This is a genomic window from Paenibacillus apis, from assembly GCF_018333295.1.
GTDB lineage: Bacteria > Bacillota > Bacilli > Paenibacillales > Paenibacillaceae > Fontibacillus > Fontibacillus antibioticophila.
Window position 1 is genome coordinate 1 of sequence record NZ_BORS01000002.1, and the last position, 57671, is coordinate 57671.

The 57671-nt window shown below is 50.3% G+C and carries 50 protein-coding genes and 1 pseudogene (1 of these 51 running past the window's edge); 14 read left to right on the top strand and 37 right to left on the bottom strand.

What is annotated here, in order from left to right:
• Window positions 1-120 precede the first annotated feature (120 nt).
• The 9 genes from KI362_RS02670 to KI362_RS02710 form a co-directional block, all read right to left on the bottom strand.
• Window positions 121-525 carry a PhzF family phenazine biosynthesis protein gene (locus tag KI362_RS02670; protein ID WP_301624667.1) on the bottom strand — a complete coding sequence of 135 codons (405 nt, stop codon included), beginning with the start codon at window positions 523-525 and terminating at the stop codon, window positions 121-123.
• Between the two features lie 557 nt (window positions 526-1082).
• On the bottom strand, window positions 1083-1901 hold the full coding sequence (locus tag KI362_RS02675) for a hypothetical protein (RefSeq protein ID WP_301624669.1): 819 nt from the start codon (window positions 1899-1901) through the stop codon (window positions 1083-1085).
• Window positions 1902-2148: 247 nt separating this feature from the next.
• Window positions 2149-2769: a histidine phosphatase family protein gene (locus KI362_RS02680; RefSeq protein WP_301624671.1), complete on the bottom strand. Its 621-nt coding sequence runs from the start codon at window positions 2767-2769 to the stop codon at window positions 2149-2151.
• Between the two features lie 158 nt (window positions 2770-2927).
• A complete protein-coding gene (locus tag KI362_RS02685; protein WP_301624673.1) occupies window positions 2928-3503 on the bottom strand; it encodes a hypothetical protein in 576 nt (191 codons plus the stop codon).
• A gap of 205 nt (window positions 3504-3708) precedes the next feature.
• The gene (locus KI362_RS02690; protein WP_301624675.1) at window positions 3709-4614 is read right to left on the bottom strand and encodes a hypothetical protein; all 906 of its coding nucleotides are present in this window, start codon (window positions 4612-4614) and stop codon (window positions 3709-3711) included.
• Window positions 4615-4750: 136 nt separating this feature from the next.
• Complete coding sequence (locus tag KI362_RS02695) at window positions 4751-5359, bottom strand: class I SAM-dependent methyltransferase (protein ID WP_301624677.1); 609 nt, start codon at window positions 5357-5359, stop codon at window positions 4751-4753.
• A gap of 314 nt (window positions 5360-5673) precedes the next feature.
• Window positions 5674-5883 (bottom strand): hypothetical protein, encoded by a 210-nt coding sequence (locus KI362_RS02700; RefSeq protein WP_301624678.1) that lies wholly within the window; start codon window positions 5881-5883, stop codon window positions 5674-5676.
• A 31-nt stretch (window positions 5884-5914) separates the two neighbouring features.
• Window positions 5915-6841 (bottom strand): aminoglycoside phosphotransferase family protein, encoded by a 927-nt coding sequence (locus KI362_RS02705; RefSeq protein WP_301624680.1) that lies wholly within the window; start codon window positions 6839-6841, stop codon window positions 5915-5917.
• 227 nt (window positions 6842-7068) lie between these two features.
• Window positions 7069-7281, bottom strand: a complete 213-nt coding sequence (locus KI362_RS02710; protein WP_036699887.1) for a helix-turn-helix domain-containing protein — start codon at window positions 7279-7281, stop codon at window positions 7069-7071.
• A gap of 154 nt (window positions 7282-7435) precedes the next feature.
• Between KI362_RS02710 and KI362_RS02715 the strand changes: the two genes are divergently transcribed.
• Window positions 7436-7708 (top strand): hypothetical protein, encoded by a 273-nt coding sequence (locus KI362_RS02715; protein ID WP_213504972.1) that lies wholly within the window; start codon window positions 7436-7438, stop codon window positions 7706-7708.
• A gap of 243 nt (window positions 7709-7951) precedes the next feature.
• On the opposite strand, the gene KI362_RS02720 is transcribed toward KI362_RS02715, so the two are convergent.
• The 7 genes and pseudogenes from KI362_RS02720 to KI362_RS02750 form a co-directional block, all read right to left on the bottom strand.
• Window positions 7952-8836: a hypothetical protein gene (locus tag KI362_RS02720; protein WP_301624685.1), complete on the bottom strand. Its 885-nt coding sequence runs from the start codon at window positions 8834-8836 to the stop codon at window positions 7952-7954.
• 382 nt (window positions 8837-9218) lie between these two features.
• On the bottom strand, window positions 9219-9314 hold the full coding sequence (gene comI, locus KI362_RS02725) for a competence inhibitor ComI (protein WP_071784179.1): 96 nt from the start codon (window positions 9312-9314) through the stop codon (window positions 9219-9221).
• A gap of 1588 nt (window positions 9315-10902) precedes the next feature.
• The gene (locus KI362_RS02730) at window positions 10903-12321 is read right to left on the bottom strand and encodes a tyrosine-type recombinase/integrase (protein ID WP_301624687.1); all 1419 of its coding nucleotides are present in this window, start codon (window positions 12319-12321) and stop codon (window positions 10903-10905) included.
• A gap of 212 nt (window positions 12322-12533) precedes the next feature.
• On the bottom strand, window positions 12534-13187 hold the full coding sequence (locus KI362_RS02735; RefSeq protein WP_044478122.1) for a pentapeptide repeat-containing protein: 654 nt from the start codon (window positions 13185-13187) through the stop codon (window positions 12534-12536).
• Window positions 13188-13337: 150 nt separating this feature from the next.
• The gene (locus KI362_RS02740) at window positions 13338-15545 is read right to left on the bottom strand and encodes a DEAD/DEAH box helicase (RefSeq protein ID WP_301624693.1); all 2208 of its coding nucleotides are present in this window, start codon (window positions 15543-15545) and stop codon (window positions 13338-13340) included.
• Between the two features lie 311 nt (window positions 15546-15856).
• A pseudogene (locus KI362_RS02745) lies at window positions 15857-17152 on the bottom strand (ATP-binding protein); the annotation flags it as partial.
• 18 nt (window positions 17153-17170) lie between these two features.
• The gene (locus KI362_RS02750; protein ID WP_301624695.1) at window positions 17171-19093 is read right to left on the bottom strand and encodes a TerB N-terminal domain-containing protein; all 1923 of its coding nucleotides are present in this window, start codon (window positions 19091-19093) and stop codon (window positions 17171-17173) included.
• Window positions 19094-19242: 149 nt separating this feature from the next.
• Between KI362_RS02750 and KI362_RS02755 the strand changes: the two genes are divergently transcribed.
• The 4 genes from KI362_RS02755 (at window position 19243) to KI362_RS02770 (ending at window position 23099) form a co-directional block, all read left to right on the top strand.
• Entirely contained in the window at window positions 19243-19944 is a 702-nt protein-coding gene (locus tag KI362_RS02755; RefSeq protein ID WP_301624697.1) for a M50 family metallopeptidase, read from the top strand.
• 52 nt (window positions 19945-19996) lie between these two features.
• A complete protein-coding gene (locus KI362_RS02760; protein ID WP_301624698.1) occupies window positions 19997-20740 on the top strand; it encodes an alpha/beta hydrolase in 744 nt (247 codons plus the stop codon).
• 79 nt (window positions 20741-20819) lie between these two features.
• On the top strand, window positions 20820-21701 hold the full coding sequence (locus KI362_RS02765) for an AraC family transcriptional regulator (protein ID WP_301624700.1): 882 nt from the start codon (window positions 20820-20822) through the stop codon (window positions 21699-21701).
• Between the two features lie 111 nt (window positions 21702-21812).
• Window positions 21813-23099, top strand: a complete 1287-nt coding sequence (locus KI362_RS02770; RefSeq protein ID WP_301624701.1) for a glycoside hydrolase family 27 protein — start codon at window positions 21813-21815, stop codon at window positions 23097-23099.
• A 436-nt stretch (window positions 23100-23535) separates the two neighbouring features.
• Here the strand turns inward: KI362_RS02770 and KI362_RS02775 are convergent, their stop codons facing one another.
• The 4 genes from KI362_RS02775 to KI362_RS02790 all read right to left on the bottom strand — a co-directional run bounded on the left by KI362_RS02775 (window position 23536) and on the right by KI362_RS02790 (window position 27383).
• Complete coding sequence (locus KI362_RS02775; RefSeq protein ID WP_301625225.1) at window positions 23536-24450, bottom strand: ArsR/SmtB family transcription factor; 915 nt, start codon at window positions 24448-24450, stop codon at window positions 23536-23538.
• A gap of 496 nt (window positions 24451-24946) precedes the next feature.
• On the bottom strand, window positions 24947-25924 hold the full coding sequence (gene glpX, locus KI362_RS02780; RefSeq protein ID WP_301624702.1) for a class II fructose-bisphosphatase: 978 nt from the start codon (window positions 25922-25924) through the stop codon (window positions 24947-24949).
• Window positions 25925-25939: 15 nt separating this feature from the next.
• Complete coding sequence (locus tag KI362_RS02785) at window positions 25940-26752, bottom strand: pyruvate, water dikinase regulatory protein (RefSeq protein WP_301624704.1); 813 nt, start codon at window positions 26750-26752, stop codon at window positions 25940-25942.
• A 13-nt stretch (window positions 26753-26765) separates the two neighbouring features.
• Window positions 26766-27383, bottom strand: coding sequence for a helix-turn-helix transcriptional regulator (locus KI362_RS02790; RefSeq protein ID WP_301624705.1), 618 nt, complete (start codon window positions 27381-27383; stop codon window positions 26766-26768).
• Between the two features lie 444 nt (window positions 27384-27827).
• Here KI362_RS02790 and KI362_RS02795 point away from each other — a divergent pair, with 444 nt between their 5' ends.
• Both KI362_RS02795 and KI362_RS02800 read left to right on the top strand, forming a co-directional pair.
• Window positions 27828-29318, top strand: coding sequence for a glycoside hydrolase family 43 protein (locus tag KI362_RS02795; protein WP_301624707.1), 1491 nt, complete (start codon window positions 27828-27830; stop codon window positions 29316-29318).
• Between the two features lie 92 nt (window positions 29319-29410).
• Window positions 29411-30280: an aldo/keto reductase gene (locus KI362_RS02800; RefSeq protein WP_301624708.1), complete on the top strand. Its 870-nt coding sequence runs from the start codon at window positions 29411-29413 to the stop codon at window positions 30278-30280.
• 84 nt (window positions 30281-30364) lie between these two features.
• Here the strand turns inward: KI362_RS02800 and KI362_RS02805 are convergent, their stop codons facing one another.
• The 12 genes from KI362_RS02805 to KI362_RS02860 all read right to left on the bottom strand — a co-directional run bounded on the left by KI362_RS02805 (window position 30365) and on the right by KI362_RS02860 (window position 43858).
• A complete protein-coding gene (locus tag KI362_RS02805; RefSeq protein ID WP_301624709.1) occupies window positions 30365-31144 on the bottom strand; it encodes an ABC transporter permease in 780 nt (259 codons plus the stop codon).
• 13 nt (window positions 31145-31157) lie between these two features.
• A complete protein-coding gene (locus KI362_RS02810) occupies window positions 31158-31967 on the bottom strand; it encodes an ABC transporter ATP-binding protein (protein ID WP_301624711.1) in 810 nt (269 codons plus the stop codon).
• A gap of 15 nt (window positions 31968-31982) precedes the next feature.
• Window positions 31983-33029, bottom strand: coding sequence for an ABC transporter substrate-binding protein (locus KI362_RS02815; protein WP_301624713.1), 1047 nt, complete (start codon window positions 33027-33029; stop codon window positions 31983-31985).
• A gap of 30 nt (window positions 33030-33059) precedes the next feature.
• Window positions 33060-34499: an aryl-sulfate sulfotransferase gene (locus KI362_RS02820; RefSeq protein ID WP_301624714.1), complete on the bottom strand. Its 1440-nt coding sequence runs from the start codon at window positions 34497-34499 to the stop codon at window positions 33060-33062.
• Window positions 34500-34517: 18 nt separating this feature from the next.
• Complete coding sequence (locus tag KI362_RS02825; RefSeq protein WP_301624716.1) at window positions 34518-34988, bottom strand: MarR family winged helix-turn-helix transcriptional regulator; 471 nt, start codon at window positions 34986-34988, stop codon at window positions 34518-34520.
• A gap of 335 nt (window positions 34989-35323) precedes the next feature.
• The gene (locus KI362_RS02830) at window positions 35324-35587 is read right to left on the bottom strand and encodes a helix-turn-helix domain-containing protein (protein ID WP_301624718.1); all 264 of its coding nucleotides are present in this window, start codon (window positions 35585-35587) and stop codon (window positions 35324-35326) included.
• A 12-nt stretch (window positions 35588-35599) separates the two neighbouring features.
• A complete protein-coding gene (locus KI362_RS02835) occupies window positions 35600-36592 on the bottom strand; it encodes a hypothetical protein (protein WP_301624721.1) in 993 nt (330 codons plus the stop codon).
• Window positions 36593-37258: 666 nt separating this feature from the next.
• A complete protein-coding gene (locus tag KI362_RS02840) occupies window positions 37259-37891 on the bottom strand; it encodes a PepSY domain-containing protein (RefSeq protein ID WP_301624722.1) in 633 nt (210 codons plus the stop codon).
• Window positions 37892-38026: 135 nt separating this feature from the next.
• Window positions 38027-38761: a PepSY domain-containing protein gene (locus KI362_RS02845; protein ID WP_301624724.1), complete on the bottom strand. Its 735-nt coding sequence runs from the start codon at window positions 38759-38761 to the stop codon at window positions 38027-38029.
• Window positions 38762-38792: 31 nt separating this feature from the next.
• Window positions 38793-40229: a sensor histidine kinase gene (locus tag KI362_RS02850; RefSeq protein ID WP_301624726.1), complete on the bottom strand. Its 1437-nt coding sequence runs from the start codon at window positions 40227-40229 to the stop codon at window positions 38793-38795.
• On the bottom strand, window positions 40226-40939 hold the full coding sequence (locus KI362_RS02855) for a response regulator transcription factor (protein ID WP_301624728.1): 714 nt from the start codon (window positions 40937-40939) through the stop codon (window positions 40226-40228). The genes KI362_RS02850 and KI362_RS02855 overlap by 4 nt, the downstream gene beginning before the upstream one ends.
• A gap of 234 nt (window positions 40940-41173) precedes the next feature.
• Window positions 41174-43858, bottom strand: a complete 2685-nt coding sequence (locus tag KI362_RS02860; protein WP_374705614.1) for an adenosylcobalamin-dependent ribonucleoside-diphosphate reductase — start codon at window positions 43856-43858, stop codon at window positions 41174-41176.
• A gap of 357 nt (window positions 43859-44215) precedes the next feature.
• On the opposite strand from KI362_RS02860, the gene KI362_RS02865 reads away from it, so the two are divergent.
• The 3 genes from KI362_RS02865 (at window position 44216) to KI362_RS02875 (ending at window position 48157) form a co-directional block, all read left to right on the top strand.
• Entirely contained in the window at window positions 44216-45988 is a 1773-nt protein-coding gene (locus KI362_RS02865) for a DEAD/DEAH box helicase (RefSeq protein ID WP_301624732.1), read from the top strand.
• A gap of 5 nt (window positions 45989-45993) precedes the next feature.
• Window positions 45994-46926, top strand: coding sequence for a YqhG family protein (locus KI362_RS02870; RefSeq protein ID WP_301624733.1), 933 nt, complete (start codon window positions 45994-45996; stop codon window positions 46924-46926).
• A 187-nt stretch (window positions 46927-47113) separates the two neighbouring features.
• Window positions 47114-48157, top strand: coding sequence for a hypothetical protein (locus tag KI362_RS02875; RefSeq protein ID WP_301624735.1), 1044 nt, complete (start codon window positions 47114-47116; stop codon window positions 48155-48157).
• Window positions 48158-48229: 72 nt separating this feature from the next.
• On the opposite strand, the gene KI362_RS02880 is transcribed toward KI362_RS02875, so the two are convergent.
• Window positions 48230-48433, bottom strand: coding sequence for a YqzE family protein (locus KI362_RS02880; RefSeq protein ID WP_044478095.1), 204 nt, complete (start codon window positions 48431-48433; stop codon window positions 48230-48232).
• A gap of 142 nt (window positions 48434-48575) precedes the next feature.
• On the opposite strand from KI362_RS02880, the gene KI362_RS02885 reads away from it, so the two are divergent.
• Window positions 48576-49283 (top strand): N-acetylmuramoyl-L-alanine amidase family protein, encoded by a 708-nt coding sequence (locus KI362_RS02885; protein ID WP_301624738.1) that lies wholly within the window; start codon window positions 48576-48578, stop codon window positions 49281-49283.
• On the opposite strand, the gene KI362_RS02890 is transcribed toward KI362_RS02885, so the two are convergent.
• The 3 genes from KI362_RS02890 to KI362_RS02900 form a co-directional block, all read right to left on the bottom strand.
• Window positions 49270-50118 (bottom strand): divergent polysaccharide deacetylase family protein, encoded by an 849-nt coding sequence (locus KI362_RS02890; protein ID WP_301624740.1) that lies wholly within the window; start codon window positions 50116-50118, stop codon window positions 49270-49272. The two genes, KI362_RS02885 and KI362_RS02890, sit on opposite strands and share 14 nt — an antisense overlap.
• A 19-nt stretch (window positions 50119-50137) precedes the next feature.
• Window positions 50138-50668, bottom strand: a complete 531-nt coding sequence (locus tag KI362_RS02895) for a putative ABC transporter permease (RefSeq protein WP_301624742.1) — start codon at window positions 50666-50668, stop codon at window positions 50138-50140.
• Window positions 50669-50791: 123 nt separating this feature from the next.
• Window positions 50792-52456, bottom strand: a complete 1665-nt coding sequence (locus tag KI362_RS02900; protein WP_301624743.1) for a glycoside hydrolase family 5 protein — start codon at window positions 52454-52456, stop codon at window positions 50792-50794.
• 474 nt (window positions 52457-52930) lie between these two features.
• On the opposite strand from KI362_RS02900, the gene KI362_RS02905 reads away from it, so the two are divergent.
• From KI362_RS02905 to KI362_RS02915, 3 genes are all read left to right on the top strand, one after another.
• Entirely contained in the window at window positions 52931-53647 is a 717-nt protein-coding gene (locus KI362_RS02905; RefSeq protein WP_301624745.1) for an ABC transporter ATP-binding protein, read from the top strand.
• Entirely contained in the window at window positions 53631-55244 is a 1614-nt protein-coding gene (locus KI362_RS02910) for a hypothetical protein (RefSeq protein WP_301624746.1), read from the top strand. Before KI362_RS02905 ends, KI362_RS02910 begins: the two co-directional genes overlap by 17 nt.
• A gap of 276 nt (window positions 55245-55520) precedes the next feature.
• Complete coding sequence (locus KI362_RS02915) at window positions 55521-56999, top strand: Lsa family ABC-F type ribosomal protection protein (protein WP_044478085.1); 1479 nt, start codon at window positions 55521-55523, stop codon at window positions 56997-56999.
• 267 nt (window positions 57000-57266) lie between these two features.
• On the opposite strand, the gene KI362_RS02920 is transcribed toward KI362_RS02915, so the two are convergent.
• A protein-coding gene (locus tag KI362_RS02920; RefSeq protein ID WP_301624748.1) for a GNAT family N-acetyltransferase crosses the window boundary here: on the bottom strand, window positions 57267-57671 show its 3' portion. The gene runs 114 nt beyond the window's last position; the window shows 405 of its 519 coding nt (coding positions 115-519); the start codon falls outside the window, past its right edge; the stop codon is at window positions 57267-57269.

Genomic DNA, 57671 nt, shown 5'->3' on the forward strand with positions numbered 1-57671 from the left:
ATATGGGTGAGGACACTGGAAGACACCTCTGCCTTTCATAGAGCGGTGTAATACGGCAGAATAAGGAGCAATCCTGTGAATTCATAAACATTGTAGGGTAGGACTCCGAAATAAGGGGGCCTAGCCGATTAATCGCTCAATACTCCCAGTAAAGGGTATAAACTCAGGATTGCCTTGTTGCATTCTAATTAATTCTTGGCTACTACCCTCAAAAAAAATAGGTAAAATCCCAACATTGGTTTCTATTGAAATTGGATTCTCATTTATTAGACCATTGCTCTTTAAACAATGCATTGCTGCCATTGTCGCATGCCCACAAAGATTGATTTCATGACCTGGTGTAAAATATTTCAACTTAAAATTTGCTACTGTAGATTGGTGTACAAAAACAGTTTCATTAAACCCTACTCGTTTAGCTATATTCAACATTTCATCTTCTTGTAAATTATCAGCACTTAAAACTACTCCCGCTGGATTGCCAAAGTTCGGAGTATTTGTGAATGCTTCAATATGAAATACTTTCAATTATTTCAGCTCCTTTCTTTACACACTTAGCCAATTTCACCTAACGATTTGTGTTCATGACGTCGAAAGGCTTAAGTTGCTAACCCATCCAGCGTAGTGATTGGGTTGCCGGGTGGCTTCGCCACTTAGCCTTGCAGACGTGTCCGCCTGAGATTCTTCACCGTTACTGACTCAGCTCCGATATGATTATTCTTCTTACTACTTCTTGCGGACCAGTGGCCACAGCCGCTTGCGGGAACATTGTGTTAGACACCGCCTTTGCCCTCTTGAAATACTTCCACACACACACCGATCTTCATCGATCTACTTCTATTAATACATATTGCTTCCTGGTTCTTCTTACTTAATTATGTATTTTGCAAAGGTGGCGGCTAACGTTCGTGTATTCACGAACCCGAGAGGCTTAAGGCCCTAGGGCCGGGTGGCTCCGCCACTTAGCCTCGCAGGGTTGTCTGCCTGATTCCACTTCCTCGAAAAATCTTCTGGCAGACCAAGGGCCGTAAGGCCCGCAGCGTGAATACGGTGTTATGCGCAGTACAAACCCTCTTCGAATATACTTAAATCCCCTTTTTCTTTAATGTCCTAATAACAGCGTGATATGTAGCTAAATAAAAATGAAATATCCATGAATGCCATATATTCGTGTCGTAATTACTTTTTTGATTTGGATTATGGTGTCGTAGACTAAAATTATTGGCTATTTCAAAAAGTGCACTTTCATCTTTTTTATCAAGTGCCTCAGATAATTTGTCGGTTTTCTTTAACCATTCAAATACGTCAGCCAGATCTAGCACTGCTTGCTTACGTTCACTCGCACTTAGATTACGGTTTTTCCATTTCTTGATTGCATTTTTTACTTTAGTATCTATATTCAAGTTGTCGTATTCTGGAATCTCAGCTTCTAAGATCTCTTCAAGTCCATTATTTCCTTTTGCAAGTATTTCTCCAGTAGGGACTAACTCGAAACCCACATCATAGTCGTTAATGATCATATTAACTGCATCTCTGAATTCCTGTTTACCTAAATCTTCATCAAAGTCAATATACTCTTGGTAGTCAATACCTGTTTCTGATTGCATCCAAGTCTGTTCTCCAGGTTTTGAAACATGATGGTAAAGAAATTCCATTGTGTCAAATACTTTATCTTCATTAATGTCTAATCTATCCCATTTATTTATTGGAAATGGATTAAACTTAATCTCAAATACAGCTTTATGGCTTACTTCTTCGGGCATATAACCTGAGGATATTCTTAGTTTTTCATAAAAAAAGTCTTTGTTTCTAAAGTATAAAAATAGACTTTGTAATTGAACATATACTTGGTAGATATCGACACTACTCTTCTTATTTCGTGATGAGTAATATATTCTCTTCATCTGTATATCCCCTGTTAATTAATGTATTAACAGTATTTTACCATAGGTTCTGTTTGTATTGCGCATAACGTTATTGTATTCACGAACCCTCACTGGCTTAAGGGGCGTAAGCCCCGGGTCCGACGGACTTAGCCAGTGCAGGGTTGTCCGGCTGTTCCCACTTCTCCGAAATTCCTCTGTCCGGACCGAGGGCCGAATGGCTCGATGCGTGAATATGGTGTTAGCTGAAGTCATTGCCTTCTTCGAACTACTCCCACATTCTTGTTACTTCAATTAAGTCGTTTCCTCTGATTCTGAGCTTATAAATATCAGGCATTGAAGTCGATTTCCAAAAAGTATAACCATATTGTTTGTTATAAAAATTCATCATCAATGTCATGATGTCCCCGTGAGTTCCAACTACTATCTTCTTTCCTCTGTTTCTATCAATGATACTTGCTATGGCTCTCACCGATCGCTCCTGTGCATCAATACTAGATTCTCCTCCTGGAAAAGCAAAGTCCATTTCTTCATAAACTCGATACTTCGCTTCTTTAAATGTTCCAGTTGAAAAATCTCCAATTGATCTCTCTCTTAAGTCTTCTTCTATAAGTATTTCCTTTTTATATTCATTTGCTGCTGATCGGATCGTTTCTATAGATCGTTCATATGGGCTTGAAACAAACATATCTATATCTTCAGGTTTCAAAATAGTTCTTATCGTTTGAGCATCTTTCATACCTTTATCTGACAATCCTCTAGTTCTTTCTTTACCTTCAACATATATAGATTCAGCATGTCTGACAAAATACAATACAGTTTCCATCACTACTATGTCACCGCTTTCATTAATCTTTGCAATAATTTCGGCTAACGTTCGTGTATCCACGACGTCCCACCGACTTAAGGTTGCGTCAGCAGCCGGTCGCGATGCGGTTAGTCGGTGCGGATGTGTCCGCTGAATTTACTTCTCTGACGACCGCTTCTCACGGACCGAGGGCCGTCAGGCCCGAAGCGTGGATATATTGTTATCTGATGTAACCGACTTCATAGAATCCGCTCATCAAAATTCAGTATAACTTCAACTTCGTCATTTATATTAGTAGAGATTGACTCAATCCATTCATCTTTATTTAATACATCAATAGGAAATCTATTATTCGTCTTTAAATAATGTTTTAGTTTTATATAGCTACTTAAAGGAAAATCCTGAGCATTCCATTGTTTACGATATCCTACGATTCCATGTTTTCTTATTATTTTCTCCATAGAGTTAACTACAAGATCAACAAATTCCTTAAAATTACACTCTTCATTTAAAAGTACTTCACCTGTACTTTCAGTAATCCCATCAACAAATAAAGTAATTTCTATATTAATTAGATCCTGGCTTAATTTATGAATAACCCATCTATGGATAGCCGGTTCAGAGTCCCATTCAAAAAGTACAATTTCACTGATTTCATCTTCTTCAGCACATTCGGGAATCAGCCTCTCAATTGCTCTAACCATATCTATTAGTGGTTCGGACAAATAGCTTGCATCAATAAATACTTCTGAATTGTTAACTTTGATATAAACATCTGCCCAACCGATGCTTCTTAAGGAATAAGTAAAGTTCATTTATTATTTTCCTTTCCGGTTATTTCAGATAACGTTGTTGCATTCACGAACCTTCACTACCTTAAGGATCGAAGAGCCGGCCGCGACGCGGTTAGGTAGTGCAAGGTTGTCGCCTGATTTCATCCTCTTGGCGACCGAGGGTCTTTTTAGAGGCCAGATGCGTGAATGCGGTGTTATAAGAAGTCCCTGACCTCGGAGCCTTTGCTTAAAAATCACTTAATCTCACTAGTTCATTCTTAAATTCAATTAAGTTTTTAATTTCCCTAGATCTTAACTCATATTGCTCTATTAGATTATTTATTCTACTTGTTAGTTGTTTAATTCTAGTATCTTGATTACCTTTGCTTACTATAAGCATTCCATCGTGATATCCAATATCTACTCCTAAGACTAGATCAATAAATATATCATCATCGCTTAAGATATTTTCTAAAGATGGTCTATCTTCTAATAATAACAATTCCCTTATATCTTCAATGCTTTTCTCTTTTGATAGACCATATATATTCATTTCTGAGTATGCATTTGAGAAGATCAAAACATTGTGTAAAGTTGTTAGTTCTTCTAATGAATTTATCTCAAAAATTGTTCCATTATCCCTGTGTCTATATTGAAACTCATCCCTAATTGGTGAGATTATGTATGAAGATTTAGCCTGAATAAAACCGTTATTTTCAAACTTATTATCCTCCGCAGTACAATTGTACTGCCATCTAATGAAGTTATAATCTTTATTCAATTTTTTAGTGGCCGCATGAATATCGAAAATCGGAACGATAAATACCCTTCTTGATTCAAGCATCTTCCATATAAAAGATAAGTAAATTACTGCCTCCTCACAACAATACGATGACACACCAAATTGTTCATGAAGTCTATCCCATTCTTCACTTTCTACAAATTGAATAAAACCATTCCATGGTTTTTTAATCACATCTTTTTCAATTGAAAGATGCCTATATTCATATAGATTATTTTGAACCGAAGATTCAAAGTTCAATGACATATACTTTAAAACCTCACTATATATTTTAGTTAATGACAATGTTTTTCGGGGATTTCTTATAACGTCTTTGTATTCACGAACCCTCACTGGCTTAAGGGGCGCCATCCCCGGGTCCGACGGACTTAGCCAGTGCAGGGTTGTCTGCTGATTCCGCTTCTCCGAAATGCCTCTGCAGACCAAGGCCGTAAGGCCCGCAGCGTGAATACGGTGTTAGTCGATGTGGGCATCTTCTTCGATACACTTACATAGGCTTTATTCCTTTAATTATTGTCGCATACTTACTTTCAGTCTCATTAATTGATTCAACTTGGAAACCAACAGATTCATATAAATGTAAATATTCATCTAGGTTATTTGGGTATAGTTGAATCTTCCTATCGGTAAACTCAAACCAATCATCATCCTTACTAATTGATAAAACAAATATCCCATTAATCTTCAATGAATTGTAAATATTATCAAAGGCCTTCTTTTTATCTTCTATGTGTAAAAAGGTAAGTACACTATATGCCAAATCAAATGTATTAGGCCGATTAAAACTTACAATATCATTTACTAGTAGCTCGATGTTTGAATATTCCTTTAGGTTTATTCTTGCCCTTTCTATTGTCTTCGGAGAAATATCAATTCCAACAAGTTTCTGACATCCTGCGCTTAGTACTTCTTTTGCAATCCTTCCAGTTCCAACCCCAATTTCTAAGACTAATTTATTTTTGGGAGATAACGAGCCATAAAAAAGAGGGCCATCCCATCTACTCATGTATGCTTGTAATAATGGAGGATCTTGAACAGGATCAGTTCCCTCATCGATAAGTAATTCATAATGTTCTAAGGTATTGACAATCTTCATTGAATAGCTACCACCTTTATTTTTTTAATCTTTATGCCCATTTCGACTAACGATTTGTGTTCACGACGTCGAAAGGCTTAAGTTGCTAACCCATCGAGTGCAGCGTGCGGGTCGCCGGGTGGCTACGCCACTTAGCCTTGCAGACGTGTCCGTCTGAGACTCCACCGCTACTGATTCAACTCCGATTTGATTATTCTTCTTACTGCTTCTTGCGGACCAGCGGCCACAGCCGCTTGCGGGAACATTATGTTAGACGCCGCCTTTGCCCTCTTGAATTACTTCCTCACACACCGATCTTCATTGATCTGCTTCTATTAATACATATTGCTTCCTGCTTCCTCTTTCTTAAATATGTATTTTACAAAGGTGGCGGCTAACGTTTCCATGTTCACGACGTCCCACCAGCCTAAAGGAACGTAGTGACTGGCCGCGATCGGTTGGGTGGTGCGGATGTGTCCCGGCAACTGCTTCTCCGACTTTTCATCCGGGACCGAGGCTGCTTGTCCGCCGATGCGTGAACACATTGTTATATGATGGATGGCAGGCTTCTTCGAATTATTCCTCTAGATACCAATTTGGTTTTATCCGATTAAAATAATCATGGTCTTCCAGAAACGTATAGATTTTATCCAGCATCTGATCCATAGTCTCAGGGGTTACCTTTAATGTCCAAACCACTGTCGAGAATACGCACATGGCGAGGTATAGAGAATAGAGTCTCCAAAACAATTCCCCCGGTTGTTCATTTTGGAAATAGCCTTTGATTTGTCCAATTGAGAAGGGAATGCTAATTTCTCTACTGAAGATACCTACTTTAAGGAATTCATGAATGGGGTCTCCCCAGTCATATCGATTAAAATCGATTATTCCTGAAAGATGCTTGTTCTTTACGACTATATTGCCCACGTGAAAATCATCATGTTGAAACACATTTGGTCTTTGCTTCATATATTTAATATTTTGGTCAATAAATGATATTATCTTTTCGTCATTTCTTACTCTCACTCCACAGGTCAAATACTGACCTATGTATCTTGTATGTTTGTTTACTTTTCTTTCAAACCAGGGAGAGACATGGTTAGGAGCAATATATTGATGCATTTTTCTTAACTCTACTCCAGCTTCAAATCCAATATTTAGCTGTTCACTTACCGAGTATTTGGGTAGTTCATCCATAGCATCATGACCTTCTATAAATGAGACCAACATGTAACCAGCCGTTGAAGATTTTCCTATTTCAAGCGGTCTCGAACATTCCACATCATACCTTTGCATCTGCTGTAAAATACTGAATTCATTCTGTTTTTGATCATACTCATTCAACTCAAATAATCGAAGTAAGAATTTCCTGTCTTCACTGGAATGAACAATATATTTCTTATCTGAAGAGTATCCTTTATGTATTTGAATAATGTTGCAACCTTGTATTGATTCAATCTCTTCCTTTATGCTTTCAATATCAAATTCGTTGAATGAACTCACGAATATCACCTAGTTTTTTTAAGTTTTTCTGCCATCTTTCATATAACGGTTCCGCATCTACGACACGACCCGGCCTTAGATAGCTATTATCTTAGGCCGGGTCGTGTGTTGTCTGAATATTCTTCCTTGCTTACACATCTGACAACCAAGGGGCGAATGCCTATAGCGTAGATGCATTGTTATACGACGGGGTCCTTCTATGAGTATCCCCACATCGTTTACTGTTATTATTTATCAGGCGTGTATTCAATCAAATCTGATAATTTGCACTCAAATGTATCACATAGCTTTAATAATGTTTCTAATTTGGTCGTTTCAATATTTATTTCTTTATACAGTTTGTTAATCGAATTTCTACTCAGTCCAGATCTGTTCATTAATTCTGTTATATCATCAATTCGGTGTTCAGCCATAAGAACTCTAATATTGCACCTTATCAAGCAGACTCCCTCCTATGCTCAATATGTTATCTCTCATAATTACTTTTTTCAATAAAAGTCATCATTTTACCTTCTAGAGTTAATAATTATCTTTACAATTAACCTCATAGGGGCATATAATAACCTTATAGAGTTAATGAAAGGAGGGAAGTCATTGATTGAATCTTTAGAAGTTTTAGCTGAGCCTTTAATTCGCCATCGTTTAGAACCGTTATACTCAAACTCAGAACTTGAACAATTTTCTTCGGAATGTGAGCAGTATCTAAAAATAATTCGAGAGTCGCTTCCCGATAACCTTCAACACACCCTATTTCTTTATGAAGACGCTCTAACTTCATTGCAAACTGTTTTGGAAAGTAAAATATATTTGCAAGGATTTAAAGATGCACTATATCTTTTTAATGAACTACATATTCAAATGAATTAAGGGCCCTACGGGCCTTTTTTTTGCTCCTTCAGACCCTGTCGTATAACGTTCCTGTGTTCACGACGTCTCACCGACTTAAGGCTGCGCCAGCAGCCGGCCGCGATGCGGTTAGTCGGTGCAGATGTGTCCGCCTGAGCCTCTTCCCTGCTTATCATCATCGGGCGGACCGAGGAGCCGCAGTATCCGATGCGTGAATATGATGTTATCAGATGTCGATGACCTCCTGATTATCCCCACACAAATCTAATTATCATATTTTTTTAACACTACAATTTGACTCTTAATTGAAAAAATCTCTAACTCAATACCATATTGATTTGTTTTCGCTTCCCCATAACAAATAACTAATGCATTCTCTATTGATTCAATAAACTCTTTGTTTTTCTCAACATAATCCCATCTGATAAATAAGGAAAAATCTTTTGTATTCTTATATGCAGGGTTTTTACCTCTGGTTAATGGGATCACTATGTTGTTTTTAATTGTCTTAGCTTTTCTAGTGTTGCCTCTTAAAATACAGATAACCCTCTCTCCATTTGTAGCATCAATTCTTTGAATAACTTCATCCTGTGATCCCACTAAGTCTTTTAACTTTATTATATTTCCATCTTCAATCAGTAGTTCTAACTCTTCATAGTCCTTCTTTAGATTAAAATAGTTTCTACTATCTAATAAGTTTACAAGAGAATAAATAAACTTTCTGCTTCTTCTTCCTCCAAATTCTTTTGCTCTATTAGCCCTATTGATATTTATTGTAGTATTGTCATCCTTTAACCTTTGTGATCTAGGCAATATGGTAGATACTAACTTCTCAATCTCCCCGTAATTTTCAAATTCCTCTTTTTGCTTCTCAATATTAGGAATGGCACATTCACATAGATGATTTTTTAATGGCCAGTTTTTGAAATGGGGATCATTATGATCTTTTCCTCTTGTAAACTGCACCTGAACTCCGCAGAATTTGCAACTAAATTTATCTCTTTTGTCTTGATACTTGTAATATTCGCTATCCACATCAAGCGCACAAACTAAATTATCTGTTTGTTTATTAAAAATTGCATGACTCATTCTTGTCATTACTTTTCCTCCGCTATTTCCATCGATTTCTGATAACGTTCTTGTATTCACGAACCTTCACTGGCTTAAGGGGCGCAAGCCCCGGGTCCGACGGACTTAGCCAGTGCAGGGTTGTCTACTGATTCCGCTTCCTTGATATGCCCCTTTGCAGACCAAGGCCCCGTTAGGGGCAGCAGCGTGAATACTATGTTATAGGATGTTCCGGCCTTCTTCGAGCTACTTCTTAATTTTCATATAAGGTTGTATAGTGTGTTTATTCAGGTCTTTGCATTTTGATTTTCGGGTTTTCATCGTCTTGTAGATATGGTATCATTTGTATAAGAAAAACCGAGTGCTACGAACACTCGGCTATACAATTGGCTTGGATGGTTTATTCCCTTTTAAGTTACAGACAATAAAAACCCACCTCTGGCGCTAACCTTAGGGTGGGTTTTTACTTTCTCTTGTTGTTATTCCCGATGTATGTTAAAAGTGCAAGAATAAACATTCCAAATAGGAACATAATTTGGATTGCATCTTTAACTTCCATGGTCTCACCCCCTTTCGAAGGGAAACCATGCCCACCCAAGATTCAATTGTACTTCCTTATTCTACCACACATAGCCAGTTCTAGATAGAATGTTTGTTCGGGTTTCATGATTTATATGTAGTTTGCCGGAATTTCCTATAACGTTGTTGTATTCACGAACCCTCACTGGCTTAAGGGCGTAGTCCCTGGTCCGACGGACTTAACCAGTGCAGGGTTGTCTGCTGAATCCGCATCTTCGAAATTCTTCCGCAGACCAAGGGCCGTTAGGCCCGTAGCGCGAATACTATGTTAGCCGAAGGGACCTTGAGATGCTCTCACTTTATTGTTTTTTAGACGGTGTTTTATTTTTATAGTTAAATATATTAGTAAAGTGATAGCAAAATTGTTTAGCAGTAATATACAACCAAATAAATACCCATTATTAAAATTACCCATTTGTAAAGATATGTAATAAGATCCATGGACATACGGTAGATAAAAAAGCCATATAACTTCCGGACCAACGAAACTAAATTCCTTTCCATTATTCATGTTTAGTATGTATATTAAAAAAATTAACAACCATAATACCAATCCCAAAATAGTTACACTTGAAGCGGATATTAGATTATGAATTCTACGCTCAGATACCTTTAAGAATAATCCTAAAACTATATAACTAATCAGGCCTATAATATCTACCAATAACGTATGTTCTTTAAGAAACTCATTCAAGTATAAGAATATACACCAAAATACAAATGAAAAAACTAAATGTAATACAATTGCAACTATTATATTCTGTTTAGTTTGTTCTCTTAAGTTCTTACTAATATGACCACGTCCTTTCGGCTAACGTTCCCGTATTCACGAACCCGAGAGGCTTAAGGCGACGAAGTCGCCGGGTGGCTTCGAGACACTTAAACTCGCAAGGTTGTCCGCCTGAACCCTCTTCCTCGAAATCCCTCGGACGGACCGAGGGCCGAATGGCCCGAAGCGTGAATACGGTGTTAGATGATGTGGGCGACTCCTTGAAATACTTTCAAACTTGCTTTTCATATGCACTTATATCTTTCTATTGTTCCATCTTTCTTGATCCATTGAATTTCATTACAATCGGGGCATTTATATAAACGTTCTTGAAGTTCATTAATTCGAGAAATTAGTAAATCCTGATCGGTATATTCAGTCTTTCGAGAACTTTGTAGTTGAGATAGGTTTATTTCATATTCAATTAATGACTCATAGGTTTGATCTTTGATCACAATATATCCATCGTCAGGGATTGGACTAAGATTATGGATATAACCACAAGTACAAAGTAATTTAGGCAATTGAATCACCTTTCGATTTTTATCATTGTCTTAGAGCAGTTCGGCCATTTCATATAACTCCCTTATCTCTGCACGCCGTAAATCCCACCATAAAGCAGGGATTTACGCATCTCTCACGTCACATCTTGATTATAACTCAATTGCATGATTATGGAATATGAGTTCGCTACCTTTCTCAGCTCTATCTATCTCGTTTTCCCACTCTATCTCGTTTTCCCACTCTATCTCCTTTTTCCACTCTATCTCCTTTTTCCGCTCTACCTATCTTCTCTCCGTTATTCTATCCCTCTCTCCTCCTCCCCCATAATACGATCCAGCGGGCTCTGAATACGTCTGATGTTTTTGGTGCTGACATGGGTGTAGCGTTCGGTGGTGGCTGGGTTGGCGTGGCCGAGCAGTTCCTGAATGAAGCGCAGATCGGTGCCGTTCTCCAGTATGTGCGTAGCAAAGGAGTGTCTCAGCACATGGATACTGGCTTTTTTGTTGACCCCGGAACGATGAAGAGCGTCAGTGAACACCTTCTGCAGGGAACGCACGTGCATGTGTGTGCCGGGATATTGTCCCGGGAACAGCCATTTACCGGGTCGTTCCTTCCGGATATAGGTCTGCACCAGGCTCCAAGCAGCTTGTGACAAGAGTGTATGCCGATCCTTCTTCCCTTTTCCCTGACGAACAGTGATGATTCCGCGTGAACAATCCAAATCTTCTGGACGCAGTCTCACGACCTCACTAACCCGTAGGCCGGATGCATAGGTCAAATAAAGCATTGTCCGATGCTTAAGGTTGCCCGGCGAACGCAGAATCTTCAAGACCTCATGCTCCGAGAGCACGTAAGGAAGCTTCTTTTCCTTTTTTGGTCGGATGTACCTTGCCTGCTCACTGGGCATCTTCAACATATCAGCAACCAGATACCGCAATGCACTGATCGCCTGGTTCACATAAGCATGCGAATGCCCTTGTTCGAGTAATTGGATAGCATATCTTTGCACTTGTTCACGGTCTAATTTATCTGCAAATATCTTCTTCGTAACTAGTGGGCCGTCAGCACATAATTCTTCAATATATCTCCTGCAAAAATACTCCACAAACCGCCGCATATGTCCGCGAAAGGCTTTGATGGTCTTCGCACTGTATCCCTTAGCCCTCAACCCTAATACTAATATTTTCTCCAAGCTCTGCCAGAGTTGACCTGTACATCTCATAATAGCCTCTTCAAGCTCATCACGTTCTCCCGTCTCTTCAGCACCACCGATCTTATCGGTAATATCGATAAGGTCGATATTACTGGGCTTACCAGTCCTACCAATCTTATTAATCTCTATATTCTCACCGGTCCAATTGATCCTATTAGTCCTGTCAGTCTCTCCATTCTCCTCGCTCCTATCTGTCCCGTCATTTCCTTCATTTCCTTCATTCACTGCAGCCTCTCTGGCCTTCCTCTCAATTCCATTCTTTTTTCCCCGCTGAAAAATGGCGTCCTTTAGCAGTTCCTCACTAGGAACAACCTCCTGCTCAGCAAACAAGCTATAAATCTCTTCCACCAGTTCCTTGCTGTAGCCAAATCGCCAATGCTTCGCCTGCTCGTCCCATTTTCCGCCAGAAATTTTGCGAATCCGTACCAGTCCTTCATGACTGAACCGATCCATTTTCGCCCATATTGCTCCATCACCCGTATTTCCCAGCAATAACCTCATCTTCTGCCTCTCCCCTTTCACCAAATGTTCTTCCATTAAAAATAGTACAAAAAAAGACAGTCCCCCAATTCCCATTGGAGTTCTGTCTTCCGATGCTTTCGGACTGAAGAAGCAAGAGACTTTGCACCGCACGCAGTTACCAACGCACAATGCTTCGCCTGTGTTCAAAAAGTCACGTTCATATCTCATTCATCATCCTATTAATTTACTTGCTACTCCTTCACTTTTAACCCCAGTAGCTTGGCGAAGCCGACCGCTTGGGCAGGCGATACAGTGCATCCGGCCAAGGCCTGAATCGGCATGTCGATCCGGTCATATGTACAGGTGCTGATGTCAATTCCCTTCAAGATAGTCTGATTGAAATCAGCATCATTCAGATCACAATGCTCAAGCTCCACATCCTTCAGTTTACAGCCATAGAAGCTGGCATTTTCCAATACACATCCGGTAAATCGCACCTGCTTCAACGACGATTCCGCCAGATCCGTCAGATTCATCACACAGTTCTCGAAGGTCACATGCCCCAGATTGACCTTGGTCAGATCGATCCCTGTCAGCTTGCAGTCCTTGAAATGTGCCCGGTGAATAACACCTCTGCTGAATTTAGCATTCGATAAGTCACAATGCTCCAGCACTACATCCGTCAAATCCAGACGTTCAAATACCGTCCCGGCAAATGAACACCCTACTAACATTGTTTTTGCCAAAATACAGCGTTCCAGACTCGCGCGCTCATATTTTGCCCCGCTAATTTTAGCTTCTATCAGCTCATAATCCGGATCGTCCAGCAAATCCTCCCAATCACGGACAGCAAGGTCCTCCTCTGCAGGCAATTGCGGCGCGAGCAGCTTTACTTTTCCAGCCATTGATTATCCTCCCCATCTATCTATAATCCACAAGGTACGGGATCTGCCTTTCCCTCTCGATCCTTGGTTCAAACAGCGCAACATCGGATGCCCCCGCTTCTCTACAAGCTTCTCTACAAGCTCCTTTACATGCTCCTTTTACAAGCTCTTTTATTGGTTTTTCTCCTGCCCCTGCTCCTTCAACGCCTTGCTCAAGCCCTCCGCATCCAGCCCGTCTGTCGCAAAAGCACGCCGCACCAGCTCCGGGGGCACGAATTCATCATATTTGCCCAGATAAGGCGCTTCTCCAGCAGCAAGGATCGATTCGGTATCTTCCATCTCAGCAAGCTCCGTATGAATCGCCGACAGCAGTTCCTCTGCTTCCGCTCTGCCAGAGACCACCATATAGTAAGGCTCCATCGGCACAACCTGCCGCAGACCCATGGAGCTGTGGAGATTATTTTTCAGTAGCCGTTCTAGAGTACGGAATTGCTTGCTTCCTGCCCATGGCAAAATGAACAGCGAATCCCCGCCCGCTGGAATAACCGGACTGGTGAGCAGTCCGCTCTCCCGAGCCAGCCGCCGTGCACGCTCCAGCCGGTTCACCGCGCCGGGTGCCAGATAAGGATACAGCGTATACTCCTCCAGCACCTGCCGCATCTTCTGCAGCACCCGGGTATGAATATCCCCGCCGCCGCCAACCCACAGCGTGTCCACCTTGCCTCGTGAAGATTTCACGTACACTGCTTTGTGCTTGTTGTCGACCTCCTCGACCTTCCACAGCTTCCCGGCCAAGGTGAAGCAATAGCCCGGCGGCGGCACGGTCGTGATACTGCCGATTTCCTCGGAGCCGTCGTACACAACATGCTCTTCATCATCCTTGAACACCGCATAGAAGCGGAAATTGTTCACGATCTTCTCTCCGCCGAGCCCGATGATCAGCGTGCCTTCCTCCGTCTGCTGGATATGATCGGTCGCCAGCAAATATTGCAGCAGCTTCCGGTATTCCTCAGGCTCGACGCCGCGGAAAGCCGGCAGGGTCAACACCGCCCGCGCCAGCTCGGCGGGCTCGGCTTCGCCGATGCTTTTGAGCGTGCTCATCGTCTGGTGATAGAGCACGCCCATCGGCTTCTTGCGCAGCGAAGGCGGCTCTACCCATCTCTCGCGGATATAGAGCTCGATGACGGCAATTGCCCGCAGCAGCATCCATGGCATGCGGGCTGGCAATTGCGCAGTCTCGTCTTCCTCCTCCGCGCAGAGGAACATCATCTCGGACGCCGCATCGCCCCGGCGTCCGGACCGCCCCAGCCGCTGCACGAAGCTCGAGCAGCTGTACGGCGCGCCGAGCTGCACCACGCGCTCCAGCTCGCCGAGATCGATGCCGAGCTCCAGCGTCACCGTCGCAGCGGCCACTGCCGGACCGGGGCCCGTGCGCAGCGCGGCCTCGGTCTCCTCCCGCAGCATCGCGGAAATACTCCCGTGATGCACATGAAACACATCGCGCTCCTGGCGTTTGGCCGCGATGCGCCGCAGCTCCAGCGTCGTCAGCTCCGCGTCGGAACGGCTGTTGGTGAAGACGAGCGCTTTTTTCGTATTCGTATGGTCATAGATAAAATTGTAATAATTCTGCTTCGCCAGCTCCAGATGCTCGGCTTCCCGCTCATCGCGCGGATCGGGGAACGAAAAATGCTCCACCGACAACTTCAGCTTCCGCCCCCCCTGCGGGGATACGACCTCAACCGCCTGACAGCTTCCGCCGCTCAGCCAATGGGCAGCCGTATCATAATCGCTGAGGGTCGCGGACAAGCCGATCCGCCGCGGCGTGCAAGAAGCCATCCGCTCCAGCCTGCTGAGCTGGCTCTGCACCTGAATGCCCCGATCTGCGCCCATGAAGGCATGAACCTCGTCGATCATAATGTAGCGCAGATCATGGAACAACGCCGGAATCGCATTCGGCCGGTTCATCAGCAGGCCCTCCAGCGATTCAGGCGTAATCTGCAGCACGCCGCAGGGACGCTGCATCAGCTTGGTTTTCTCGGCCTGGGCCACATCCCCGTGCCAATGCCAGACCGGCACCTCGCCCTCCCGCAGCAGTTCCTTGATCCGCTCGAACTGATCATTAATCAAGGCCTTCAACGGGCCGATGTACAGAATACCGACTGAGGAAGAAGGCCGCTCAAACAGCTCCGTCAGAGCCGGAAAGAACGCCGCCTCCGTCTTGCCGGAGGCGGTGCCTGAAGCGATCAGCAGATGATGCGGCGTATCCAACAGCACCCGGCAAGCCTCCACCTGCGCCTCCCGCAGCTCGGACCATTGCTTGCGGTACATATATTCCTGAATGAACGGCGCCAGCCTTGCAAATGCCTCCCGCCCATTCATAGCTCGAACTCCGCGAGCAGATCGTCCAGGTCGTCCCGCACCCGGTCCGCCCGATCTTCTCCGCTTCTTTCGGCTCCTCCGGATCGCGCCAGACGCCCTGCTTCATGGTTCTGCCCGCCTGTACTGCTTAATTGCCCCTCACTGCTTAATCCACCTTCGCTGCTTGATCCACCTTCGCTGCTTGATCCACCTGAACTGCTTGATCCACCTTCAATGCCCAGTCCGCCCACACTGCTTAATCGACCTGCACTACCCGCTTCATCTGCACTATTCAACCACGAGTCCCCCGCACTCGCCGTCCGCGAGCCGCCTGCCGCACCCTTCCTTCCGCCTCCGGCGGCCTGCGCCAGCTCTCGCTCGCCCATTAATGCTTCGAAGGTCAGCTCCTGGTGCTGGTGCAGCATATGCAGCACATCCATGAAGTCCCGCACAACCTCCCGGGTCGTCAACAGCTCGTCCGCTCCGAGCCGGTTGACGGCTGCCTGCATGAACGCAATAAGCTGTTCATCCCGAAGCTGCGGCTCATATCCGAAATGCATGGCATGGATGCCGCGCAGCCGCTGCAGGAGCACCATAATCTCTTCGTGCGACAGCATATCGAGCCGCAGGATCGGCGATGTATATGTCCGATAGGCGCCGCTGCTGTATCTTCCGTCCATCAGCCGCGTCCGCAGCGCATCATAGCTGAACAAGCCGCGCCTGCTGTCCTCCACGAACTGCGGAGTGCCGCCGAGATAGATACCCAGATGCTCTGCTTTGCCCTGCATCGTGTCATTGAACATGGTGAGCAGCTTCTCGTAATTGCTCTGGCGGGAGACACTGTTCGTAATTTTATACAAATTGACGCCCTCGTCGATGAACAGCAGCAATCCTTTATAACCGATCCGCACCGCAAACTCGGCCCACAGCTTCATATAGTCGTACCAGTTGTCATCGTCAATGATGACGCCGACACCCAATTCCTTGCGCGCCTCCGTCTTGGTCGGAATTTCCCCGCGCAGCCAGCGAAGGGCCGATGCTTTCCGCTCCTCCTCGCCGAGCTTGTAGCCCGTCCAGTAAGCCGACAGCACCTTGGCAAAATCAAACCCATGCACCAGACTCTGCATCTCCCCTGCCACCTCATAAATGCGCAGCTCAACAGACTCCAGCAGCTGCGGGTCGCCGGGGCGAAGACCTCCGGCTTGCATCAGCTCCTGCTGAAGCCCGGCGATCCATCGCTGCAGCATCGGCTCAAGCGCTCCCCCGTCCGGACGTGTCCGGGTCGACAAGTGGCCGATCAGCTCCCGGTAAGTCGCCAGCCCCTGACCCTTCGTGCCGACAAGACGCCGCTCCGGGGAGAGATCGGCATCGCAGACGACGAATTCACGATCCATCGCGTAATTGCGGAGCATTTGGAGAAGGAAGCTTTTTCCGCTGCCGTATCTTCCGCTAATAATCCTAAATGCGGCCCCGCCCTCGGCAATATTCTCCAGATCCTGAAGCATGGAAGCCACCTCCGGCTTGCGGCCCACCGCAATATGCTCCAGACCGACCCGCGGCACAACGCCTGCCGTCAAGGAATTGACCAGCGCGGTTGTCAGCCGCTTTGGAATTGACATCTGTTTCATCGTATCACCTCAACCTGATTATCTCTTTAGCCATTCGCCCAAATCCCCGGCGTATTCCTCCAGCACGCTGCCTCCGTCGATGAGCAGGTCGCCGATCGCTTCCATCGCCAGCTCGTTGATCTCATCATGCAGCAGCTCCGGCATCGAGCCTGCCTGCTCGGCAATCGCAAACTGCGCCGCGGCATCCGCACCCTCCACCATCACCAGCAGCATCTCCCGCTGAGTTGATGTTAGCAGCGACAATAAGCTTTTCCATTCCTCGGGAATCGGATTCGGACTCCCCATCAAACCTTCAGGCTCCTGCAGCAGCATCTGCAATCCAGCTTCCGGCTTTGCCAAATCCAAATCTGTACCAGTCCAGACTCCGGCTACATCTATCCCATTGCCGCTTACTTCTGAGAAAGGCTGCTCTTGCCCCTGTGCCGAAGAAGACGCGAGCTCCTCATGAATTCCCCTCCCAACCTCTTCGGGCGCCCGGCTTGTCTCTTCAAAAAGATCACCCTGCTCCCAAGCATGCTGCTCCTTCTCTTTCTTCCCTTCTTCCTCCACAGCCCAGCTTTGCTCAAAGTCGAACTCGGGCTGCAGCCATCCGTTAAGACCAGCTTTTCCTGCTCCCGGCTTTCTGCTGTTACTTTTTATAGAAGAATCCAGCGTTCGCTCGGTCGTAGCTGCCGTCCTCGGGCGGGCTGCCTCACCCATAACTGTCGGATCCGGAGCCCGACCCGGATCATCACTGAGCAGCAGCTCCCGAACCTCGTCCGATTCCTGCTGGAGCTTCCGCAGCTTGGCGGTATTCAGCTTGACCTTCGGCGCTTGCTCCCTCAGCTTCTCGGCCCTTCTGCGTTCAAACTCCTGCTCCAGGTATCTTGTGACCAGCCGTTCGATGTCCGCGTCAACCTCGACGCCCCTCAGTTTCCCTTTAACTCCGGTCAGCTCCCTCAGCTTGTTCTCCGTCAGCCGCACCAATTGGGTCAAGAAGCGGCGCAGCGGCAGATGACCGCTTATCGATTGCGTAACAACCACTGTCGTGCGTCCGTACATCTCATGATCATAGACCGCACTGCGGAACAGGAATCGCTGCACCTTTTTCTCAGGAGGAAGATAGAGCTCAAGCAGTCTTTTTCCAGTACGTTTCCGTACCAAGCCATCCACAAGCGCTACAACCTTCGGGGCAAAATGACTAATCTCCTTGCGGCCTTCCTTGGTGTAAAATTTGCTCTTCTCCACCTCATAATCAATCAAGGGACGCAGCAGCTCCCAGTTCAAATCGATCGGCTCCGCCAGCAGTCTCCGCTTCCATTCCAGCTCCTGCACCTCGGGAGATAATGTGCGCGGAATCTTCTTCATCCTGCCCAGATCGGGCTGCTCCAGCCTGAATACCACGGCAAAATCATACATCCATTCCCGAATATAACCGTCCAGCTTCGGATACCGTTCCCGATAGCCCGCCCATACCCTTCTCATCAGCTCGGCTCCCTGTGCCGGCACGCTCCAGCCAAATCCGTGAATCAGCTCATACAGATAGACGAACAGATAAGACAGGTCCGTATCGGGATAACGCTCCGCTCTCACCTCACCGCGCCAGTACAGGTACCACCGCTTTTGCTGCGGATTCATTTGCTCATAGGTCGGCCAGTAGTTCTGAAAAGGCACAAATACCGCTGCCTCCGCCGTCTCCCAGACCAGCTCGCGCGCGGTCTCCACAAATTGCTGCTCCCGGGACAAGTAACGAAAGCTGCGTTCCCAATCAAGCTCGCGTGCTCCTGCCTCAGGAGCCACGACATGACTGGCCGGGCCGGAGGGTGAATTAACCACCTGCTCGGCAAATTCGGCAAACACCAGCGATTGCTCCCGAACCCTTCGCACCGTTGAATCTTCAGAGCCATTGATGCGTATATTATTCAGTTGGCGAAATGATTGCCCATCGTGGTTATCCTTCATATCCCGTAAACCTCCATCACCCATCCATTATAGCATTGATTATAGTAAAAAATCGAAAGTTTGTTCGCTTTTTACGGGCATTTTTCAACGGCGTTGAACTCACTTATAATGAAAGCTGGCAGGCATGCTTGCAGGGAGGGATTTTTTCAATGAATAAATGGCTTAAAGCGTTACTCTATCTTCTCGGCGCTGCTTTTCTGACCAGACTGATTCCGTTCTCGAGCTGGTTCCGGATGCTGGATACAATGATTCATGAATTCGGTCATGCGATCGCAACCTTACTGGTGTCGGGCAGAGTGCTTCGCATCGAGCTCTATCCGGATCACAGCGGAGTGACTTATTCCGTCATCACCTCCGGTTGGAGTCAGCTCATCGTATCACTGGCGGGCTATATCACCGCTTCATTGTTTGCTGTTGCCCTGTTCTACAGCTATTCCAGACAGAAACAGGGACAGGGTCTGATGATTATTACCGCGCTCGCGCTCGTCTCTGGACTGCTATTTGTGCGAAATGGGTACGGCTTGATCTGGCTGCTGATCTTTATCGCGTTAAATTTGCTGTTTCTTGTGATCGGCGGCCGGATTCGCAGCTTTTACTACCTGCTGCTGGCGTTTCTATGTCTTGAGGAATCGGTGATGGCCCCTCTCACGCTGCTTCTGCTCGCCATCAGCCGTCCCGGATCAGCCGGAGACGCCGCCAATCTCGCAGCATTAACCGGAGTTCCGGCCATGGTGTGGGCGCTCCTGTTCCTTGTGGTCGCTGTGCTTTGCGCCAGGGCGGCGCTTAATCTGTACTGGAACCGCAAAGCGGCCAACAAAGCACCTCAGACGTCATTTTCGCCCTATAAATGATGTGAAAAACTTACTTTAAACTTATCTATCAAGTTATGAGGATGAACTGCATATGAAGCGTAATAAATTCAAGCCTGTCAAAATCCTGCTGCTCAGCCTAGCCGGGCTGCTGATTATCGGTGGAGCCTGCTTCTATATCTGGTCCCAGCAGACCTATTCGGCTTCGGCAGAAATGGTTGCACGGGTTGGAGAAGAGAACATCCAGCTGGGGGAGGATTGGGTTATTTTCACCCCGGATCAAGGGGTGGCCGAGACCGGCCTGATTCTGTACCCGGGCGCCAAGGTAGAACCCGAGGCTTACAGCTATATCGGCCAGGGTTTAGCTCAAAGGGGCTACACCGTTATCATCCCTAACGTCCTGCTGAACTTTGCTTTCTTCGATGTGAACAAGGCGGATGAGATCCGCGAGGCGCACCCCGAGGTCAAATCCTGGTATATCGGAGGCCATTCCCTTGGAGGTGTTGCCGCTGCCAGCTATGCATACAAGCATGAGGAGCAATTAGACGGTTTGTTCTTCCTGGGATCCTATCCTGCGGATTCGAATGATTTTTCGGATATGGCGCTACCGATTCTCAGTATTTATGGCGAGCTTGACGGACTGACCACCGTTGAGAAAATCCATGCTACCCGGCCTCTGCTTACGCCAAATGCCGTTCTGCGCGAGATCACGGGAGGCAACCACGCCCAGTTCGGCATGTATGGCCCGCAAAAGGGCGATCAACAAGCCGCCATTAGCGCGGTAGAGCAGCAGGATATTATTGTCGAGACGATTGGGGATTGGCTGGATTCATTATAAATCAATAAGTTGAGTTCAATTCAAGCTTCTAATCACGCTCACTATTGAGTTAACTTCATTTTAAGGAAGGAGGGCATCGATGGACATCCCTAGAGGCACCTACGGGTTTCGGTTCGCTGAGGATAAGGAGCTCCAGCTGTGCGTTCTATTTGCAGCCGGCTATGATGTGATTACGAGCCCTTCTTACCGGTGGGACGGACTGGAGCGGACCGATGGTCCCCTCTTGCTGTTCCAGTACACAATCTCCGGTGAAGGAATATATGAGTCGGGGAACCGGACTCACCGCGTCACCGCCGGACAAGCTATTCTCGCTGAAATTCCAGGACCCCACCGCTATTATTATCATCCTGAATCCCGGGAGCCCTGGGAGTTTCTGTTCCTGCTGTTCCGGCCCAATCTGATTCTGCCCCATTGGCGCAAATTCCTGCGCGAAGCAGGGGAAGTGCCATATCTGCCGTTGGACAGCGCACCGGTCCGGCTGTCAAGAATGATTGTGGTCGATGCCGGGGCAGGCAGAATCAACGACCCCCTGGCCGCGTCTTCCTGCGTCTATCAGTTCATGACAGAACTGGCTAGAATGCAGGTCACCACACTGCGGGACAGGGAAACTTGGCCGGAGAATGTAAGGCGAGCCGCTGAATTTATTGAACTGAACTATTCCAGGATGATCAGTATCGATCAGCTTGCCGAGCAGGTCTCCCTGTCTAAATACCACCTGATCCGCCGGTTTTCGGCCGCCACGGGCCTGACACCCGGCGCTTATTTGACCCGGATCCGTACAGAGAAGGCCATGGAGCTGCTCCGGGGAACCGGACTTAGTATTGAGAGCATCGCCGAGCAGGTCGGTTACTCTAGCGGCAGCTATTTTATCAAAGCATTTCGCGGCTTGACCGGGCTTACGCCTGGAGAATTCCGCCGCGGAGATGAGAGCCTTGTGTATCGCAAGCTGTTCTTTGATTGACCGCAATATTTTGCTACTATTCGCCTAAGATTACTGTAGATATTGAAATTCTCCTTTATTATGATGAGCATAACAGAGCAATAATTCAATAGTAAAGGAGACTAATCAACTATGAATCATAAGCTTACAGCGCCTACTCCGCCGCTCGGTTGGAACAGCTGGGACTGCTACGGCGCGGCCGTCACAGAAGACGAAATTCGGGGCAACGCGGAATACATGGCGAAGCATCTCAAGGCATTCGGTTGGAGCTACATTACCGTTGATATTCAGTGGTATGAGCCCTATGCCAACTCCTCCCAATATCGGCCGTTTGTTCCGCTCATCATGGACGAGTACTCCCGGCTCATGCCGGCTGAGAACCGGTTCCCCTCCGCAGCAGGCGGTCAAGGCTTCAAGCCGTTAGCCGATTATGTGCACAGCCTGGGTCTAAAATTCGGCATTCATATCATGCGCGGCATCCCCCGGCAGGCCGCCCACGCGGGCACAGCAATTCTGGGGTCAACCGCGACAGCACGCGATATCTCCCATACGAATTCGATCTGTCCATGGAATACGGATATGTATGGCGTGGATGCCTCGAAGGAAGGGGCGGAGGCCTATTACGATTCTCTCTTTGAGCTTTATGCCGAGTGGGGCGTTGATCTGGTAAAAGTAGACGATATCGCGGCTTCCAGACTGTACGACACCCATCAGCCGGAAATCGCCCTGATCTCTCAAGCGATCGAGCGCTGCGGAAGACCTATGGTGCTGAGCTTGTCCCCCGGTCCCGCCCCGGTGGAATACGCGGCGTTCTTCGCCGAGCATGCCAACATGTGGCGGGTTACGGACGACTTCTGGGATCAATGGCCGCTCTTGCTCGATATGTTCGACCGCTGCCAGGCTTGGCAGGGCGTACCTGAGCCAGGCTGCTGGCCGGACTGCGACATGCTGCCGCTCGGTCACATCGGCATCCGCTCTGTGGATGGCGGAGGTGCCGACCGCTGGACCCGGTTCACGCGCGATGAGCAGCTGACGATGATGTCGCTCTGGAGCATCTTCCGCTCGCCGCTGATCTTTGGCGGCGAACTAAGAGACTGCGACGACTGGACACTATCGCTGCTTACCAACCGCGAGGTGCTGCGCATGCACCGGGAGAGTCGCGGAGCCAAGGAAGCGCTCCGCCAAGGGGATCTTATCGTCTGGACAGCCGAGCACGCCGATGGCTCCCGCTACGTTGCTGCATTCAACACCGGCGAGAGCCCGCTGCAGCTGGATCTGCCCATGAATCAGCTTGAATCTGGCCTGCCCGATGCCATTACAGGCACCGAGCTGTGGAGCAGCACGCCTGCCGAGCTTGCCTCCGGCGCGCTGCAGGCCAGTATTCCGCCTCACGGAGTACGCCTCTATCGATTCTTTTAAGCTCACATAGAAACCAAGGAGCTAAGCGGCCTTCTCTCGCTTGAATCCTTGGTTTCTTTGCGTCTACTACGGCTTTCTAGATCAAATCGAGGAGCGAGGGAAATCCACCCGACCTCCAAACTTAGCTGGTTTTGGCAAGCCTCAAAGCTTTAGTGACATTCTGCAATATCATGGCCTCACGAGACCCACGCACGAACGCCCACATCAGCATTTTTAATGCCTTTCTGCACTATAATCGCCACATATGCTCCCACATCAGCATTTTTAATGCCTTTCTGCACTATAATCGTCACATAAGCTCCCACGTCAGCATTTTTAATGCCTTTCCTGCACTATAATTCTTCACTTGTCTTTTATATTCTGGTGAAGAGGGTGAGGGTGTCCCAAAACCAACCCGTCATCTATGTTGGTTTTGGGACACCCTCACATCCCGGAACTAATCATTATCATTAAGGTACACGCGGACTACAATATCTTGATCATGATTGCCAAATCCGGCGCCATAGAGCGTCAATCCCCCTACGTTAACGGCATGCTCGTCTACTGCGAATCGAAGAGTCCAGAACGGATCCCGCAGCTTGAGATCCGCAAGGGTCACCCCCGACATCTCTTCGCCATCCATAAATGTGCCCGATGCATCAATACGGATCGTCTTCAATAACCCGTATTGATTCACATTCCGATGCCACCACTCCGGCGTAAGCCTGCCCCGTGCGGCTCTTCCGAAATCAGCAGGACTAGTCCATGTGCCAAGGGAGAGGCCGTTAAATATAAACTCGATATCCGAAGGCCAATAGTCTCTTAAGCCAGGGGCTTCCGAAGCAATCTCCATAGAGATTTCGATGGCGTCCGCCGTCTGGTCGGCAAGCAGATAGTTCGGTATTTTGTATTCAACATATCCCCAGCCGAACCATAGAATAGCCGCATGGACGCGTTCGGGATCGAGAAAATACCGGGGATCATCCCACACGCCGATTTCCTTCTCGAGCGTGCCGAGCCCGCAAGTAGGATGGACTTCGAATGCGGTGTAGTGGCCGACTGAAATAGGCTGCTCTCTGATCTGGACAGTTCTTTGGGTAGAAGGCAGCTCAATCTCGATCAATTTTTCTTTGAGAAAACACATTTTGTGTGTCCCCCCATTGAGCCGAACCCTGCGGCTTCCAATAAGCCCGGCTTGTTCGAGCTTTCGAACGTGCATAGTAACAATGGAAGGGCTAAGTTCTAAGCGGTCTGCGATATCCTTCACATTCAACTCGGTATCGGCAAGGAGACCCATGATGCTCCACCTGACTTCACTAGCCAACGCTTCGTATAACGCGATATACTTCGGTTCCCCGTTCGCTTTAATGATCACCCTCATCTCCTGTCCTCGTTCCTTGAAATCACATATATATTATATAAGTTGAACTACTTACTTAAATTTTACGTTCTGGGGGCGACGTGTGAAGTGTGCTTACGATCGCTGTTATTCGCGGATTTCTCTAATTGAACTAAGTTATTATAAGGTAGAAATCCACTCACAAAGGCGAACGCTTACAAGCATATGCTCCCGAAGCAGCTTTCTTGCAGAAAGCTTTCACTTCAGCACACCTCACACTCATGCCCTTTCTACGTAGTTTTATAGTTCAACTTATATAATTTATAAGATTTAACAGGAACCATCAAGCTTATCCCATATAAAATAAATGGCCGGTATTACCTCATGGCGGTTGAAGCATACTCCGGCTGAGGCAAAAATTAGGTATGGTGATCGGACTCGCTATAAATAAAAAACTCCCTTGCTGGAGACGGTCTGCATTAGCAAACCGCCTGCAATAAGGGAGTTTTCTCTAGGACTGTTATTTCGATCACATCGCCGCTTCAGCTATGTTCCCGATCTTCGCCCCGCTCAAATGATGAATCGTGCGCAAATAGCTCACTGTTCTGTTCAAGGAGTGCATTATGACCGAATGGGTTTCGGCCCTTCGGTTCGACAAATAGCGCACTCCGTTCAGCAAATCGCCCTGCGTTACGCCGGTTGCGACGAACAGCACGTTCCCCTGTCCCACCATATCGTCCATCGTGAGCAGCTTCAGCGGATCCTTCATGCCCATCCCTATGCACCGTTCATACTCCTCGGTCGTATCCGGAATCAATCGCCCTTGCATTTCTCCGCCAAGGCATTTCAGCGCCGCCGCGGCCAGTACGCCTTCCGGAGCTCCCCCGGAGCCAACATACATATCCACTTCGCTCTCCACCGCAGCTTCGATGGCTCCCATCACGTCGCCGTGCCCAAGCAGTTTGATCCGCACTCCCGCGTCGCGCAAAGCGGAGATCATCTCCCGATGGCGCAGCCGATCCAGGATCGACACGGTCATTTCGGATAGCTGCTTCTGTAAAATTTCTGACGCTTTGGCCAGTGTAACGCTGATGTGGTCGTTCAGCGAGAGTCGCCCGGCCAGCCCCGGCCCAACCGCCAGCTTCGCCATGTACATATCCGGCGCATGGAGCAGATTTCCTTCCGGAGCGGCGGCGATTACGGAAATCGCGTTGTTCAGCCCATTTGCCACCGTCTCGGTTCCTTCCAGCGGATCGACGGCAATATCAATTTTCGGGCCACGACGGCTGCCGACCTTTTCTCCGATATACAGCATCGGCGCCTCATCCATCTCCCCTTCGCCAATCACGACGGTCCCGTCCATGTCTACGGAATGAAACATTCTCCGAATAGTCATCGTTGCTGCTTCGTCTGCGCTGTGTTTGTCGCCTCTTCCCGTCCAGCAGGCTGCCTCCAGTGCGGCTGCCTCCGTGATTCGCGCTAATTCCATAGCAATATGGCGTTCCATCGTTCTCCCTCCAATTTATCTTTGTCTGATTTGCTTCATAACAAATACGGCCGTCTCCTCGATCGCCTTTCCTGTGATGTCTATAATGGGACAGCCCAGCGATTCGTACAGGTCTAACGCGTAGGCGAGCTCCTGCCGCACCCGATCCAATGAAGCGTAGTGAGCCTGGTCAGGCAGGCCCAGCGACTTGAGCCGCTCGGCCCGGATATTGACCAGCTGCTCCGCATCGATTGTCAATCCGACGAGCTTCGAGCTGCAGACCTCCCTGAGTTGCGTCGGGGGGGCCAGTTCGGGAACGACAGGATAATTCATCGTCTTGAATCCTTTATGCGCCAAAAAAATCGACAGCGGCGTCTTCGATACCCTGGAGACCCCCAGCAGGACGAGATCAGCTTTCAGAATCGCTCCCACGTCTTTGCCGTCATCATTGTTGACCGCAAATTCCACCGCTTCCACCCGACGAAAATAATCCTCGTCCAGTCGATGCAGCAAACCTGGCAGCCGCTTCGGCGTATCCTTAAACGTGTCAATAAACGCCTGCATCATCGGCCCCATAATGTCGACGGCTCGAACATTCAGCCTGACCGCTTCTTCCCGAATTGCTTCTCTGAGCTCCGGCTGGACAAGCGTGTAGGCGACGAAGCCGCCGCGCTGATGTACTTCATCCATCACGGCGCTGATTTCGTCTTCCGTGCGGACGTTCATAACCCGCTTGATTTCCGTATTCGGCGACTCGAACTGTCGAAGTGTAGCCCGTACGACCGCTTCCGCAGTCTCACCGACCGAGTCCGAGCAAATTACTATGAAGTGAGCCTGTTCCGGGTTCATCCCATTCCTCCCGTTAATTCTCTGCTACTATTCCGAGCAGCATTTTAATGATATTCGTCTTGGAGATCCGCCCTACGACCTTCCATTCCCCTTCTATGCCGCTTGGCGCCGGGACCACGACAGGCAAGCTGTCAATCTGGTAAGCGATGATTTTCCGGGCGGCCTCCAGCACCGTGTCATCAGGCAGAACCGTAATCATGTTGGCCTTCCGCGTCATAATAAAGCTCACCGGCATCGTCGATGCCGAGGCATTCCCGAGCGTAACTTTCAGCAGATCCTTGCGCGAGACAATCCCCGAGAGCAGGCCGCCCTCATCCGTCACGATCAGGTGTCCGACATTTTCAAGAAACAGCGTCACCACCGCTTCCTGAATTGTTGTTGTTTCACGAACGATTACCGGTACGCCATGAACGTCGCCAACCTTCATTTCCAGCAAATGCTGCATGTTTCCGTTTTCTGTCTGGGCTCTTTGACCCAGAAAATACCCTACCTTCGGCTTGGCATCGATATAATCGAGCATCACCAGAACCGATAGGTCCGAACGAATCGTCGGACGCGTCAAATTCAGCATTTCCGCGATCTGCTCACCGGTGATGGGGGCATGTTTTTTCACGATTTTCACAATTTCCAACTGGCGTGATGTCAGCTTGATATAAATCCCTCCGTTTCCGGATTTGTGCCGCTTGCTCGCAGCAGTATTGCCTGCTCCTCCTCTCCATCTTCATAAATTGGAAAGTTAATGGTTATATAGTATGTCATATTTAAATAAAATGCAATAATTAATACGTCCTATTATGATTAGAGTGGATTATAAAAGGGAAGAGACTCATCTACTTCGGTTCCCCGTTCGCTTTAATGATCTCTCTCATCTCCTGTCCTCGTCCATTGAAATCACATATATGTTAATCTAAAAGATTTATCAGGAACCAGCTAGCTTATCTCATTGCATGCCTTAAGCCAATGTTGTTTAATCTCCTTATACAAGATGAATATATGAATTGCATTTTGTTCATCTTCTATAGGGACTACCCCATTAAATTTCTATATACATGAATTCATAAAAGAGGTGGATATGATGAAGTACAATAACCCGGTGATCAAAGGCTTCTATCCGGACCCCAGCGTTTGTAAAGCAGACGATACCTATTACCTGGTTTGCAGTTCGTTTCAGTATTTTCCGGGCGTTCCGATATTTGAGAGCAAGGACCTGATTAACTGGAAGCAAATCGGTCATTGTCTAACGAGAGAGAGCCAGATTCAGCTTCGTGAGGTGGGTAGCTCGGGCGGAGTATTCGCTCCGACGATCCGTCACCACAACGGGCGCTTCTATATGACCACAACCAACGACACTACGCATCAAAATTTCTATGTTTGGACGGACGATATTTACGGGGAATGGTCTGAAGCGATTTATGTGGATCAAGGAGGAATCGATCCCGACTTGTATTTTGAAGATGACAAGGTCTTCTTTATGAGCAACGGAACGGACGACAACGGGATTGGCGGTGTTGTGCAGTGCGAGATTGATATTAAGACGGGCGGCAAGCTGTCGCCAAGCCGTTCGATCTGGCAAGGGACGGGCGGACGATACCTGGAAAGCCCTCATATGTATAAAATAAATGGCCGGTATTACCTCATGGCGGCTGAAGGCGGGACGGAATATGGCCATATGGTCGTTTATGCCCGGGGAGAAGCTGTCTCGGGTCCATTCGAAGCCTATCCGAACAATCCCGTATTGACCAATCGCAACCTGGGCGGTTATGAACTGCAGGGTGTGGGCCATGGCGATCTTATTCAAGATCACGAGGGGAATTGGTGGATGCTCCATCTGGGCTTCCGTCAAACCGGCCGATGGCTTACCTACCATCACCTGGGCCGGGAAGTTTTCCTTACGCCGGTTACTTTTGGCGAGGACGGCTGGTTTACGGCAGGACATAACGGGACTACGCTGTCAAGTGTTGAGACCGATCGAATCCCAAGTCACATCATCCAGCAGGAGAAAAAGACCTTTACTTTCGAGAATACGGCTTGGAATCTGGATTGGTGCTATCTCCGTCATCCTGCCGCAGAGAATTATCTGCTTGAGTCCGATAGGCTGCGGCTCAAAGGGACCGACGTATCGCTGGATACTCCGGCATCCCCAACATTTATTGGTCTCCGCCAAAAGGACTTCAACGCTGAGATCAGCTGCGATGTCCAGCTTACAAGCGGCGAGGCCGGCATTACACTCTATATGGATGAGAATCATCATTATGATTTGGCTGTACGCAAAGACGAGAATGGATATAAGGTGATCGAGCGGCTGAATATCGGCGATATCAAGTCCATTGAGCATGAAGTCGGCCTGGGGAGCGGGGACCGGGCTACGCTGATTATACGGTCCAGTCATGAGCGCTATAGCTTCCTCCTTCGCCAAGACGGCAAGGATATCTCCCTGGGTACGGCACAAACCAGATACCTTTCCTCTGAGGTTGCTGGAGGATTCACAGGCGTGCTCATCGGTTTATATGCTTATGGGGAAGGTTCTTTGGCGGAATTTTCGCAATTCAAATGCGAATATCTTTAATACTCGGACTGGGACTAGATTATTTCCTTTCGATAACGTTAAGTGTTAGCATATGGATAAGCTATTAATCTTGTTCTCAGGAGATGATGTAGATGCTATATCGTAAGCTGGGCAACACAGAAGTAAGCATTCCGGCTATTGGCCAAGGAACCTGGAAATTTGGCGAAGATAAGCAGCAAGAGAAAGACGAAATAGAGGCTTTGCGTTTTGGGATTGAAAAGGGATTGACACTGATCGACACGGCTGAAGAGTATGCGGGGGGCGGATCTGAGCAGGTGGTTGGTCAAGCCATCCATGATATCAGAAATGATGTTTTCCTTGTAACTAAAGTGTCTGCTAAAAATTGTTCTTACAAAGGTGTGCTTAGAGCAGCAGAGGCAAGCTTGGAACGTTTAAGAACAGACCGCATCGATCTATATCTGCAACATTGGCCAAGCGAACAATATGAGGTTTCGGAGACCATGGGAGCCATGGCTGAATTAGTCAGCAAGGGACTAGTCAAATATGTAGGTGTGAGCAACTTTTCCATTCCATTAATGCAAGAAGCCCAGCATCATCTTGGAAATGTACCCTTGGTATGCAATCAACTGCCCTACCACTTAAACGATAGAAACATAGAGAATCAGATTATACCCTTTGCAAAAGAGAACGGAATAACCATTATGGGATATTCGCCCTTTGGATTTGCTCCTCATGTATTTGGCGGGAAGGGATTCCCTGAAGCGGGCACACCAGAGAGAAGCACATTGGACACCATAGGAGCCAAGTACGGCAAGACAGCCTATCAAGTGGCGATCAACTGGGTGTTAAGACAGCAAGGATTAGTTACGATCCCTAAAGCTGCGAGCAAGGAACACATCGTTGATAATCTGAATGCTCTCGGCTGGGAATTAGACCAAGAGGATATAAACCGGATTGAGAATCACTTCCCGGTATCTAACAGCGAATCCGTTAACGGGTAACGATAGTTCAAGGTAGACCGCCTAATTACAGGCGGTTTTTCATTTGACGAAAAAGGAGCAGCACGCTGCTGCCCCTCTCCGCGTTTACCGTTTGATCGTGGACGAACTAACGACTCCGTACCGCCATAATACTTTACTGCCGAACCAGCCGAACAATCGGTCAGTGATAAAGCCCATCAAGCCTAGTGAAATCAAGCCGACGAAAATCCAATCCGTGCGGAAGAACAGCCGTGAATTCCAGATCAAGAAGCCGACCCCTTCGTTCGCGGCGATCATTTCTGCGCCGACGATCGCCATATAGGAGGTCCCCATCGCGAGCCGGACTCCGGTGAATATATAGGGCGCCGTAGCCGGCACAATCACATGAACGATGATTTGCCATTCCGAAGCGCCCATGCTGCGGGCGGAGCGGATTTTGTCCTCCTCGACGGACAGAACGCCTGTCAAGGTGTTCATCATGACGATAAACAAAGTCGCATACAGAATGAGCGCGATCTTGGACTGCTCTCCGATGCCAAACCAGACCAGAAACAGCGTGATAAAAGCGATTGGGGGGATAAATCGGATGAAGTTCAACAGCGGCTCGGCGAAATGGCGAATCGCGTCCACCTTGCCGATGATAATGCCGAGCGGAATGGCGATCAGACTGCCGAGTGTCCAGCCGCTCAGAACGCGGACAAAGCTGACGACGATATATTTTTGCAATGAACCGTCTTTAAACAGCTCAATCGCTCCCTTTATCGTTTGCAGGGGACTGGGTACCACCTCCGGTCCATAGACCAGCGCGCCGCCTTGCCATGCTGCCAGAACAACAATCCAGAGCAGAACCAGGCCAGCCCATTTTCTTTTCCACCATACCGTCATAGCTTCTTTCCCCTTACTCGTCAAAATGCGCCTGAATTTGCTTGTAGTATTCGTAAAACTCCGCCGCCGACACATCCCGGGGATAATCCAGCGGAATCTCGTAGATATGCGAAATCTTTGAGGACGGGCCCTGCGACATGATGCCGATCCGCCCGCCCAGCAAAATCGCTTCCTGGATATCATGCGTCACGAATACGACCGTTTTCTTCGTCTGACTCCAGATCCGCACGAGTTCCTTCTGCATCGTTCTACGGGTCATCGCATCCAGCGCACCGAACGGTTCATCCATGAGCAGAATTTCCGGGTCATTGGCCAGTACCCTGGCCAATTGGACGCGCTGCTTCATTCCCCCTGACAGTGCTCTGGGCAGTTTGTCGTCATGGCCCGTTAGTCCGACAAGATCGATGTACTGATCCGATATAGCTCTGCGTTCCCGTTTGGGCACCTTTTTCATCTTCAGACCGAATTCAACGTTCTGCCGGACCGTCAGCCAGGGAAAAAGCGAGGAGTCCGCCTGCTGGAAGACGACTGCCCGGTCCCGTCCGGGCTTGTCGATTTCAGCGTCTCCGATTCGGAGCCGTCCATCCGTTTTGGAAATAAAGCCGGCGATCATATTGAGCAGTGTCGATTTGCCGCAGCCGCTCGGACCGAGCAGTACAAAAAATTCACCGCCATGGATGACCAGATCGACATTCTTGATAATGTAATGAATATGGCCGCCTGCAGCGCCGGAATGCTCGCCATAGCTTTTGTTCAGGCCTTGAATCGTAATTGTCCGGTTCGCTCCGAACGAGTCCTTCTGATTTTGAAGGGCCAATGACATGCGGTTTCCTCCTCTCTATGGGGTGGCCGTTACCCGGTCCGGAAGTATTTCTTTCAAGAATTCAAGATTGATTTTGTCCGCGAGCTCGAAGTCCGTCTGGATGATTCCGTTCTCCACCATATATTTTTTCTGACGGTTCAAACTGTCGAGTGCATCCTGCGTAAAATCAATGTTCCAATTGCTTTCCGACAAATCCTTCAACGTCGCTTCCCGCGGCTGTTTGACTTCGTCGTACAAAATATCCGCCACTTCATCCGGATTCTCCTTCGCAAATTGGGACGCTTCATCTACAGCCTTCAGGAAGTTAGCAACCATCTTGGGATGCTCCTCTATCAGCTTATCCGGGACGACGATCTGACCGCCGATCCGTACGCTTGTTTGCGCCATGTCCGTTAGCACATGTACACCTTCGATCTCCTCGAACTTTTGCAGCATTACTGCGCCCGTTACCCAGGCGGCATCGACCTCGCCGTTCTTCAGAGCGATATACGCTTCATCAGAACCGCCTTGACCAGTCAACGTGACATTTTTCGGATCAACACCATTTTCGGTCAAAAATACATCCCACAGATAAGTAAGGAACGTCCCCCGCATAAAGCTCAGGTTTTTGCCTTCCAAATCGCCGGCCTGCTTGATTTCATCCCGAACGAACAACTGCCACTTGAGAGCATTGCGATCCGTCGAGGTACCGGTCGAAGCGACAATCGAAAACTCCCCTTTGCTGACCGCGTTCAAAATCGGGAAATCAGCTCCCCAGCCGATATCCGCCTGTTTGATAAACAGCGAGTTGATCCCTTCGGCCGGAGTAGCAAAATTGACGATCGTCGCATCAATGCCATTTCTCTCGAAAAAGCCCTTTGTTTTGGCGACACGAAGCACCGGATTGGAGGAAATATCGGCGATGTTCAGCTTGACGGCCTCCGCCCGGTCCTTAGTTCCGGACTCAGCGGCCCCTCCGCTGACAAATGACCCGCAGCCAGGCAGCACGGCGATCAGGATAAGGATTGAAATAAAGGCAGTAATCAAATAACTTCTCTTGTTTTTGTGAATAAAATTCCGCATGGCTTCTTCTCCCTTCAATTCCTATAGAATCTAATCCTGGTTGGGCCTTTCATCTATGCTGGCAACACAAGCGGCTCCATCTCCGTAAGAGAACGTCCCGTTAACTACGACTACGGACTCCGCTCCCTTCCCTGCCGCTCCCGGAACCCGGAAATTCGCTACATCCAGCGGCTCGATCGCCTGCTCGACTGGCTTCGGCAGCTGAGGAACCCAAGCATAAGGAACACGGTACGCACGATACACCATGTTCGTGTTCCGCTTATTTTTGTAAGGAGAAATATACTCCCAGACTAACTCATGCTCCCGTGTCACCTCGAATATCCGGCCGTCCGCCCCTTCCGTAATCAACGTGTTACCGTTCGGAAGCCGTTGCGCGGAGCTGATGTACGGGCTGTAAAAGCGGTACGAATCCAGCGGGGCCAGGAACCCGGCTTCGGTCGGCGTGTATTGCCATACGATTTCGAGCGTCAAAGGATCGATCTCCAGGATGCGGGAATGGTCGCGGACCGCGTTCTTCTGTCCGAATGGAGACGCCGGGTTCGGCGAGCCATACCCCGCCCATCCGCCGTTGTCGAACACGAGCAGATTGCCTTCCCCGGGCAGTCCCCGAGGAATCAAGTGAGCATGGTGCTGACCGATAATCCAGCCCAAATGTCTGTACTCCGGAGCGGAATAGTCAGGGCCAAGCTTCCAGACGATGCTGCCGGTTTTTTTGTCGATGATCGCGATAATGTTAGTTTCTCTGCCGTCCCAAATAAGGTTATCGGGATGGAACCGTTCATCCCCGGCGTCGTAGAACCGGTTCGGTCCAAGAACGGAAACCGAGTTGATATGCATCCAGTCCCCGGCCCCGGAGCCGAAATACCGTGTGTTTGGATCGCGGAACAGCACATTTTTGGCCTGCTCGTCGAAGCCGAGCTCATCGAAATGCTCATGGCAGTTCCATTCCCAGACGATATTGCCTTCCCAATCCACCTCCAGAATCGAATCATCCAGCAGGGGCTTATCGGATATTTTCGGATTATGCACATTTTTATGGACGAGGATGATCGTATTGCCTTCAGCGGTTTTCGGATCGGCGCCGAGGACATAATAGCCTACCGGATTGCCGGAGCGCTGGTAATCATGATGCGCCCTGGCCATCCATTGCGGCTCGTGTCCAGGGTCCTCAATCCATTCATGCCGGTTGAACTGCCACACAATGTTCCCGTCCCAATCGACCTGGACGAGATCAGCTTCATCCTGGAAGCCGTGCTTCGGATCCCGTTCGGCCGTGCTCCCAAGCACGTAGCCGCCCGGAAGCAATTTGTTCGGAAAGCCTCGCAGCCCTTTCCATAGGTGAACCTCCCTGCCGCTCATATCAATCAGCAACGCACCCAGATCGGCCGCCTGAAAAATGGTGTACCCGCTCCATGCTTTGTCCGGGTTATAAACCGTTGCCCCTGTAGGATAAATCGTCGGATGTCCCATAAAATTGATCGCTCCTCTTTAATAAGATAAATATTTTCCTTGCCTGTGATTGTCATCCTCATCCGTCGGTTTGGCGTTGCCCTTCGCAAGCAGATTGAGCGTTTCCGAGTATTGCCCGATTCGTTCAATAAGCAATTTAAAAAGACGATGGATATCCGCCAGGTCGGCTTCCGTCATGTCCGCAAACAGGAGCGTGATCCCGTGCAGCCCGACATTTCGATTTCGTCGGACGAACTCCTTGCCTTTAGGCGTAATGTCCAGCCAGACCGACCTTCGGTCACCTCCGCTCCGGATCCTTTGGGCTAGAGCCTTCTTTTCCAATTTGTCGCACAATCCGGTCACAGCACCTGATGTAAAATCAAGCTCCTCCGCCAAATCGCCGAGTCGCTGCTTCCCTTCCCGGCACATTTTTTGCAGGACCAGAAGGCCTGGAAGCGAAATGCCTTCCACCTCCACTTTGTCCCGTTCCTTGACGAACTTCCTGACCATTTTTCGGAACAGCCAATCCGCCTCCTCAAGTTGCTCCCATACCTCTCTGCTTTTTTCGATGACCCTCCCTCACCTTCGATTCGTATCTTTTCTGCTCTGACCGCCAAACGTCAAAAGGCTCCCGAAGGATTCCCATGCAGGGAAACCCTCGAGAGCCTTCGGTGAACCGATCGGCTGCTTAGTCGCTTTATTTCTTAGCTGTAAGATAATGAGTGCTAAACGATTTTTCCATATATTAAACCTATTATTCACACCTGTCAAGTATGAATTAAATTAAATTATGCACCGGTTTTGGCATGAAGCGCCTTTAGTCGTCTCATCTTGGCGTAAGTTCGCTACTGCTCTTCCTTTAGCGCCGCCTTGATTTGCGGAATCGACAGACCGTCGGCCTTCAACTGCTTGATCCGGAAAATTAGCTCCACCGTAGCTTCTCTAAGGTATCTTCGCGTCAGGTTCTCCTCGGCCTGCTCAAATGGCAGCATGCCTTCTTCCGTGTAAAATTTCAGCGTACTGTATCTCGCCCCGGTCAGCCGCGTCAATTCGCCGATCGATACATATTCGGAAGCCAGAATCGCTTCCATGGAACGTTGTCTGGACATGAGTACGCTCCTTTAAACCGGGTGCTTCGGAAGCAGACGAACCCCGTGGATAGGCACCCTTCCGTAGATTGCGTGCGGAATCGCTTCGTAGACCAGATTATCAATTTTAAGGAGCGGATTCTGTCCGGTACGCAATACCTGCACCCGATGCCCCTTGGATTCAAGCCGTGCCAGCACGTCCTTCAAACGGGTTTCAGGACCGGAGAGCATCGCCTCCGTATCAATGAATACCGCCTGCGAACGCTCAAGAATCGGGAACAGAAAGTTTACCCCGCTGCCGGTCTGCGTCGCTACGGTATGTTTTTTGAATTGCAGGAATTGCTTGGCTGCGGCTTCAAGGCCGCGGCGAATCCGGATCGGGTACATGACTTTGGCCAAAGGATCGCTTTGCATCAGATTAACCATTTTCCCGGTAACCTGCTCCAGTTCATTTCGCGAAAATAAATCATGCATACAGCCGCTTTCCCGCAGCAGCCACAGCAAGCACACCGATTGCTCCGCCGCTCTCCCGTCCTCCAGCACATCGGCGCGCAAATACTCCGTAATCCTCGCGTATTCCTCCAGGTTGCTCCGATACTCCTTAATCGACACACCGGAAGAGTGAAAGTACAAATCGCAGCCGAGCAGATGCGGAATCTCTTCCAGCAGCTCTCGCTCCTTAAGGGAATCAGCGATGCTTCGTTCGAATCGAACCAGCTTTCTCTTGGATAGACGGGATGCCTGATGCAGCCACCAGAGCAGTTCCCGGTTCAACTCCCGCTTACCGTTCACCAAGGGCTCTATCACCGCCTTCCGGTAGATCCATTCTTGCGGTCCGCCAGCCCTATCCTGCTTCAAGCTACATTGAGCCTCCGGATGCTGTAGCTCCCCCTCCAGATGAAGCTCGAGAATTACCGCGGCTGCCATGCAGCGAAGCGCCGCCTTTTTTGCAAGCGTCAGCTCCAGGCTCCGCTGCGCATTCAGCGCGATCAATGCAAAGATCTCGGCCAATTTCAAATCTGCCATCTTCCATCTCTCCATTCTTCAAGATAGACTTCAATCCGGATTCTGACTGATTTCCAGGTTTACTTGCTACTTACCCTTACTACTTATTACTTACTACTTACTACTTACTACTTACTACTTACTACTTATTATTTTATTTATATGCTATTCCGGTCAAAAATGTCAATGATTTACTTGGATGGGTGCAGAGATTCGTCTTAACCTGGAACATAAAATGGGCATCACCACTCCTTCCGGCTCAATACCGACTCTCTGATTAGCCATCTGATGCTCGCTGTCGAATACTTTAAACTCTCCAACGGACATTTTAGACGCTTAGCAGACTTTTTCTCATTATTGGAAGGGTTAACGGACATTTCGGGCGCTTAGGATGCTCAAACGACTCTGGTTCACTCGATGCTACTCTCTTAGCAGCCAAAATGTCCGTTACAATTCTGGCTCATCCAAAGGCGGACCGTAAGGAGACAAAATGTCCGTTAGACCAAGTATGCACAAAGAAACCGTCTCCTTTTTGGTCTATGGTTGGGTGATACCTCCATTTTCCAAAGAGCGGTTTCTTTTTATTTGACGTAATGAAAGAGGGTGTCCCTCAGTTCATCTTATGATGACTTCTGGGACACCCTCTTCTGGCTCCAACCACGCCAGGGCGTGATTGGAGGTATTACCTTAATCTCTATCGTCGTCATAATCATCGTCATGATCATCATCGTAGTCGTCATCGTAGTCGTCATCATCATCATGATCAATATCCAGTACCTTGCCGGTAGAAGCCGATATCTCAACCTCGGCATAACCGGAGGCGGTTCTCAGCGTAACCTCATATTCTTTATCGTCATCATCCCAGTCCGTCTCGACGCGAAGAACTTCGCCCTTCACTGCCTGCTCGGCCAATGTGACGGCCTGCTCCTTCGTGATAGACTTGGTTGACGTTGCGGGCTTTGAAGCTGTGTCTGTCCCATTACCAGTTGCCGCCGTAGCTGTTGCCGCCGCAGCTGTTACCTTACGATCATCATCAGCGTCATTTTCTACCTTCAGCACCTTGCCGGTCACAGCCTCTACATGAACATCCACTTCACGCCCGCTATCTTGCCGGTCAATCTCTACCTCATAGTAGACCACGCTGCGCTTGCGCTCCAAGTCGACGTCCGTTACTTTGCCGGGCGCTTCCGTAAGCGCAATCTGCTTCGCCTTTTCCTTGCCGATGTAGGCTGTCGCAGCCTCCGCAGCTACCACCGCACTCGTGCCTGCCAACGCCACCACCAGTCCGACTCCAAGCATCCATGATTTCTTGTTCCTCATCCGAATTCATCTCCTTCATTTCTTCTAGTTCTTTCTCTTCGGGAACCCGGTTATCCTCGGTACGATTACTACTTTACCCGGGCAATCTAAGAGAATCATTACAAGAAGATTAGAATTTGATGATAAAAAAGCTTATTAGGAATCCTCGTCGTCGGTATCATCATCATGATCATCATCCCAGGTTACGGAGATTACCTTACCGGAAGCAGCATTCAGCTGTACTTCGGCCTCGCGGCCGTCCGCAGTCTCAATCTCGATCAGGTAATATCGCGTCCCGCCGTCCTCTTCAATGTCGATATCCTTCACAAGGCCAGCCACAGTCTTCAATGCCAGCCCGGTCGCCTCCTTCTCCGAGAGGAACCCGTCCGTACCCGGGGTGGACGCGCCCCCTTCCTGGGCACCTTCACTCCCAGGCGGCTTGTGATCCGGATGGGTCGACGGCGGTGCGGTTCCAGGGTCTCCCGTGGCATTTTCACCCCCAGGAGCAGTGAGATCGGTAGGCAGATCATCCTTACCAGGGACAGTGCCCTCAGGGACGGTGCCCTCAGGACCATCGCCCCCGGTTGGCGGTTCCTGGGCGTAATCCTCCAACCGCCGGATCTCCGCGATATCCCCACTGTCTCTTCTTACAATCAATTCGTACAAACCCTGCCCCGTTTTTAGAAATACCACAAAGTCAGCTCCTTGCAGACGGCTGTCTACAACGCTCCCTTCGTAGGTGTTAAGCACCCTTTGCTCGGCTTCGGCAAGCGTGAGCTTGGGGCCGCTATCGGCACTATAAATCATCCATACCACCACAGCGATGAACAGCAACCCTCCAGCGAGAGCGAGAGCCGCTAGCCGTCTACTTTTCAAAGTGAATCTATGCATGCCTCTCTCCTCCTGTCTATCTGGGCTATAGCTAAGCCAAATACTCCTGCCCAGAGTCAGGAAGCCAGATCGTTGCCGTAGTTCCTGCTCCGAGCGTACTCTCCAGCTCAAGCCGCGCTCCCATCGCTTCGCACAGCTCCTTGCCGAGCGACAAACCAAGCCCAGTTCCACCGGCTCCCTCTTGCTCCCTGCTGCGCGCTTTATCTACCCGGTAAAACCGTTCAAACACATGGGGAAGATCCTCTGGCGGAATCCCTTCCCCCCTATCCTCGACCGCAAGAAATGCGGTCCCCTGCAACCTTCCTGCCACGAGTTCAATGTCGCCAGCACTATACTTTCGGGCATTGTCCAGGAGGATAAACAGGACCTGCTTTAGCATATCCTGATCTGCCAAGACTGTTAAGTCCTGAGCCGTCGCTTCGGCCTCGCCTGCTTCCGGGACCAGAGCGGCTCCTTGCACAGGGTCCAAGCTGCTTATCACCGTAACGTTGCGGCGGTGCACTTGGGAGAATATCGTGGAGACCTGTTCGGCAAAAGCAACCAATCCGACAGGCTGCATATCCGCCTTCCATTCCCGCTTGGAGGTCGCCAGCAACAAGAGTTGCTCGGTCATTGTCTTCATCCGTACGGCCTCCGAATGAATCGCCTCCACAGACTCCTCCAGCAAGTCCGGCCGCTCCGCTCCCCGCCGCTTCAGGAGACTGGCATAGCTCTCAATGATCGTCAGCGGCGTCTTCAATTCATGCGAGGCATTGGATACGAACTGCTCCTGACGGACAAAGCTCTCCTCCAGCAGCCCAATCATTTCGTTGAACGTATCCCCCATCTCCGCCAGCTCATCCCGGGATTTGCCCGTCTGTTTCAGCCTGGCGAATTCACCACTGCGAATAATACGCCTCATGGTGCTTGTCATGCTCGTAATCGGCCGCATCACAAGCCGGCCTAAAATTCCGCTGGAAATGACCACCGGGACAAGGACTGCGGCCGACACACTGATTAGCACCAGACGCAGAATACGCAATAGTTCCGTCAGTTCTACCAGGCTGGACATCATCTGGACATTGGCCACCGAACCGCTTGGGCCAATCACCGGAAGCGACACGAAGCCGTAGCGCTCACCGTTAATGGTCACCTGCTCCAGCCTGCGCTCGCTGTAGAAGGTTTGCTCCTGGCGTCCCAGCTCCAGTTGATTGCCGGAAGCAACCAAAGCACTGCCCTCGCCGGAGGCTTCCACCCATCGGAGCGTTCCGTCCAGCGGCACATAGGCCCGCAATAACCCATTCAGCGCCAAGCGGCCTTCCGCCGTGCGCAGAACCTCGGCCGCCTGCTCGCTTTCGGCCAATAGCTGGCTCATCTCCCGATCCATCATCAAACGGTGAAATACCGTATATATCGTCACATTGGCCACCAGGAGCAAGATGGCAAACAACACCGATGAATATAGATGAATCTTGCTTCCCAGCTTCATGTGGCATCACGGAGCACGTACCCCACGCCCCTTACGGTATGGATCAATTCCGGGAAAAAGCCTTCATCCACCTTCTTGCGAACATAGCGAATATATACATCCACCACATTGGTGTTCCCGGTGTATTCAAACCCCCACACCTGGTTAAGCAATTGCTCCCTGCCCAGGACCAGCCGCTTGTGGCGAAGGAGCACAGCCAGCAAATCGAACTCCCGCTGGGTTAGCACAATCTCTTGTCCCGCCCGCTCCACCTGCCGGGTAGCCTCATTAAGACGCAGGTCGGCCGCGCATAGCCACTCATCGGGATCGGGCTCTCCAGCAGCCGGGGCCCCGTTAGAAGTCGGGGACTTGCGGAGGAGTACGCGAATGCGGGCCAGCAGCTCTTCCATATCGAAGGGCTTCGTTACATAGTCGTTAGCGCCCAGATCAAGTCCGGTAACCTTATCTGCAACCGAGCCTTTAGCCGTCAGCATGATGATCGGAGTCTCGGCATCAACCACCCTGATTCGCTGCAATAAGTCAATGCCGCTTATGCCGGGCAGCATGACGTCTAGCAGCACCAACGCGATATCGCCTGCCTTGTACGCGGCCCATCCCTCCACGCCGTCCGGAGCCAAACTGACAGCATAGCCTTCACTTTCCAATTCAATTTGCAGAAGACGGGCAATCTTACGTTCGTCTTCCACAACCAGTATGGTGGTATCGCTCACCCTGTTCTCACCCCCGCCAGAAACTAAATTTGAATTAAACAGATTAAAGAAATCCATGAGCAACAACGATCAGAGAATAACTTTATTTTCATTTGATTCATTGTAAGCCAACCCCAACCCGGGAGGCAAACCTCCATACGGTTGAAATGCGTCTTCCGCTCCAAATGACGTAAAAAAGTCTCGATGAAGGCAATGGCCTGCACCGAGACTTTTTAATAACCTTCCAATTTCACCCTACGAACACTTACTATACCCGCAATTACTGCAAGTTTTACACCCTTCAACATTAATCAGCGAGGCCGATCCGCAGGACGGACAAAGGTCACGCGAGGTGACGGAGCCGCCATGTCCATGAAGGGTGTCCCCTCCGAACGCTTCCGCCGCAGGAGCCTGCTCCTCTTCCTGATGAGTCAACGTAGCCGCAACCGGAGCCGGGTCATGGTATGGCCCGTTCTGGATATGGGTCTCAAGCGCCTTCGCAACGGCGTCGGCGATGGACTCGACGCGGTTCGGTCCGAAGCCGATAGCGCCTGAGCCGCCGATGCCTTTCAGGTGCTTGATCAGCAGCTCTGCCTTCTGTCCGTGATCCCCGTAACGGAGGAACAGCGAGCAGACGCGTCCAAGCGCTTCCGCCATGGCGAACACGTCGGAACCGGCTTTGCCGACGTTCAGGAAGATCTCGCTTGGCACGCCGTTCAGATCATTGATCGTGATGTAGGCCATGCCGAATGGCGTATTAATTTTATAGGTTGCTCCGTGGAGCACTTGCGGGCGCTTCTTGTACTGCGTATCGTTCACTTGCTTCTCCGGTGCCGGAGCGGAAGGCGTTACGCCAAGCGTCTCACTGACGCCGTTCAGCGTCTCTTGCTCAGCTGCGGAAGCCGCACCCTCAAACGCTGCCGGTTCCTCCGTTGCAGGCTTGCTCTCCGCAGCCTTGTCTTCCTTCTTCTCGGTCTGAAGCACCTGAACGTCACGGCTTCCGTCGCGATAAATGGTCACGCCCTTGCAGCCCAGATCAAAGGCCAGCTCATACAGCTTCTTCGTGTCCTCGACCGTGAAATCAGCAGGACAGTTCGCCGTCTTCGAGATCGAGCTGTCCACCCAGCGCTGGATGGCAGCCTGGGAACGAATATGATCCTCGGCGGACAAATCCATGGCGGTTACAAAATAATCCGGCAGCTGCTCACCCGGATGGGCATCCATCCATTCCTGGGCGATAGGCACAAATTGCTCGTCGAAGCCTAGCCGGCTCTGACGGAAATATTTGAAGGCAAAGTAAGGCTCGATCCCCGTCGAAGTACCGACCATGGTGCCCGTGCTTCCGGTAGGCGCCTGGGTAATGATCGTGACATTGCGGATGCCCTTCTCCCTAACGGCCTCGCCGACCTCAGGATAGACCTCGGTCATAACCTTCATAAATCCGCTCTGTAAATATTTGTCCGCTTCAAAGGCAGGGAAGGCTCCCTTCTCTGCTGCAATATCGGCCGAAGCGAGATATGCTTCCTTAGCGATGAAGCCGTACAGCTTGTCTAGGAAGACTAAAGATTCCGGGCTGCCATAACGGATCTTGAGCTTGATCATCAGCTCGGCCAAGCCCATCGTCCCCAGACCGACACGGCGTTCCTTCTTCTGGTTCTTCTCATTTTCCTCAAAATGATACGGGGTCTTGCTAATGACATTATCCAGGAAACGCACAGAATACCGCGTAGTTGTAGCCAGTTCGTCCCACGCCACATCCTGAGCTGCTTCATCATAGAATTTCGACAGATTCATCGCGGACAGGTTGCATACGCCCCAGCCTGGCAAGCCCTGCTCACCGCAAGGATTCGTGCAGATGATCGGATTGAAATACCAGCTGTTCGACATCTGGTTGTAATATTCCATGAACACCACGCCCGGCTCCGCCGATTTCCAGGCCGATTCCATGATCGTGTGCCAGACCTCGCGGGCTTTTACCGTTTTGTAGTGGATTACCTTATGACCTGCGGCCTTCCACTTGTCCAGATCGCCGTCCCACAGCTCATTGTAGTTCTCAACCGTTGTATCCGGGAAGACGAGCTCCCAATTCAGATCCTCCTTCACGGCCTTCATAAAGCCGTTGCTTACGCAGACCGACAGGTTGGCATTCGTCACTTGACCCATGGTCTGCTTGACGGTAATGAAATCCAGCAGATCCGGATGCCAATCATTAATCATCAGCATCAGAGCGCCGCGGCGGCTGCCGCCTTGCTCGATCAAGCCCGTTGTATAGCTGAACAGCCCGCCCCAGGATACCGCGCCGCTGGAAGAACCGTTCACACCTTTTACAATAGCCCGGCGCGGACGCAGCGAGCTCAGGTTAATCCCGACTCCGCCTCCCCGAGCCATAATCTCGGTCATTTCCGTCAATGTCTCCATAATCCCGCCGCGGCTGTCCTTCGGAGAAGGAATAACGTAGCAGTTGAACAGGGTCAGCTCATCGCTCGCTCCGGCTCCGGCTGCGATCCGGCCGCCGGGAACCAGCTTCCAGTCATCCAGAATATAACGGAACTTCTCTTCCCATTCCTGTTGCAGCTCAGGCGTCGCTTCTACAGAAGCCATCGCCCCAGCCAGACGGTCCCACATTTCCTCAGGCGTCTTCTCAATATTCAGCGTCAGCTTCTCCACATCGGATTTGACGATTTCTCCCTTGCGGGTCTTGACCGTCACGATGCGCCCTTCGCGGGCAATGACCTCGCCGACCTCTTTGGTCGGGAACTTCGGATCATCCTTCGTCAGCACCAGCACCACATCGCCTACCTTGGCATTGGCCGGGTCCGCATCCTTCCAAGCATATCTATCCAGAAATATTTTCTCGCTGAGCCCTTCCAGAGTATGTTTTTGTGTCGTTGTCAAAGGGAACACCTCTTTTAAAATATTATTTAATCCATGTCCAGCCATGAACAAAAAAAGTTCGGTCACCTGTCGACAAAATCATCATCCGCAAGCCCGGCACAGGCACGCTCATTTTGCGGCTATTTCATCAACCTTTAACCGTTCTTCTTGCCCGACAAATCATCGAATTTATGTAATGAAATCTACATATAGTGTCTATCGACCATTATACTACACCATATTTCGTTATCATAGCCTATTTTTGCGATTGGGAGCTTCGACCCACCCCTTGTCTAAAAATAGACCTGCTGCTGCATCAGCAATGCCAATTCGACTTTCACCGCCGCAAGTTATGAAGAACTCTCTTTATGTCCATACTACTCCTACTGCGTTCTACGAAACAGGAAAAGGGAGGTTTTCAACATGAAGCCGCATCACTCCGAGTTGGACGCTCCTGCTGCCAAACCCGCTTCCGGCAAGGTTCCGATCCAGTTCGACCGAAGCTGGTACGACGAGCTCCAAGGCAGACTTGACAAGGGTGGTCCTTGGGATGACTGGCAGCTATTTCAGCTGGCCAAACAGGCGGAGGAGGCTTCCCTCGTCACCAGCTTTGAAGAGATGATCTGCCTCAAGCATCTTCAGCAGGTCACACCGCTTCCGCATCAGGTCGATACGGCGCGCAAGGTGCTGTTCGAGATGCGGGGAAGAGCCATCCTGGCCGATGAAGTCGGTCTCGGCAAGACCATTGAAGCCGGACTTATTTTAAAGGAATACATTGTCCGCGGACTTGTGCAAAAGGTGTTAATCCTCGTACCCGCCTCCCTGGTGCTCCAATGGGTGCGGGAGCTGAACCAGAAGTTTGCTATTCCGGCCGTAGCCCAGAAAAAGGCGCACTCCTGGCAAAATCCGGTCGTGGTCGCCTCGATCGATACCGCCAAGCGGGACCCTCACCGCGACATCCTGCTAGGCAGCGAGTACGACATGGTCATTGTCGACGAAGCGCATAAGCTCAAGAACAAGAAGACCACCAACTATCAATTCATGCTCAAGCTCCGCAAAAAATATTGTCTGCTCCTGACAGCTACGCCGGTACAGAACGACCTCGGGGAGCTGTTCAATCTCATTACCCTGCTCAAGCCGGGACAGCTCGGAGGGCAGAGTGATTTTACATCCAACTTCGTCTTCGAGAAGAGAGTGCCGAAGAACGGCGAACAGCTTAAGGAAGAGTTGTCCAAAATCATGATCCGCAACCGGCGGGGAGACGGTGAGCTGGATTTTACGAAGCGTCATGTGAAAAATATTGAAGTCGAGCTTTCACCCGAAGAAATGGAATTGTATGACGGGGTTACTCGCTTTGTCAAAGACCAATATCAGGCAGCCGGCGGCAACCTCAGCAGCATGCTGTCTCTCGTCACCCTCCAGCGGGAGGTGTGCAGCAGCCGGGATGCCGTATTCGTAACCCTCGTGAATCTGGCCAAGAAGCTGGCTCCCGATTCCCCGCTGCGGGACAGAATCTGGGAGCTGGTCGCCTTGATCAAGGCGATTAAGGCCAACAGCAAGGCCGAGCAAGCGATGAAGCTTATCCGGGAGATGGATGACAAGGTGATTCTGTTCACCGAGTACCGCGCCACCCAGGAATATCTGTTGAACTATTTCAAGGAACGCAACATGATCGCAGTCCCCTACCGCGGCGGGATGAACCGGGGCAAGAAGGACTGGATGATGGACCTGTTCCGCGGCAGAGCCCAGGTCATGATCGCCACCGAGGCCGGAGGCGAAGGCATCAACCTGCAATTTTGCCACCAGATGATCAACTTCGATCTGCCCTGGAATCCGATGCGGGTCGAGCAGCGGATCGGACGCGTTCACCGGCTGGGTCAGCAGAATGACGTTCAGATCTACAACTTATCCACCAAGGGAACCATTGAGGAGCACATCCTGAGACTGCTTCACGAGAAGATCAACATGTTCGAGATGGTTATCGGGCAGCTTGATGTCATTCTGGAGCGGTTCGAGAAAGGCAGCTCCTTGGAGAAAAGCCTGTACAAAATCATGCTGGAATCCAGCAGCAACGATGAAATAGCCCGTAAAGTCGATTCACTGGGCCAGTCCCTGGAGCATATCCGCACCGAACTGGATGAACAGGCAGATGGACCCGGGGAAAATGACGGGCTCCAACAGCTGATGGGAGGTTGATCGCCATGACGATGTCACAGGAGCAAATCCGTGACTATTGCAAGACTTATCTGGAAGCAACCGCATGCCAGTTTCTTGAAAAATCACCCTATCACGTTACCGTCAAGCTCTCTCCGCAGGCCGATAAGGAACTGACTAACCGGCCGTATTATTGGGGCTTTGTGGAACGGATGGGCATCGAGCCGGAGACCATGAGCTTTTGCTTCATCTTCGATCCCGAGAAGCACCGGGAGCTGGAGGACGCCTCCGCCGCCCCGAGCGCCGGGCATACGGATCCTGTGCTGGACCGCCACTTCGGTGCGGTTCGGCCGCTTCCCGTGCTAGGTCCTGGCCGAATCCAGAGGGAAGAGATCACCTTTGGCAGTCCGAGATTGAAGCAGATTTTTGCCGCAGCCCGGCAAGGCGGCCGCCAGGTCTATCTGTTCGAGAACCCGGGCCACCTTCAGCGGCGCACCTTGCTCTCAGCCGCCTACGAGCCTTGGCTCGGGGTGCAATACAAGCTTGAATTTTGCTGCGATGTCAAACGGGAAGAGCTTCATTTCCTTGGCATTTCGCTGCAGAACGGCATGGTTGACGATGCTTTTGCTAATAGGTTGAAGGGGAAAGATTTGATCCCGAGGCTGCCCGAGAACGTCCATATTACTCCTACCGGGCTGGCTCTCCCGGTTGCGAGAGAACGGCTGGAGAAGCTCATTACCAGCAGGCTTGAGGATGCGGACAGTGCATGGGCGGATGCGGCACAGGAGCGGCTGGAGGAGGAGCTTCTGCTTATCGACAGCTACTACAGGGACCTGCTTCAGGACCCCGATGAAGAAAGACAGCTCGCCTTCCGGGAGCAGTATGAAGCAAGAAAAGCTGAAATCCGCTGGCAGTATGAACCGAGAATTGTCGTATCTGCTCTGGGCAGCGGCATCTTTCACCTGCGTTCGTCTCTGTAATCGGAAGGTGCCTTCACAATGACTGTTCTCGCTAAAATAACGCAAAAATAGAAGCGCATTTCCCGTTCTTCCGGCGACAGAATGCAGCAACCTTTTCTGGACGGACAAGCTATACTGAACAAACCTGAGGCAGATCATTCCGATTTTGCTTTGCTTCAACCTAATCCAAGAGATAGCAGGTGAATTGATGATGAACCGTCTTTCGCGCATCCGGCGTCCGTTGTCCGGTACGATGAAAATCATGCTGAGCCTGTGCCTGGTCAGCCCTGGATTTCTCGCTCTACCGTCGTTTGCCGTCAAGAATGAGGGTGCGATGAACTTAGTCAGCCATGCTGCCGCTGCTGCTCCAGCAAATGAGTCAGTCGCTCCGGAATCACTCCGGCATTTTGCAGCCGATACGATCAGCAAGCTGTCTGAACAGACCCCATTCCGATCCTGGGCAGGGGCTTCGACTTCAATAGAGCCGCTTGGTCCCGGCACCAGAAGCTGGCTTGTCACCATTTACAGGCCGTCAATTGCCAGCCCTGCTTCCTCTTCACCTGTTCAGATCGGCTATCTTATTATTTCAGCTGCGCCTCAAGGATTGTACAAGCTGATTGAGTATGGCACCGGGCCTGACAGCCTCTATTCTACAAATTTGGCTTCCGATCCCTTGGTGGTCGCCGGGTCATCCCTGACGATCATGCCTGTCTATGGAGGACCCTTGCTGGCGGCCTGGAGAGTCACTGGCGAAGGCAGCGGCGGAGCTACAGGTTCAAGCGCCGAATATCTGGATGCGCAAAGCGGGGAAGCCTTGCCTGAGACGGATACAACCTGGAACCTTCAGAGCGGAGAATACAACCCGCCTTCCGGAGCTTATGGCAGCGATAACGCCGAAGCTTTATTCCCGGGAAATACAACGGCCGCCGGAGAATACTTTGATCCCTATGACAACATCCTGTGGATGGCTGCGGATGCCAAGCAGTTGACCCCGGAGGATGTATTGATGGCACTCGATCAAAAGCACAGCCTCGTCTTTGCCGCTTCCGGCAATGACCGCACTTATCGTTTTCCTCTGCCCATCTATGGCTATCAGACCTGGAATGCTGCGCCTGCTTTCACTGGAACGGCAACGGATACACCAACAGCTCCTGCCATCTATGTCCTGACCGGAAGCGGAGAAGGCAGCAGCTCCCGGTGGATATCGCTGGATGCCATTGCCGACGGCGGAAGCTTTCACCCGCTTCCTTAATACAAATTAAGGCCATTTCCTCTAGTTCCTTCGAGGAGATGGCCTTTTCAGATACGCTGCGATTTACCGTCATCAGCTCTGCCGGCTGCGAGTCTTCTTGCGCTTGCCGGGCATCTGCTTCACCCAGAGCGAGATCGAAAACGGAATCATGCCAAACCAGCGGCTTCCCCATGATTCCTTAGCTCGAGAGCGTTCCCGCCTTACCTCGCGGGGCGTCTCCACATAGTCAACCACACGCTCCGTGATATATTTTACCAGTTCATCTCCCTTCGCCATGGTTCTCCCCCCTTTCCCGTGTTATCGTTCTATAGCTAGTGTGCACGGATTAAGCACTTCTCAAACAAGCGAACCGTATGCATGATTTCTCCTTATTCAGTCCAAGCTAAGTCAGAAATGACTACTATAAAGGATGATGCTTATGCTTCAAATAAAAACCGTGAACCGCGCCATGATCTTTTTCTTATTAGCAGGCTTGCTCGGCATTCCATCGCCATCCTTTGCCGACAGCTCGGAGGAGCAGGCGATCCGGCACGCCTTTCCGCAGCCCGTCATTCTTATCGATGTCGGCCACGGCGGTATTGACGGCGGAACCTCCAGCGGAACCTTGCTGGAAAAGGATATTAATCTTGAAATCGGCAGAAGACTCTATATGGTGCTGCGAAGCCATGGATATATCGCGATTCTCAACCGAACGGGAGATTATGCCTTAAGCGACGATAACCGTTGGCTGAACAGCCGTTCCAGACATCTCCGGGACTTGGCGCAGCGCAAGGAGCTTAGTGAGCAGGTGCCCGCCTCCATTGTGATCAGCCTTCATGTCAATTGGGGACGGAATGCCTCCCGAAGAGGACCGCTGGTGCTGCATCAGGACGAAGGGCAAAGCGCATTGCTCGCCGGAGCGCTTCAGCATGCCCTAGAGGATGCTTATCAGCTCAATAGGAGGCGTCTGCCGGAATTGGGAAGCCCCTTCTATCTGCTGAAGCATACCGATCCGCCGGCTGTCATCGTAGAGACCGGCTTTATCAGCAACGCCGAGGACCGCAGTCTGCTCGCCAGCCCGCGCGGCCAGCAAAAAATCGCAGAAGCACTATACAGCGGAATTGTAGAGTACTTTACGGTAATGTAAATCCCGGGCCAGACTTGATTCCCGAGCGCATCTGTTCCATAGCCAGATCAGAAATCCGAATAAATTGCACACCGTCTGCCTTGAGATCCGGAATTGCCTTCTTCAAGGCGGCGGATGTAATTTTCCCACGGATACCGACATGTCCAATCGTAATACAGCTATGCTGCTCGCGCGCGAGCTGCTCCGCTTTTCGTAATTGAGCGGTAACATGTCCGGTGCTGGACACATCGTCCAGGAAGATGCTGTTCTCCAGCACGGGCAAGCCTCTCTCCCGGCAGAGCTCGTCGACAACAGAGCGATAATTCGTCTTGCTGTCCACAAAGAACAATCCCTGCTCCCGGCACACATCGAGAATGATCCCCATCACTCGCTTGTCGCCGGTTATTTTTGAGCCCATATGATTATTGATCCCAACCGCATGCGGCACATTTGCGACCGCCGCCTCGACCTTGCTCCGCACCTCCTCATCGGACATCGAAGCCATAATTGCACCGGGACCAAGCCACTCCGGCTTCCCATGCTTAGGCTCCAGCGGAAGGTGAACCAGCACGTCATAGCCCTGTTGATGCGCCCGTTCCGCATCCTCGGCAGTCGTTGGAAGAAACGGCATGACGGCCGCCGTCATCGGAATCCCGAGCTGCAGCATTTCATCACTGCCCCCCATGTCATTGCCGAAATCATCAATGATGATGGCAATTCTCGGCTCCTCAGCCTGCCCTTCCTCCTGATTCGCTGCAAATGAAGCTGCGCCACCGGACCACAGCAGGGATACCGTGAGAATTACTGATAAACTCAGCAGCCGGCAAAAGGTAGATTTATGTCCGCTCTTGTTCATTTGTCATCCTCCTTTTGCCTCAGGCAATCAAGCTCTTTCTCCAGGCCTTCCTCCTAACCAGACAGGTGTAGACAAAGTCGGCAAGGCACAGCAGAAGAAGTAATGGAGCCGCCGTAGTCCAGACCGCTTCCACCCTGTCGAAGATATGTTCTATCCCCGGGTGGATATAACGCAATGTCAATAGCGACAAGATTCCCCAATACACTGAAAACCGGATGCAAATGTGACCATGAAGCTGTCCCCGCATCCCGGAATAATCCCACCATGTCCGCCCGAACCAGGCCTTGAGTCCACAGCCGCTGACATATTCAACCACGGTTGGAATCAGAAAACAGAGGAAGATCGAAGTAAGTAAAAGCTGGTGCTGAGGAATCCGCGCCGTCACCCATATCAAAAGAAGCGGAGCCGCGCCATACATCGGCTTATACGGGCCAAGCAGCAGACCCTCCTTCCAGAATCGCCCCGTTGTTGCCAGGCTATAAGTGTTCTCCAGCAGCCAACCCATCACCGAATATACCAAGAAATAAAACAAAGCTTCACTAGCTGTCATCTTCAAGCCACCCCTGATGTCAAAGTCATCCAGCATCTCTCCTATTATGACTTGAATCCTGCCATTTATTCACAGCAAAGAGCCCGGCCAAGGATTGCCGGGCTTAAGCAGGTGCTATAGATTTTATTTCACAGTGACCGTATGCAATTCCACGCTGCCGGAGAGCACCTTCACCGTAAGGAGAGCATGCTGTGCTGGCTGCAGGGCCGCTTGGATGGTTTGGACTTTCTGGACTGCTTGGACTTTCTGGACTGCTTGGGCCAGTTGACTCCCCGCTTCATCGGCCGTTATTTTGCTCTCTGCGATCAAGGTTCCATTCTGAAGCAGCTCCAGTTGGGCCTCCTCCCGGCATGTAAGCTCGATCGACACCGTATGTCCTTCACCGATGCGATAGAAGCTGTATCCGGCATACTCGCCCGCCGTCAGTTTGAGAGCCAGCCAGTTCCAGCCGCTGTCGAACAGGTGCTTTTTCTCCACAGGCTCATTCGTGATCGGCACAATGCTCATGCCGGTAGCTGCACGATACTTATAAATGTTGCCTTCCCGCCGAAGACCGCTGTAGGATACGCCTTTTCCAGGCAGCTCGTCAAAATCGGTCGCTCTCACCCGGCAGCCCGGCAGCCGGAACACAGACGCGGTGACCTCTGGATGATACGTGCAATTTTCCGCCTTCATATGATCCAGGTACCGTTCCAGAATTTCGCGGGCCCGGTCCGGACTCGGCTTTGGCCCGCCCTTCGTATAAGCTAACAGCTCGTCCCAGCCCTCCGGCTTGTTAACCGTGTAAGGGGAGTTCGGACGCTCCATCTTTTTCCAAGGCCACAAGTTGTAGCCGATCCCCAAAGCGGCGGCAAGCGGGTACATGGCGGCGAACCATTCCAACTCGTTCTCACCGGTCTCCCCTAGCCACAGCGGCTGATCCAGCCTCTTGGACAGCGCCAGATATTCGTCGTACGCCTCCTTGCCAGGCATGCACGCGTAACGGTGAAAGTGAATCACCATATTGTCATCATACCGCTTATAAAAGACAGCCGTATTCGTCGCCCAATGATGCCCCTCAATCGAGAGCATATGTCTCGTATCGATTTCCCGGATCGCTGCAATCGCTTCGTCATAGAACTCCGTCAGCTTCCGGACCAGGTAATACTCTTGCTTGCCCTCCATCAATCCGGGGCGAACCGGCTCATTCAGCAGGTCATAACCGCCGACGATCCAGCGGTCGCGATAGCGCCGGGCCAACTCCTTCCACAGCTCAATCCCCTTATGCCAGCTCTCCGGATCGGTGAGCAGCCGCGGGAGATCATCGACCGAATCGTCGATGTTGGCCCCGGTCTGGCCGCCGGGCGCGCCGTGCAGGTCAAGGAACGCATAAATCCCGAATTCCTCGCACCAATCCAGGCATTGATCGATCAGCCGGAAGTTCTCCTCCTTCCAGAAGATCCCCGGCTCGTCCTCCATCAGCACACGCCACCCGATCGGAATTCTGATGGAATTGTAGCCTTGCTCCGCCATCAGACGGATATCCTCACGAGTGATATATTGATTGCGAAACCGCTTCCAGAATTGTTCCGCGTATTCGGTCCCTGTCAAATCCCGGATCACCGCTTCGATCCTTCTCGGACGATCAAAGCTTTCATCCTGCGACAACCACATATAACCTTCGCATAACAGCCAGTTTCCCAGCCCCCACCCGGTCAAAATGATCTCCTCGCCCGCTTCGTTCACAACCCGTGTTCCTTCAGCGCGTAAAAATCCCTTTACCCGTGACCGTTCCATCTGTTCTCTCATTTCGCAGTCCTCCTCTGCCTATGTATGTTATATGAACTTAGTTGTACGCAAAATTGCGTACCTGTCCGTAGGGAATCGCCCAGGCATCAATATACCTGCTTGTATCGATTCCGCCTCGACACACAATTTTGTTCGAAAAACCGTACAACGTCCCTACCGTCTGCCCACGTTACGCAACGTTTTGTACGGAAAACCGTATAACTCTCCCTCTATACGGCAGCCCCAGCACTCAACTTTTGTACGATATTCCGCACAAATAACCCGCCATCTGCATCAAAGCGTTACTCCCCAAAAAACAGTTGCCATCCACGTAAGCCTAAGCGCCCTCACATAAATTATAACATTCACTTCAGGACAAGCAGGATGCCCATATTTCAGGTCAGAGGACAATTTTCAAGGCGCAGTTATAGCAACCATCTACTATCTTGAGCGTATTAATCAGGAGTAAGCTATATTTGGAAAGGAGCACCCCACTTGGAACTGATTCTGGATCAAATGGAAAAAGCCTTTGGCGACAAGCAAGTGCTGAAGGGTGCCGGGTACACGTTTGAGAGAGGAAAAATTTACGGGTTGCTCGGACGAAACGGCGCCGGCAAAACAACGCTGTTCAACTGTCTGAGCCGGGAGCTGTCGATGGATGCGGGACAAGTCCGGCTGCGCAGCGGAGATACCGTGCGCGAGCTACGTGAAGAGGATGTCGGCTACGTCTACTCCCTGCCTATCCTGCCGGATTTTCTTACGGGATACGAATTCATTAAATTCTACATGGATATCAATCGCGATAAGCTGCAGGCTGACGACTCCATCGACGGTTATTTTGAATTGATCGGCTTCTCTGAGGAAGATCGCCATCTCCTGATCAAGGGCTATTCCCACGGGATGAAGAACAAGATTCAAATGCTGCTGTTTCTGATCATGAAGCCGCCTGTTATTTTGCTGGACGAACCCTTGACCTCCTTCGATGTAATCGTAGCGCTGGAAATGAAAAAGCTGCTCAGAGAAATGAAGCAGGATCATATTCTGATCTTCTCCACGCATATTTTGCAGCTCGCCACCGACCTATGCGATGAACTGGTCATTCTGAACAATGGCAGCCTGTCCGCTGTTCCGCCGGGACTGATGCACAGTCCGGAATTTGAGTCGAGCATTATTCAATTGCTGAGGGAAGAATCCGATGCAGCGCACAGTTAATCAGGTATTCGGAGTCCGTATCTCGTCCGCCGTCAACCGATTAATTTACTATATCCGCAGGCTGCCGTTGGCAGGACGGCTTGTGCCGGAATCACTGTATGGCAAGGTTTCGGCCAAACGGGCCCTGTCCGTCGTCGCCTGGATTCTGATGATCCTGTGGGGTCTGTTATCCAAGCTTCTCTATCTGGGTCTGATAGTTTATTATCCTGCAGTGTCGGTCAAGCTGGACAACTTTGCAGGCTATAGCAACCCGCAGCTCAGCCTGTTCAGTCATATATTTCTGATCATCAGCTTCATTACGGCCGGGGTGTCAAACTGTACCATCCTGGAGCCAAAGCGGGAGAAGTTCATAGCTGTCAAGCTGATGCGCATACAACCCGACATCTATATGAAGGCGACACTCGGCTACAAATATCTCACTTCCTTCATCTACTACATACCGGCGCTGCTGCTGTTCGTTCTGCTTCTGGACGGTACGGTTATGCAGGCTTTGTCTCTGGCAGTGACGGTCACACTGTCCCGGGTGATCTGGGAGTACATTCATTTGAAGCTGTTTGAAGCCAATGGCATGGTACTGGTCAAGCAGAACCTGATTGTCTGGCTGACCATCGGCGTTACCTATGCCCTTGCCTACGCTCCCTTATTGTTCCCGCAGGTTCCACTGCTCGGGGGAATATTGCTGTCATGGATTGCGCCCATTATCCTGATTCCGCTCGGAGTTTTTGCTTTGCTTCGTTTAGCTAAATATCATGATTACCGGGCGGTAACAGATGCCGCTACCAAACGGGATGATCCGCTGCTGGACATGGGACGTCTAATCAGGGAAGCAGAGCTCAAGAGCGTTCAGACCAAAGCTGGCGAGACAGACTTGACGGTCAGGCAGGATGGACAAGGCGGGAACAAGCAAGGCTACGCCTTTCTCAACATGCTGTTCTTCGCACGGCATCGCAGCCTGATCCTGGACCCTGTACGCAAGCGCCTGGCCCTGATTGCCGGCCTCGGAGCTACCGTCTGTGCAGTATTCGCCCTGAACGCTGACGCAATCGGACTGGTCATTACCGGCCCCGGCTTCTTCGTTCCTTATTTAGCCTTTACACTGTATCTGCTATCTGTCGGGGAGCGGGTATGCCGGGCATTCTTTTATAATTGCGACCTCAGTATGATGCGTTACAGCTTCTATCGCGCCGCAGCGCCGGAGCACTTCCGGATTCGCCTGTTGAGCCTTGCGGGGCATAATTTGCTAATCGCTTCGACCTTTGCAGCGATGCTGACTCTGCTCGCCGGAATCGCCGCTCCCTGGTCGACGCCGGATACCGTGATGCTGTGGGTTTCAGCGTTATGCTTGTCCCTGTTTTTCACCGTTCACCATCTGGCGCTCTACTACCTGTTCCAGCCCTACTCCACAGAGCTGAACGTGAAGAACCCATTTTACCATGTTTTGAATATGGGCGTGTCGATGGTGTGCGGCGCCAGTCTGTTCTTCTCCATTCCGCTTGCGAGTTTCACCGTCATCATAGCAGGACTGACCCTGGTTTATCTGGCCTGCACCTGGATTCTGGTAAGCAGATTCGGCCACCGGACGTTCCGGGTCAAATAGGTTCGGTTGATCTTTGCCTTGCGGAATGGTAACATGGAGACACCAATGTTGAAGAGGAGTGGAAAGATGAACAACTTTCTTGCGAACTAATCAGATGAGAACGAGCAGAGTCTTCCTTTGCGCGTTTTGTCATGGTTATGCAAGAAAGTGTGTATTCTTTTCATCCCGGACGATATAGGCCTCCCTGTGACAGGGGCATGGTCTGTTATAGGTATGGGCTGCAGGAATTCCCTTTCTTGCAGCCCATACCTTTTTTTGTACAGGAGGAACTTGACTATGTCCCAAATCACCGTAAACAAACTTACTTTTGCCTATGAAGGCAGTTACGATTTGATCTTCGAAAATGTCAGCTTCCAGCTCGACACGGATTGGCGGCTCGGCTTCACCGGACGAAACGGACGAGGAAAGACGACATTCCTGAATCTTCTTCTGGGCAAGCTGGAATACAGCGGCACCATCTCCGCAGATGTCGAATTCGAATACTTCCCCTATCCTATTGCGGATCGGGATCAGCTTACGATGAATGTCGTTAGCGACATTTACCCCGATTATGTTCACTGGGAGCTGATGCGCGAATTCCAATTGCTCGAGGTTACGGAAGATGTGCTGTACCGCCCGTTCTCCTCCCTGTCCAATGGCGAGCAGACCAAGGTCATGCTGGCTGCCATGTTTATCAAGGAGAACCGGTTCCTGCTGATCGATGAGCCGACCAACCACCTGGATCTTCGGGGACGGGAGCTGGTCAGCGAGTATCTTCGGACCAAGCGCGGATTCATTCTCGTCTCGCATGACAGGGCGTTTCTGGATCACTCTGTGGACCATATTTTGTCGATCAACAGGACGAATATTGAAATTCAGAAGGGCAATTTCTCCAGCTGGTGGATGAACAAGGAGCGGCAGGATCAATACGAGCTTGCCGAGAACGAGAAGCTGAAGAAGGACATCAAGCGGCTGTCCGAAGCCGCGAGGCGCACAAGCGGTTGGTCCGACGAAGTGGAGAAGTCGAAGAACGGCACCCGAAATTCCGGCTCCAAACTGGATAAGGGCTACGTCGGGCATAAGGCTGCCAAGATGATGAAGCGCTCGAAATCGATCGAGCAGCGGCAGCAGAGCGCATTGGAGGAGAAATCCTCGCTGCTGAAGAACCTGGAATCGGCAGACCAGCTAAAGCTGTCCCAGCCGGTCTATCACAAGCAACAATTGCTCCATCTAGATCATGTCTCAATTCAATACGGTGACCGAACCGTATGTCAGGACGTCAGCTTCACGATCAATCAAGGTGATCGGGTCGCGCTCCGCGGATCGAATGGCTCCGGCAAGTCCAGCCTGCTCAAGCTAATCTGCGGAGAAGCTATAAGCCATACCGGCAATGTCGACATCGGCAGCCGGCTTCAAATCTCCTATGTCTCTCAGGATACCTCGCATCTGGCAGGCAGTCTGACCGATTATGCCCGAGCATGCGGGATCGACGAGAGCTTGTTCAAGGCCATTCTCCGCAAGCTCGATTTTGCCCGGGTCCAATTCGAGAAGGACATCGCCTCCTACAGCGGCGGGCAGAAGAAAAAGGTGCTGATCGCCCGCAGCCTGTGCGAGCATGCGCATCTGCTTATTTGGGACGAACCGCTCAATTTCATTGACGTCATCTCCCGGATGCAGATTGAGGAGCTGCTGCTGTCCTATGCGCCGACCATTCTCTTTGTCGAGCATGACCGGGAGTTCTGCGAGCATGTCGCCACTTCCGTGATCGAGCTTTAAATCATAGTGTCCCAAAACCCAAAAGCCATCGTAGATGATCGAGGACACCTTTTTCAATGTGAGGTTACGCCGTGCGTTACGAATCAAGTGCCGATAAGCATTAAAATTGCTGACGGGGCGGCTCAGGCGGCTTTGTACACCCTCTTTTAAATTCGCAGCCAGAGTTCAGAAATGAAGTGTACCTGTTACAAACCGTCACCATAGAAAAAAAGACCTGTCAGGCCTTCAAAGCCAACAGGTCTTCTTATTTAACCTCGAAATGTAACCTCAACTCTCCGACACGCGATAAACTTCACTGTACAGAATGGCCCTGCAAGCGAGGAACTCTTGCTCGGTGAGTAGCTGCGGATAGCTCATGATTTTCAGCGGCAGCGGGTCCCCGCCTTCCCGCAGCGGCGGTTGAACATAGCTGTATTCATTCAGGCGGAAGCCGAGCCGCTCATAGAAAGAGATCCGTCTTGCGGACGACTCGTCCTCCGGCAGCTCTACCTCGAGGATCGTCGGCTTCACCGGCTGCTCCTCCAGGCATTTTCTCACAAGCTTGTTGCCAACCCCGCCCCCGCGCACCGAAGGATCAACCGCGAGATGCTCAATGAAGCGCAGCGCAGGAAACTCCCAGACTGCCAGAAAGGCAATAATCCGCTCTTCCTCATCCCTCTCAGTGAGCAGCCG

What these genes read in the sequence shown, in the direction of transcription:
- KI362_RS02675 (WP_301624669.1), bottom strand. Translation starts at nt 1,901, where the DNA reads ATGAAGAGAATATATTACTCATCACGAAATAAGAAGAGTAGTGTCGAT.
- KI362_RS02685 (WP_301624673.1), bottom strand. Translation starts at nt 3,503, where the DNA reads ATGAACTTTACTTATTCCTTAAGAAGCATCGGTTGGGCAGATGTTTAT.
- KI362_RS02690 (WP_301624675.1), bottom strand. Translation starts at nt 4,614, where the DNA reads ATGGCGCCCCTTAAGCCAGTGAGGGTTCGTGAATACAAAGACGTTATA.
- KI362_RS02695 (WP_301624677.1), bottom strand. Translation starts at nt 5,359, where the DNA reads ATGAAGATTGTCAATACCTTAGAACATTATGAATTACTTATCGATGAG.
- KI362_RS02700 (WP_301624678.1), bottom strand. Translation starts at nt 5,883, where the DNA reads ATGTGTTCACGCATCGGCGGACAAGCAGCCTCGGTCCCGGATGAAAAG.
- comI (WP_071784179.1), bottom strand. Translation starts at nt 9,314, where the DNA reads ATGGAAGTTAAAGATGCAATCCAAATTATGTTCCTATTTGGAATGTTT.
- KI362_RS02730 (WP_301624687.1), bottom strand. Translation starts at nt 12,321, where the DNA reads ATGAGGTTATTGCTGGGAAATACGGGTGATGGAGCAATATGGGCGAAA.
- KI362_RS02735 (WP_044478122.1), bottom strand. Translation starts at nt 13,187, where the DNA reads ATGGCTGGAAAAGTAAAGCTGCTCGCGCCGCAATTGCCTGCAGAGGAG.
- KI362_RS02740 (WP_301624693.1), bottom strand. Translation starts at nt 15,545, where the DNA reads ATGAATGGGCGGGAGGCATTTGCAAGGCTGGCGCCGTTCATTCAGGAA.
- KI362_RS02750 (WP_301624695.1), bottom strand. Translation starts at nt 19,093, where the DNA reads ATGAAGGATAACCACGATGGGCAATCATTTCGCCAACTGAATAATATA.
- KI362_RS02755 (WP_301624697.1), top strand. Translation starts at nt 19,243, where the DNA reads ATGAATAAATGGCTTAAAGCGTTACTCTATCTTCTCGGCGCTGCTTTT.
- KI362_RS02760 (WP_301624698.1), top strand. Translation starts at nt 19,997, where the DNA reads ATGAAGCGTAATAAATTCAAGCCTGTCAAAATCCTGCTGCTCAGCCTA.
- KI362_RS02765 (WP_301624700.1), top strand. Translation starts at nt 20,820, where the DNA reads ATGGACATCCCTAGAGGCACCTACGGGTTTCGGTTCGCTGAGGATAAG.
- KI362_RS02770 (WP_301624701.1), top strand. Translation starts at nt 21,813, where the DNA reads ATGAATCATAAGCTTACAGCGCCTACTCCGCCGCTCGGTTGGAACAGC.
- glpX (WP_301624702.1), bottom strand. Translation starts at nt 25,924, where the DNA reads ATGGAACGCCATATTGCTATGGAATTAGCGCGAATCACGGAGGCAGCC.
- KI362_RS02785 (WP_301624704.1), bottom strand. Translation starts at nt 26,752, where the DNA reads ATGAACCCGGAACAGGCTCACTTCATAGTAATTTGCTCGGACTCGGTC.
- KI362_RS02795 (WP_301624707.1), top strand. Translation starts at nt 27,828, where the DNA reads ATGAAGTACAATAACCCGGTGATCAAAGGCTTCTATCCGGACCCCAGC.
- KI362_RS02800 (WP_301624708.1), top strand. Translation starts at nt 29,411, where the DNA reads ATGCTATATCGTAAGCTGGGCAACACAGAAGTAAGCATTCCGGCTATT.
- KI362_RS02805 (WP_301624709.1), bottom strand. Translation starts at nt 31,144, where the DNA reads ATGACGGTATGGTGGAAAAGAAAATGGGCTGGCCTGGTTCTGCTCTGG.
- KI362_RS02810 (WP_301624711.1), bottom strand. Translation starts at nt 31,967, where the DNA reads ATGTCATTGGCCCTTCAAAATCAGAAGGACTCGTTCGGAGCGAACCGG.
- KI362_RS02815 (WP_301624713.1), bottom strand. Translation starts at nt 33,029, where the DNA reads ATGCGGAATTTTATTCACAAAAACAAGAGAAGTTATTTGATTACTGCC.
- KI362_RS02820 (WP_301624714.1), bottom strand. Translation starts at nt 34,499, where the DNA reads ATGGGACATCCGACGATTTATCCTACAGGGGCAACGGTTTATAACCCG.
- KI362_RS02825 (WP_301624716.1), bottom strand. Translation starts at nt 34,988, where the DNA reads ATGGTCAGGAAGTTCGTCAAGGAACGGGACAAAGTGGAGGTGGAAGGC.
- KI362_RS02830 (WP_301624718.1), bottom strand. Translation starts at nt 35,587, where the DNA reads ATGTCCAGACAACGTTCCATGGAAGCGATTCTGGCTTCCGAATATGTA.
- KI362_RS02835 (WP_301624721.1), bottom strand. Translation starts at nt 36,592, where the DNA reads ATGGCAGATTTGAAATTGGCCGAGATCTTTGCATTGATCGCGCTGAAT.
- KI362_RS02840 (WP_301624722.1), bottom strand. Translation starts at nt 37,891, where the DNA reads ATGAGGAACAAGAAATCATGGATGCTTGGAGTCGGACTGGTGGTGGCG.
- KI362_RS02845 (WP_301624724.1), bottom strand. Translation starts at nt 38,761, where the DNA reads ATGCATAGATTCACTTTGAAAAGTAGACGGCTAGCGGCTCTCGCTCTC.
- KI362_RS02850 (WP_301624726.1), bottom strand. Translation starts at nt 40,229, where the DNA reads ATGAAGCTGGGAAGCAAGATTCATCTATATTCATCGGTGTTGTTTGCC.
- KI362_RS02860 (WP_374705614.1), bottom strand. Translation starts at nt 43,858, where the DNA reads ATGGCTGGACATGGATTAAATAATATTTTAAAAGAGGTGTTCCCTTTG.
- KI362_RS02865 (WP_301624732.1), top strand. Translation starts at nt 44,216, where the DNA reads ATGAAGCCGCATCACTCCGAGTTGGACGCTCCTGCTGCCAAACCCGCT.
- KI362_RS02870 (WP_301624733.1), top strand. Translation starts at nt 45,994, where the DNA reads ATGACGATGTCACAGGAGCAAATCCGTGACTATTGCAAGACTTATCTG.
- KI362_RS02875 (WP_301624735.1), top strand. Translation starts at nt 47,114, where the DNA reads ATGATGAACCGTCTTTCGCGCATCCGGCGTCCGTTGTCCGGTACGATG.
- KI362_RS02880 (WP_044478095.1), bottom strand. Translation starts at nt 48,433, where the DNA reads ATGGCGAAGGGAGATGAACTGGTAAAATATATCACGGAGCGTGTGGTT.
- KI362_RS02885 (WP_301624738.1), top strand. Translation starts at nt 48,576, where the DNA reads ATGCTTCAAATAAAAACCGTGAACCGCGCCATGATCTTTTTCTTATTA.
- KI362_RS02890 (WP_301624740.1), bottom strand. Translation starts at nt 50,118, where the DNA reads ATGAACAAGAGCGGACATAAATCTACCTTTTGCCGGCTGCTGAGTTTA.
- KI362_RS02895 (WP_301624742.1), bottom strand. Translation starts at nt 50,668, where the DNA reads ATGACAGCTAGTGAAGCTTTGTTTTATTTCTTGGTATATTCGGTGATG.
- KI362_RS02900 (WP_301624743.1), bottom strand. Translation starts at nt 52,456, where the DNA reads ATGAGAGAACAGATGGAACGGTCACGGGTAAAGGGATTTTTACGCGCT.
- KI362_RS02910 (WP_301624746.1), top strand. Translation starts at nt 53,631, where the DNA reads ATGCAGCGCACAGTTAATCAGGTATTCGGAGTCCGTATCTCGTCCGCC.
- KI362_RS02915 (WP_044478085.1), top strand. Translation starts at nt 55,521, where the DNA reads ATGTCCCAAATCACCGTAAACAAACTTACTTTTGCCTATGAAGGCAGT.